We start from the raw sequence: 55601 nt of genomic DNA on the forward strand, positions 1-55601 counted from the left end.
GCTCGAAGTACGCGGCCAGCAATGCCGGCCTGCTCTACACGGCCAAGGGCACCGCGGCGTTCCTCGTGCCCATGGCGAGCCTGCTCTCGGCGGCCTATGGCTGGTCGGCGGTGTTCGCGCTGATCATCGCGCTCAACATCACGGCGGCCGCGCTCGCGGTGTTCGTCCTGAAGCCGCTGCGCCGCCGCTATCTCGCGGCCGAGGCCGAGACGGTGGAGGCCGCCGAGGCGACCGTGCGCCTCGCCTGACCCCCGCGACTCCGAGCGGGCCGTCTGAAATCTCCAGACTCCTGCGAACGCGCGGCCTCATCACCCGCGCGTTTCGTTTGACCGTCGAATTGGTATTTGGTATACCAGCTCCGTCGCGACAAGACTCGGAGCCGAAACGTACGGCTCGGCGCTTTCGGGTGCCGCAAATCCAGAGAACGCGGGGTGCCTCCCGGAGGGCCCGCAGGTCCCAAAAAAATCAGCGACGAAGAATTCAAGCCAAAGGGAGAACGCCGTATGACCGTCCAGGCCCAGAACATCGACGCGATCACCGCGGGCGCCGTGCCCCACGAGGAGCCGGCCCTCACCGACGGGTTCCACCTCGTCATCGACGCGCTCAAGCTCAACGGCATCGAGACGATCTACAACGTCCCCGGCATCCCGATCACCGATCTCGGCCGCCTCGCCCAGGCCGAGGGCCTGCGCGTCGTCTCCTTCCGCCACGAGCAGAACGCGGGCAACGCCGCGGCGATTGCCGGCTTCCTCACCAAGAAGCCGGGCATCTGCCTCACCGTCTCGGCCCCGGGCTTCCTCAACGGCCTGACCGCGCTGGCCAATGCCACCACCAACTGCTTCCCAATGATCCTGATCTCCGGCTCGTCCGAGCGCGAGATCGTCGATCTGCAGCAGGGCGACTACGAGGAGATGGACCAGCTCGCCATCGCCAAGCCCCTGTGCAAGGCCGCCTTCCGCGTGCTGCACGCCGAGGATATCGGGATCGGTGTCGCCCGCGCGATCCGCGCCGCGGTCTCCGGCCGTCCCGGCGGCGTCTATCTCGATCTGCCCGCCAAGCTGTTCTCGCAGGTGATCGACGGCGCGCTCGGCGCCCGTTCCCTCGTCAAGGTGATCGATGCGGCCCCGGCCCAGCTCCCGGCCCCCTCCGCGGTCGCCCGCGCCCTCGATCTGCTCAAGACCGCCGAGCGTCCGCTGATCGTTCTGGGCAAGGGCGCCGCCTACGCCCAGGCCGACGAGGCGGTCCGCGCGCTGGTGGAAGAGTCCGGCATTCCCTACGTGCCGATGAGCATGGCTAAGGGCCTCCTGCCCGACACCCACCCGCTTTCGGCCGGTGCCGCCCGCTCGACCGCGCTGAAGGATTCCGACGTCGTCGTGCTGGTGGGCGCGCGCCTCAACTGGCTGCTCTCGCACGGCAAGGGCAAGACCTGGGGTGAGCCCGGCTCCAAGCGCTTCATCCAGATCGACATCGAGCCGCGCGAGATGGACTCGAACGTCGAGATCGCCGCCCCGCTGGTGGGCGACATCGGCTCCTGCGTCGAGGCGCTGCTTGCCGGCATCCGCAAGGACTGGAAGGGCGCGCCGCAGGGCTGGCTCGAGACCATCCGCGGCAAGCGCGAGGCCAACATCGCCAAGATGGCCCCGAAGCTGATGAAGAACTCCTCGCCGATGTGCTTCCACTCGGCGCTGGGCGCGCTGCGCACCGTCATCAAGGAGCGGCCCGACGCGATCCTCGTCAACGAGGGCGCCAACACGCTGGATCTCGCTCGCGGCATCATCGACATGTACCAGCCGCGCAAGCGCCTGGACGTCGGCACCTGGGGCGTGATGGGCATCGGCATGGGCTTCGCCGTTGCCGCCGCCATCGAGACCGGCAAACCGGTGCTCGCCGTCGAGGGCGACTCGGCCTTCGGCTTCTCCGGCATGGAGGTGGAGACCATCTGCCGCTACGACCTGCCGGTCTGCATCGTCATCTTCAACAACAACGGCATCTACCGCGGCACCGACACCGATCCGACCGGCCGCGATCCGGGCACCACGGTGTTCGTGAAGGACTCGCGCTACGACAAGATGATGGAGGCCTTTGGAGGCGTCGGCGTCAACGTCACCACGCCGGACGAGCTGAAGCGGGCGGTCGACGCCGCGATGGATTCGGGCAAGCCGACGCTGATCAACGCGGTGATCGACCCGCAGGCGGGCAGCGAGAGCGGCAACATCGGCAGCCTCAACCCGCAGAGCACGCTGAAGAAGAAGACCGCCTGAGGTTTTTTGGCCTCCGCTCCTGAGTGAACCGGACCGCGGTGCCGCGAGGCGCCGCGGTCCTCTTCGTTTTACGGTCTTGTCCGCTTTCCGATCGCTCGCCTCGATCACAGGGGCGCTCTCCTCCCCCCCTGCGGGGCGGAGGTAGGAGGTGGGTGGCGGGCAGAAGGCACCGAAGCGGTTCCTCCTGAACCACCCCCACCCCTGGCCCCTCCCCGCAAGGGGGAGGAGAAAGCGCGGCCGGCCTCATCGCGAAAAGTAGCCATGTCCTCCGCGATCGATCCGACCCTTCCCCTCGACCCACGGCTCGCCGGGCGGCTGTCGTTCCTGCCGCGGTTGCCCTCGAAGCCGGCGCTGGGGCCGGGGCGGCACGCGCTCGGGCTGTTCGAGACCCGCGACGCGATCCTGTTCGTGCCCGAGCACGTCGATCCGCGCCTGCCGACCCCGCTGGTGGTGCTGTTCCATGGCGGCGGCGGGCACGCCGAAAAGATCCTGCCGATGCTGGAGGGGCATGCGCAGGCGCGCGGCTTCCTGCTGCTCGCGCCGCAATCGCTGCATCCGACCTGGGACCTCGTCATCGCGGGCAACGGCCCCGACCGCGAGCGGCTCGACCGGGCACTCGCCGAGGTCGCCGACCGCTTCCTGATCGATCCCGGCCATCTCGCCTTCGCCGGACATTCCGACGGGGGCAGCTATGCGCTCTCGCTCGGGCTCACCAACGGCGACCGGGTCAGCCACCTGATCGTCTCATCCGCCGGCTTCCTGTCGGTCCACGTGCAGGCCGGCGCGCCAAAAATCTTCCTGTCGCACGGTACCCGCGACGAGCAGATCGGGATCGACCGCAGCGCCCGCCGCCACGCCCAGCTCCTGCGCAGCGCCGGCTACGACCTCACCTACGTCGAGTACGACGGCCCGCACGCCTACGACCCGTCGGTGGTGGCGCAGGCGGTGGATTTCTTTCTGGGTGACTTCTTCGCCTGAGTTCAGGCCAGCCCGGCGGCGAGGTCCGACGAAACCTCGTCGCCGGCGCGGGCGCGTCCCGCGGCGTCTGTCCGCGACGAGTCCGTGGAGGCTCTGGTCGCGGCCTGCACCACCAGGGTCTCGATCAGGTCGGACTGGGCGACGACGCCGCACAGGCGGTCTTCCGGGCCGACCACCGGCAGGTGGTGGTGGCCGCCGCGGGCCATGCGCACCGCGACCTCGGCGAGCGTCATCTCCGGGCGCAGGCAGACCACGTCGGGCGTCATCACGTCGGCGGCGCAGCCATGCGGGGCGCGGCCGCGGCCGAGCGTGAGCTGCCAGCGCCGGGCCAGACCGAGGCGGGGTCCGCGGCGGTCCCACTCGGCCTTGTCCATCAGGTCGGTCTGCGTGAGCACGCCGAGCACGCGGGCGTTCTCGTCGGTGACGGGCAGCATCTTGATGTGGTGGCGCCGCAGCAGCGCCAAGGCCTCGCTCAGGGGCGCCTCGGGGGCGATGGCGACGACGTCGCGGGTCAGGATCGAGGCGCAGGTCTCGGGCCCCGAGCGGCGTACCAGGGCGCTGAGCTGGGCGCGCCGCAGCAGCGCCTCCAGGTCGCCGCGGCCGATATCGAGCACCTGATCGAAATCCTTGAGCGCCGCGTCGATGTCGCCCGAGGTCAGGCCCATGCCGGAGGAAGGCGCCGGCGCCGCGGGCGCGGCGGCCGGCGCGTGCGGGTAGGAGCGGCCGGTGAGGTTGTTGAAGGCCACCGCCACGCCGAGGATCAGCAGGGTGTTGGCGCCGACCGGCCACAGCACGAAGCCGTAGCCGAGATCGTGGATCGCCGGGCCGCCGAGGACGGCAGTGAGCGCCACCGCGCCGCTCGGCGGGTGCAGGCAGCGGAAGGCCATCATCAGGCCGATGGCGAGCCCGCCCGCGAGGCCGGCGGCCACCAGCGGATCGGGCACGAGGTGGCCGACGCTCACGCCGACGAGCGCCGCGATCAGGTTTCCCCCGACGATCGACCAGGGCTGCGCCAGCGGGCTCGAAGGCACGGCGAAGAGCAGCACCGCGGAGGCGCCCATCGGGGCGATCAGGGCCGGCAGAGCGGCGCCGTTGCCGAGGGCCGCGCGGGCGACGAGCCCGGTGGCGAGGAGCCCGAGGAGCGCCCCGCAGGCGGCACGCACGCGCTCGCGGACGCTGACGGGAGCCTGCTGCGGCAGGAGGCGGCGCAGCAGGGGACGGCTGAAGGATGCATTCACCGGCAGGCACCGTAATCAGGGGCGCGGACGGGCGAAGGGTGTCTCGCGAGCGTGTCGCGAAAAGGCGCCGGAAACAAGAAAGGCCGGGCCGTAGGGCGGCCCGGCCAAGTGACACGGAGGAGAAATACAACCCGGACTCGAACAGAGTCCGGTCAGGCACTCCCGGAGCGGCTCGCCCGACCCGGGAGGATTCTTGGAATGGGGGAACTCACCGATCGGCGACGCATGTCTCGTTGCCGATCAGCCCACGCGCAGAGAGACGGGGCCTGGTGGCGGCGGTCGTCCGCCGGACGCGCGGCACGGAACCTTCGGTCCCGTGCCGCGCAACTTGGCGTTAGACCGCGCGGGACTCGTGCATCGCGGCGATCTGCTCGGGCGAGTAGCCGAGGTCGGCCAGCACTTCGTCGGTGTGCTCGCCCAGCAGCGGCGAGGCCTTGATGTCGACCTTCAGGTCCGAGAACTTGATCGGCGAGCCGACGGTCAGGTACGAGCCGAGCTTCGGATGCGGGACCTCGACGATGGTGCCGCTGGCGCGCAGCGACGGATCGGCGGCGATCTCCTTCATCGACAGCACCGGCGAGCACGGGATGTCGAACTTGCGCAGGATGTCGACGGCCTCGAACTTGGTCTTGTCGGCCAGCCAATCCTCGATGAAGGCGAAGATCTCGAAGATCTTGTCCTGGCGGGCGCGGGCGGTGTTGTAGGCCGGATCGTCGATCCACTCGGGCTTGCCGAGCGCCTTGCAGATTGGGGCCCAGGCATGGCCCTGGATCGTGAAGTAGATGTAGGCGTTCGGGTCCGACTGCCAGCCCTTGCACTTCAGTACCCAGCCCGGCTGGCCGCCGCCGCCCGCGTTGCCGCCGCGCGGCACCACGTCGGTGAACTCGCCGTGCGGGTATTGCGGGTACTCCTCGAGATAGCCGATGGCGTCGAGGCGCTGCTGGTCGCGCAGCTTCACGCGGCAGAGGTTGATCACCGAATCCTGCATCGACACGGCGACCTTCTGGCCCTTGCCGGTCTTGGTCTTGGCGTGCAGCGCCGTGAGGATGCCGATGGCCAGATGCATGCCGGTGTTCGAGTCGCCGAGGGCTGCGGCCGACACGGTGGGGGGGCCGTCCCAGAAGCCGGTTGTCGAGGCGGCGCCGCCCGCGCACTGCGCGACATTCTCGTAGACCTTCAGGTCCTCGTAGTGGTGGCCGTCGGAGAAGCCCTTCACCGAGGCGAGGATCATGCCGGGGTTGAGCGACTGGATGTGGGCCCAGGTGAAGCCCATGCGGTCGAGCGCGCCGGGGCCGAAGTTCTCGACCATCACGTCGGACTCGCGGATCAGCTTCTCGAGCACTTCCTTGCCCTGGGGCGTCTTGGTGTCCAGCGTCAGCGAGCGCTTGTTGGAGTTCAGCATCGTGAAGTAGAGCGCGTCCGCGTCCTCGACGTGGCGCAGCTGGTTGCGGGTCACGTCGCCGGCGCCGGGGCGCTCGACCTTGATCACGTCCGCGCCGAACCACGCGAGCAACTGCGTGCAGGCGGGACCCGCCTGGACGTGGGTGAAATCGATGATCCGGATGCCCTCGAGCGGCTGGGACATGCTGGTGTTCTCCCTGTGACGACTTCGTTGAGTTTGAAGTGAAGTCTTGAAACGAAAGGTCGTGTTCTTGTTTTGACATCTGCTCGCCTGAAGATCAGGCGAGTACGAGGGTGCCGAGCGCTTCCTCCAGTTCCGCCATGCGGCGGCGCAGGCGACGCTCCTCCTCGAAGCGCTCGGTCTCGTCGCGGATGACCGCGACGATCCCGCTGACCTCCCCGTCGGCCCCGAACAGGAGCGAGACGGTGAAGGCGATGGACAGGGTGCGCCCGTCCTTGTGCAGGGCCGGAACCTTGAGCAGCTTGGTCCCGTAGCGGGTCTGCCCGGTCCGCATCGTCTTGGCGTAGCCGTCCCAGTGGCGCCGGCGATGGCGCTCCGGGGTGATGAGGTCCAGCGTCTCGCCCATCGCCTCGGCCTCGCCGAAGCCGAAGATGCGCTCGGCGGCCGGATTCCACGTGACGATCCGGCCGTCCGCGTCGGAGATAACCACCGCATCGCCCAGGGCCTCGACCAGCCCCGAGACGTCGATGGCCGGGGCGAGGGTCTGTGACTGGGATGTCGCCGGAGATGTCGCTGCGGCCATGGCCTCGCGCTCCTTCCCTTCTCCCTGGTCTGCCGGGAGGGCCAAGCCCTCCGTGGCGTCTCGTTGGCATCTGGTATACCAGATACGGAAAGCGGGTCAAGCGACGGGATGACCTGTTGCCCGGCAACAAGACGCGTTGCGGGCGGTTGAGACGAGCGGGGAGACAGGAGCGGCGATGTCGGACAGACCCAGCATCAGCATCCGACAGGTCGAGCGCTTCGCCTTCCGGGTCGAGTTCGGCCCCGCCTTCGAATCGCTGCTGACCGACGAGCCGGTTCCGATCGGCGACGGTGTCGGCCCCTCGCCCGAGCAGGTGCTGATCGCGGCGGTGAGCAACTGCCTGTGCGCGAGCTTCGTCTTCGCGCTCGGCAAATTCCATCAGGACGGCGGCGGCGTCAGCGCCCAGGCGAGCGGGCGGCTCGGCCGCAACGCGGAAGGGCGCCTGCGCCTGGAGGGGATCGACGTCGCCATCGCGCTCGGCGCCGAGGCAGCCTCGATGGACCGGATCGACCGGGTGCTGGAGCAGTTCGAGCGGTTCTGCACCGTCTCCGAGAGCGTCAAGGCCGGCATCCCGGTCTCGGTCTCGGTGCAGGACGGGGTGGGGACGCGTTTGAAATAGCCGCCGATTGAGCGGCGTGACAGGGAGGATTCTTGGGATGAGCGAGACGGCGAAAGAACCGGGCGATCTGGCGCGCCTGTTCCACGCGCGGGCCAATGCCGGCGACGTCGAGGGGCTGGTGGCGCTCTACGAGCCCGGCGCCGTGCTGGCGGCGGGCGAGGTGGTGGCAACGGGCCACGACGCGATCCGCCGCTTCTACACCGACCTTCTGGCCCGCAAGTCCGATTTCCCCGAGCCCGAGACGCTGCCGGCGCTGACGAACGGCGATCTCGGCCTCACCTTCGCCCGGTTGCCGAACGGCTCGTTCTCGGTCGAGGCGGCCCGCCGCCAGCCCGACGGGCGCTGGCTCTGGGCGATCGACCAGCTCAAGATCAAGCCGGCCAAGAAGGACTGAGCGCCTTTCGGGGAAGGACAACTCAAAATCGTGGGCTTGCCCTCGACGCCCGTTTGCCCACTCTGTCCCGGACCTCGCGGGATCGGGGAGGAGACGGCCGTTGCGGAGCGTGAGGGATGACGACCGGGCGATCGGGCAGCGCGTCAAGGCGGCCCGTCGGCGTCTGGGCCTGTCGCTCGCCGACCTCGCCGCGCTGGCCTCGGTGACGCCCGCGCAGATGGAGAAGTACGAGAGCGGGGCGAACCCGCTCTCCGCCGCCCGCCTCGCGACCCTCGCCGAGCATCTCGGGGCGAGCGCCGATGATCTGCTGGGCCTCGGGGCGGTCGAGGCGCCCGATTCCCGCGTCTCGGAGGAGGCACAGTCCCTGGCCGAGGCGTTCGACCGGCTGCCGCCGGGCCAGCTCAAGGACGGCGTCTACCGCCTCGTCCTGGCGGCGGCGGCCGAGAGCCTGCCGCCGCGCCGCGACCCGCATTGAAAGGGGCGGCGGGGTGCGGTCCGGCGGAAGTCGAGAGGCTTGGCGGAACAATGGTCGATTGGATTTTTGATTTTCCCCGCAGACGGGTTAAAAGGTCCGTGAATTGCTTGAATCGGGCGTGACTTCGGCACGCCGCCTCCTGATCCGGTCGAGACCGCGGAGGATCATGTTCTCGTCATGAAGCGCGACCTCAGCCTCACCGAGACTCTCGACGCCCTGGCGGCGGCCCCTCACCTCGACGCCCTCAATCCCATTCTGCTCGACCTGCGCGACGCCTACGGCCTCGCCAACGTGGTCTACCACGCGACCCACCTGCCGGCCTGCCTGCAGCCCAACCCGATCCTGATGCTGTCCTACGATCCGGGCTGGGTCAGCCGCTATGTCGGCGAGGATTACTTCGCCCTCGATCCGGTGGTGCAGGCGGGCCGCACCGGCTTCCTGCCGATCGACTGGGACGGCCTCGACCGCACCTCCGTCGGCGCGCGCCACGTCTTCAAGGAGGCCGACAGCTACGGCGTCGGGCGGCGCGGCATCACCATCCCGATCCGGGGTCCCAACGGCGAGCGGGCGATCTTCACGCTCACCTCGAACATCACCCTCGACGATTGGGTGCGCAACAAGCCGACCTACCTGCGCGAATACCATGCGGTCGCGCATTTCTTCCACGAGCGGGCGGTGCAGCTCAGCGGCCTGCGCGCGGCCCAGCCGCGGCGGCTGTCGCGGCGCGAGCAGCAATGCGTCCAATTCCTCGCGCTCGGGCGGCAGGCCAAGACCATCGCCTACCTGCTCGACATCTCCGAGCCCGCCGTGCGGCTCTATCTCAGGACCGCCCGGCACAAGCTCGGCTGCGCGACCATGACCCAGCTCGTCGCCCGCGCGATCGCCCTCGACCTGATCGACGCCTGATCCCGAACGGGTCGGCAAACGGGGCCTTCCGGCCCGTTTGCCATCGGCCGCTCGGGCCGTCGATCTCTCAATTTCGATAGATTGTCCGGTGCCGGACCTCCGGGAGATCTCCTGACCACAGGAGGTCTTCCCGATGATCAAAATCTTCTCCGGTGCCGACCGCGAGCGGTTCCCCCAAGATTTCGACCAGATGTTCCGTGCCCGCGCGGCGATCTTCAAGGATCGGCTCGGCTGGGAAGTCGATGTCGAGAACGGCCTCGAGATCGACCGCTACGACCGCTGCGACGACACGGTCTACCTCGTCTCGTCCGATGCGGACGGTCATCTCACCGGCTCGCTGCGGCTGCTGCCGACCACCGGCGACACGATGCTGCGTCACGAGTTCTCGGACTTCTTCGACGAGCCCGTCGATGTCGAGAGCCCGACGGCGTGGGAATGCACCCGCTTCTGCGTCCACCCGCCCCGCCATGGCGCGCGGGCGGAGGCGATGCGCACCGTCTCCTCGGACCTGCTGATCGGCCTGTGCGGGCTGTGCCTGGATTCGGGCATCGAGCACATCGTCGGCCTCTACGACGAGCGGATGACCCGCATCTACCAGCGCATCGGCTGGACGCCGGACCCGCTCGCCGAATCGCGCTCCCACCGCGGCCACCTCATCGTCGGCCTGTGGGAGGCCACGCCCCACGCCCTCGATCGCATGCAGTCGCTCTCGACGCGCAGCCGCGTCCTGCCCCTGCGCCAGGCCGCCTGATCCGGCTCCTTCGAGACCCGGGCCGCCCGCAGCCGCGGGCAGCCCTCCACAGCCATCGCCTTCACGGACGCGACGATGCACCCGAACACGATCGAACAGGCCAAACATTTCTTCCGGACCTACGCGGACACGGTCATGCCGCTGCACGAGGCGCTGGTGCGCGCCCTCTGCGACGAGGCCGAGGTGCCCGAGGATCTCGCCCTGATCCTGGAGGATATCGGGCACGATTACGTGGCGCTGTCGGGCCTCATCAACGCGGCGCTCGACGCCCGCCGCACGCCCGAGCCGGCCTGATCGGCGCTGGAGCCTCGGCCCGGTTGTGGTATGAGGGCGGGATGCGTGCCCACCGCCCCTTCTGGCGTGCGCTCGTCGCGATCCTGCAGGTCGCGGCCTTGCTCGCCCTGACGATCGCCGTCCCTGCGCATGCCCGCACGCATGCGCAGGGCGCCGTGGCGGGGCACGGCCACATGCATGTCGATGCGGATCATGCCGGGATCGACGGCCTTTCCGGGCACGCCTCCGAGACCGCCGCCGACGCTTCGGGACCGGCTGGTGACACCCATTCCGGCCAGTGCTGCGGGGTGCATTGCCCGTTCCACATCCCCTTCGTCGGCGGGGCCGATGTGACCGTGCCGCTCCGCTGGAACGCCGAGCCGGCCTTCCGCCGTCCGCGCGACGCGGCCTTCGTCAGCGTCGTCCCCGAAGCGCTCCCCGAACCGCCCCGATCCTTCGCCTGAGAACGGCGCGCCCCGCGCGCCTTCGCGTGGCCGCCCGACCGGGCCGCCGCGCGCGTTCCCGCCCGCGAAGGATCGATCCCCATGCCTGTCTCATTCGTCCCGGCCCTGCGCGCGGTCGCGCTGGCGCTCGGCCTCTGGGCCTCTCCCGCCGCCGCCCACGAGGGCCACGACCACGGTGCCGAGGCATCTGCCGCCCCCACCGCGAACGCCCCGCGGGGCGCATCGCGCAGCGAGGCCTTCGAACTCGTCGCCATCGCCCGCAACGGCCGGCTCAGCCTCTATCTCGACCGGGCCGGCACCAACGAGCCGGTGACCGATGCCACGGTCACCGCCGAGACCCCGGAAGGGCCTGCCGAGGCGACGCCGATGCCGGACGGCAGCTACGGCCTGCCCGCCCACTGGAGCACCCATGCCGGCGAGTACGAGGTGCTGTTCACGGTCACGGCTGGCGGCAAGAGCGACCTCTTCCCGATCTCCCTCACGGTCCCCGAGCCGCCCCCGCCGCCCGCTTCCGACGACGCCTGGGCCACGAGCCTCGCTGCCGCCCACGACTTCCGCCGCCACATCGAGGAGGCCGACCCGCTGCCCTTCGCGGTCGGCGGCGCGGGCTTTCTTCTCGGCGTCGTCGTCACCCTTCTGATGCGCGGGCGCCGCCGCGTCCCGGCCGCCGCCCTCGTGGTGCTGGCGCTCGCCCTGGCGCCCAAGGCCTTCGCGCACGAGGGTCACGAGGGCGGGACGCCGATGGCGGCCCCCGGCGGCCAGGACCTCGCCCGCCGCCTGCCCGACGGGGCGATCTTTGTCCCGAAGCCCACCCAGCGGGTGCTCGCCGTGCGGACCGTGGTGACGGCCTCCGACACCTTGAGCCGCACCGTCGAGCTGCCGGGGCGGATCATCCCCGATCCGAGCGCCAGCGGCGTCGTCCAGTCCTCCGTCGGCGGCCGGCTGGCGCCGCCGGAATCCGGCCGCTTCCCGCGGCTCGGCACGCGGGTCAAGAAGGGCGAAGTGCTGGCCACCGTCACGCCCCCGGTCCAGGCCGTCGACGTGTCCGACATGCGCCAGCGCCAGGGCGAACTGGATCAGCAGATCGCCATCATCGAGCGCCGGGTCGAGCGCTACCGCAAGCTCGCGCCGGGCGGCGCGGTCTCGCAGGTCCAGCTCGACGATGCGCTGGCCGAGCTGAAGGGGCTGGCCGACCGCCGCGCCGCCCTCGACGCCATCCGCCAGCACCCCGAGGCCCTGACCGCGCCGGTCGACGGCGTGATCGCCGAGGCGAGCGCGGTGGCGGGCCAGATGGCGAGCCCCGGCGTGCAGGTGTTCCAGATCGTCGAGCCGAGCCGGCTCTGGGTCGAGGCCCTGAGCTTCGACGCTCTGGCGACCGGTCAGGACGCCACCGCGCGGCTCGCCGACGGCCGGACCTTGCGCCTCACCTTCATGGGCGCGGGGCTCGCCGACCGCAGCCAGGCGGTGCCGATGCATTTCGCGGTTCAAGGCGCCCCGCCGGAACTGCGCACCGGCCAGTTCGTCACCGTTCTGGCGGCCCTCGACGCACAGCAGACCGGGCTGGCCTTGCCCCGCACCAGCGTGGTCCGCGGCGGCAACGGCCAAAGCCTCGTCTACGAGCACACCGCGCCGGAGCGCTTCGAGCCGCGCGAGGTGCGGGTCGAGCCGCTGGACGCCGGCCGGGTGCTGGTGGTCTCAGGGATCGCGCCGGGCAAGCGCATCGTCACGCAGGGTGCCGAACTCCTCAATCAGGTCCGCTGAGGAGGCCCGCCCATGTTCACCCACCTCGTCTCGCAGTCGCTCCGCAATCGCGTCCTCGTGCTCGCGCTCGCGGCCGTCCTCGTCGTCTACGGCGCCTTCACGGTGACCAAGCTCCCCGTCGATGTCTTCCCCGACCTCAACCGGCCGACCGTGACGATCATGACGGAAGCCGACGGCCTCGCGCCCCAGGAGGTCGAGCAGATCGTCACCTACCCCCTCGAGACGCAGATGAACGGCCTGCCCGGCGTGTCGCGGGTCCGCTCGGTCTCGGGCGTCGGGCTCTCGGTCGTCTATGTCGAGTTCGATTGGGGCACCGACATCTACCGCAACCGCCAGCAGGTCGCCGAGCGCCTCGCCCTGGTGCGCCCGCAACTGCCCCCCACCGTCACGCCGATGATGGGGCCGGTCTCCTCGATCATGGGGCAGATCGTGATGGCGGCTTTGAGCGGCGGCTCGGTCTCGCCGATGCAGCTGCGGGAACTCGCCGACTTCACCATCCGCCCGCGCCTGCTCTCGATCCCCGGCGTCGCCCAGGTGATCCCGATGGGCGGCGAGGTGCGCCAGTTCCGCGTCGCGCCCCAGCCGACGGCGCTCCGCGCGCTCGGCGTCACCTACGCTCAGTTGGAGGCGGCGCTGGCGCAGTTCGGCACCAACACCGGCGGCGGCTTCACCGACCAGTACGCCCGCGAATACCTGATCCGGAATCTCGGCCGGACCATGAACCTCGACGACCTGCGCAACATGGTGGTCGCGACCGTGGGAGGCCGGCCGATCTCCCTGCGGCAGGTTGCCGAGGTGTCGTTCGCCGCCAAAGTGAAGCGGGGCGATGCCGGCTACATGGGGGCGCCCGCGGTCGTCATCTCGGTTGAGAAGCAGCCCGGCGTCGATACCGTGCGGCTCACCCGCGAGGTCGAGGCGGCCTTGGCCGACATCACCGCGAGCCTCAACAACTGCGACGGCGGCAAAGCCTCGCCGGTCGCCACCGGGGCCGAGGCGGCGGGCGAATCCTGCGCCTTCAAGGGCGTGCGCGCCGACCGGCTGATCTTCCGGCAGGCCAACTTCATCGAGACCTCGATCGGCAACGTCGAGACGGTGCTGATGGAGGCGATCGTCGTCGTCGCCGTGGTGCTGTTCGCCTTCCTGCTCAACGTGCGCACCACCGCGATCTCGCTCGCGGCGATTCCGGTCTCGATCCTGGCCACCGCCATCGTGTTCCATCTCGCCGGGCTGTCGATCAACACGATGACGCTCGGCGGGCTGGCCATCGCCATCGGCGAACTCGTCGACGACGCGGTGGTGGACGTCGAGAACATCTATCGCCGGCTCGGCGAGAACCGGCGGGCGGGCTCTCCGAAAAGCGTCTTCGCCGTGGTGGTCGCGGCCTCCAACGAGGTGCGCTCCGGCATCGTCTACGCCACCATGGTGATCGTGCTGGTGTTCGTGCCGCTCTTCGCCCTGTCGGGCATCGAGGGGCGCCTGTTCGCGCCCTTGGGCCAAGCCTACATCGTCTCGATCCTGGCGAGCCTCGTCGTCTCGATCACTCTGACGCCGGTGCTGGCCTACTACCTCCTGCCCGGCCTCAAGCGGCTGGAGGAGCACGAGAGCGGCCTGATCCGCGTCCTCAAGCGCCTCAACGCCGCCGTGCTGCGGGTGCTCATCGGCCACGCCCGCCCGGTGATGCTTTTGGCCGCCCTCGCCGTGGCTCTGGCCGGAATCGCCGCGGCCTTCCTGCCGCGAGCGTTCCTGCCGCCGTTCAACGAGGGCTCGTTCACCGTCACCATGGCGTTCAACCCCGGCATCTCGCTCGCCGAGAGCGACCGGATCGGCGGCGTCGCCGAGCGCCTGCTCCTCGACATGGCGGACGTGAAGTCGATCGGCCGCCGCACCGGCCGGGCCGAACTCGACGAGCACGCGGAAGGGGTTCACTCCTCCGACCTCGAAATCGACCTGAAGCCGGGCGCGCGCCCGAAACCCGAATTGATTGCCGACATCCGCGACCGCCTCGCGGTGCTTCCGGTCTCCGTCAATGTCGGCCAGCCGATCTCGCACCGACTCGAACACATGTTGTCCGGCGTCCGCGCCGAGATCGCGCTCAAGATCTTCGGCGACGATCTCGACACCCTGCGCAGCCTCGCCGAGGATCTACGGCGGCGCCTCGCAACAATCCCCGGCCTCGCCGACCTTCAGGTCGAGAAGCAGGTGCTGATCCCGCAACTCGAAATCCGCGTGGACTATGCCCGCGCCGCCCTCTACGGCGTGCAGCCCGCCGCGCTGATTGAACAACTGAGCCGGCTCTCGAACGGACAGGTCGTCTCCCGCGTGGTCGATGGCACCCGCCGCTTCGACGTCGTGATGCGCTTGCCCGACACGATGCGGACCACGCAGCGCCTCGGCGACCTGCTGGTCGAGACCCCCTCCGGCTGGGTGCCGGCGCGCCAGATCGCCGACATCCGCGAGACCGATGGGCCGAACCAGATCCTTCGCGAAAATGCGCGGCGGCGCATCGTCGTCCAGGCCAACACCGTCGGCGGCGCCGACATGGGGGCGATCGTCGGCGCGATCCAAAAGGAGATCGCCGCGACCCCGCTCCCCAACGGCTACGGGACCCGCCTGGAGGGCGCGTTCCAGGCGCAAGAGGAGGCGAGCCGGACCATCGGCCTGCTCTCGCTCCTGTCGCTCGGCCTCGTCTTCGCCCTGCTCTACAGCCGTTACCGCTCGGTGACCTTCACGCTGATCATCCTCGGGAGCATCCCGCTGGCGCTGATCGGCTCGGTGGCCGCGCTCGGAATCGCCGGACAGCCGCTCTCGGTCGCCTCCATGATCGGCTTCATCACGCTCACCGGCATCGCGACGCGCAACGGCATCCTCAAGGTCAGCCACATCCTGAATCTCGCGATCCATGAGCGCCTGCCCTTCGGCCCCGACCTCGTCATCCGCGGCAGCCTGGAGCGGCTCGCCCCCGTGCTGATGACGGCTTTGGCCGCCGGCGTCGCCCTGGTGCCGCTGCTGATCGGCGCCGACGCGCCGGGCAAGGAGATTTTGCATCCCGTGGCGGTGACGATCTTCGGCGGCCTGATCAGCGCGACGCTGCTCGACACGGTGCTGACGCCGCTCCTGTTCCTCGCCTTCGGCCGCGCTCCGCTGGAGCGCCTGCGCGAACAGGCGCGGCACCCGGCCTCCGACCACTCCGAGGGCGCCCCCGCCGGGGCGTTCTGACACCCCTCAAGGGCTCAACAGAAAGGACTTCCCATGCGCTCGCTCGTCACCGCGCTCACCCTCGCTTTCGCCCTCTCGGCCCCCGCCATGGCCGCCGGTCCCAACGGCGGTCAGGTCGTCATGGCCGAGGACCATCCGGTCGAACTCGTCGTCACCGACACCGGACTGACCTTCTTCGTCAGCGAGGAGGCCGGCCAGCCGATCGCCACGACGGGCCTTTCGGGCAAGGCCTACATCCAGGTCGGGGCCAAGACCGAGACCGTGGCCCTGAAGGGCGCCGCCCCGAACCGGTTCGTCGGCGATCTCAAGGCGCCGCTGCCGCCGGGCGCCAAGATCGTGCTGTCGGCCAAAATCCACGGGCACGGACTTCAGGCGCGGTTCGAGAGGTAGAATTCTCAGGCCCGCTCCAGTCGGGCCATCAGCAGCCGCACCTTGAGGCGGGGGGCGAAGGGCAGTCCCGCCAGGAGCCGTTCGCGCCGCACCACGTCGCCGGCCCGCGGGCGGCTCGCCCCGACGACGCTCTCGCCGCGCGCCGCGAGGCGACCGGGCAGGCCGGCATGGGAGCGCCGCATCCGGCCGAGCGCCATGTCCGGCCGGGCGGTGCCGACGAAGCGGTCGAGGCTGCGGATCCAGCCCTCGGACGGGATGTCGCCCGGCTCCAGGCAGAGCAGCCATTCCCGCCGGGCGACCTTCGCGCCCGCGATCCACGGATTCGTGCCGGGCGGCCGCACGACGAGGGTCGCCCCGCTGCCCTCGGCGATGGTCTCCAAGGCCTCGCTCGCCGTCGCGGTCACGATCACGGCATCGCCCACGAGCCCCGCCGCCACGCCCGCGACGAGCGCGCTCAGCGTGTCGGCGAGGCCTTCGATTGCCGTGTCGGCGGGGCGTGCCACGTGGATCAGGCCGGAGATCATCGGCGGGCCGAAAAAACCTGTTTAGAGCGAACGAAGCTTTCGTGCCGTCTAGGCCATGCCGGTCCCAGAGGCGACAGGCGCGCATTTCTGCGGATGCACGAATCTTGTGCAGCCATCGCGATTTCGTTCATGATATGTTCCTTGGCCAAGGGCGAGGGATCCGGATCGATGGGGAGAGCGGTAGGCCGGCTCGCGGGCAACCGCGTGGCCGCGGAAGGCCGGCGCGGGCGCGGGGCGACGGCCAACCCGGACGGGCGCTTCGAGGCGACCCGGCGCGAGGTTTTGGACGACGGCTGGCATCCGGACGAGGTTGCGACCCGGCGCACCGAGGTGACGGTCGAGCGCGCCCGCACCATCATCACCCGCAACGACTCACCCGACATCTCGTTCGACCGCTCGATCAACCCCTATCGCGGCTGCGAGCACGGCTGCATCTACTGCTTCGCCCGGCCGAACCACGGCTATGCCGGGCTCTCGCCGGGGCTCGATTTCGAGACCAAGCTTTTTGCCAAACCCGACGCCGCCGCGCTGCTCGAACGTGAGCTGTCTGCACCGGGCTACTGGCCGCGGACCATCGCGCTCGGCACCGCCACCGATCCCTACCAGCCGATCGAGCGCGAGCACCGCCTCACCCGCGCCGTGCTGGAAGTGCTGGCCCGCTTCCGCCATCCGGTCGGGATCGTCACCAAGTCGAACCTGATCCTGCGCGACCGCGATCTCCTCGCGGAGATGGCGGCGCAGGGTCTCGTGAAGGTGGCGATCTCGGTCACCACCCTCGACCCGGAACTGGCGCGGCGGATGGAGCCGCGGGCGCCGCATCCGCGCAAGCGCCTGGAAGCGATCGAGGGGCTGGCCGCGATGGGCGTGCCGGTGATGGCGATCGTCGCGCCGATCATTCCGTCGCTCAACGACCACGAGATCGAGGCGATCCTGGAGCGCGTACGCGCGGCGGGCGCCCGCGAGGCGAACTACGTGCTGCTGCGCCTGCCGCACGAACTCGACGACCTCGTCGGCGACTGGCTCTCCGAGCATTACCCGGGCCGGCGCGCCCACATTTTTTCGTTGTTGAGCGGGGCACGCGGCGGCAAGGCCTACGACGCCGCCTTCGGCACCCGCATGATCGGCGAGGGCCCCTACGCCGACCTGATCCGCCGCCGCTTCGCCCTGTCCAAGCGCCGGCTGGGTTTTTCGGAGGAACCGCTACGGCAGACGACGGAGCTGTTCTGCCCGCCGCCGCGGGTGGGGGAGCAGTTGGCGTTGTTCTGAGCCGCCTTCAATCTCTCTGCCGGAGCCGTACCGGGCGTTCTCCTCCCCCTTGTGGGGAGGAGGTAGGAGGTGGGGGTGGTGCAGGAGGCACCGCTTCGTCTCACCTTGAACCACCCCCACCCCGAACCCCTCCCCACAAGGGGGAGGGGACCCGCGCTCTACCTGGCCGTGACTGCCCCGCCATCCCCGAACCGCCCCGTAAAGCTCACCCGATGGTGCGGGCTGCGTCCCGACGCCGACAGTCCGGCGAGATGCGCTGCGGTGCCGTAGCCGGCGTTGCACTCCCAGGCATAGGCGGGGTGGCGCAGGGCCAGCTTCCGCATCAACTCATCGCGAAAGGTCTTGGCGACGATGGAGGCGGCGGCGATCTGCGGCACGAGGCGGTCGCCGCCGACGACCGCGCCGCAGGGCTGGTCGAGGCCGGGGATCGGGTCGCGCCCATCCACCAGCACCGGACCGTCGAGTCCCAACCGCCGCACTGCCCGGCGCATGGCGTCGAGGGTCGCCGCGCGCACGTTGATCCGGTCGACCAGCGCCCGCGAGCCCCCGGCCAACGCCACGCGGGCCTGTGCCCGGATCAGCGGCGTCAGCGCCTCGCGGGCAGCGCGGTCGAGGCGCTTGCTGTCGTCGAGGCGGGCGAGGAGGTCGGGCGGGAACGCGAGCGGATCGAACCAGACGGCCGCCACCATCACCGGCCCGCACAGGGCGCCGCGCCCGACCTCGTCGCAGCCGATCACGGCCGGGTAGGTCGAAGCGAGCGCAGGATCGAAGGGACGCATGATCGGGGACGGGTCGGGGCAGGGAGGGCGGCGGTTGTCGCATTCCCGCCGGCTCCGGTCATCCCGCAGCGCTCGAAAAGCGCGTTCGTTCAGGCGAAGCGCTTCGCCTCGTCGCCCGAGGCCCCGGCTGCTTCCGGCGGAGCGGCCTCCGCGCCGGCCCGGAACCTTCGGCGCGGGATCGCGCGCATCGGGCCGAGCGCGTGGGCGAGCGCGATGTTCTCGTAGAACTGGCGCGCGCTCTCGGCCCAGGTGTAGCGCAGGGCCTCCTGGCGGCAGCGCGCTCGCGGCACGGCGAGCGCCGCGAGCGCCGCCGCGCGCAGGTCCGCGTCGAGGGCGCCCGCGCCGGTCTCGCCGATCACGTCGAGGGGCCCGGTGACCGGAAAAGCCGCCACCGGCACGCCGCAGGCCAAAGCCTCCAGCAGCACGATGCCGAAAGTGTCGGTGAGGCTCGGGAACACGAACGCGTCGGCCCCGGCATAGGCCCGTGCCAGCGCCTCGCCGGTCAGCGCCCCGAGGAAGTGCGCGTCCGGCGCCAGCGCCTGGAGGCGGGCCCGGTCCGGCCCGTCGCCGACGATCACCTTCGAGCCCGGCAGGTCGAGGGTGAGGAACGCCGCAAGGTTTTTTTCGACCGCGAGGCGCCCGACCGAGAGGAAGATCGGCCGCGGCAGCCCCGGAAAGGCGTCGCCGTCGCGGGGGCGGAAGAGATCGGTGTCGACGCCGCGGGTCCAGCGCATCAGCCCGGCAAAGCCCCGCGCGGAAAGTTCGCGTTCCAGCGAGGGCGTGCTCACCATGGTGCCGCTGCCGGCCGCGTGGAAGCGGCGCAGCCACGCGTAGCTCCAGGCCTCCGGCACGGGGGCGCGGGCCGCGAGATATTCGGGAAAGCGCGTGTGGTAGCTCGTGGTGAAGGGCTGTCCCCGCCGCAGGCAGGCACCGCGCACGGCGTGGCCGATCGGCCCTTCGGTCGCGATATGCACATGCGTCGGCGCGAGCCGCTCCCAGCGGGCGAGCACGCTGGCCCTCGTCACCAGCGAGAGCCGGATCTCGGAATAGCCCGGCATCGGCAGCGAGGCGAAGTCGGCGGGCGTCAGCAGCACCGTCTCGACCCCGAGCCCGGCCCCGGCTTCGGTCATGCGCTCGACCGAGCGCACCACGCCGTTGACCTGCGGATGCCACGCGTCCGTCGCGATGAGGAGGCGCATCGGGCGGGTCAGGCGACGGCGCGGCGGATGTCGGTGGGCTCGAACGCCTCCGCCGCACGGCGCTCGCGCAGCAGGGTGGGGTAGTGCAGCACCTCCATCCGGCCGTCGTAATGCTCGACGATGCCGGTGCAGGATTCCACCCAGTCGCCGGTGTTGAGGTAGGTCAGGCCGTCGATCTGGCGGTGGGCGGCGTGGTGGATGTGGCCGCAGATCACCCCGTCGGCGCCCTGGCGCTTGGCTTCCGCGGTCAGGAAGGTCTCGAACTGGCCGATGAAGTTGACCGCGTTCTTCACCTTCAGCTTGGCCCAGGCCGAGAGCGACCAGTACGGCATCCCGAGCCGGCGGCGCACGCGGTTGACCACGGTGTTGACGGTGAGCGCCGTGGTGTAGGCCCAGTCGCCCAGATGCGCGAGCCACTTGGAATGGCGCACCACCATGTCGAACTGGTCGCCGTGGATGACGAGGTAGCGCTTGCCGTCCGCCGCCTCGTGGATGCGGCTCTCGGCGATCTCCACGCCCCCGAAGGTCATGCCGATATAGTCGCGCAGGAACTCGTCGTGGTTGCCCGGCACGTAGACGACGTGGGCACCTTTGCGCACCTTGCGCAGCATCTTCTGCACGACGTCGTTGTGCCCTTGAGGCCAGTACCAGCCCGAGCGCAGCTGCCAGCCGTCGACGATGTCGCCGACGAGGTAGATCGTGTCGGCATCGACGTCGCGCAGGAAGTCGAGCAGCAGGGCCGCCTGGCAGCCCTTCGTGCCGAGATGCAGATCGGACAGGAACAGCGTCCGAACGCGGATGGTCGTCTCCGGATCCTGTGACACCAGCGCCTCCGGCCTCGCAATCGGCCCGAGCCAAAACCCAATCCGATCTCAGTTTGATGACGGCGGCGGGCATCGTCGTGCAGGATCGTGCCGCTTGCGGCGCGCGCCGGGGCGGCCATCACGGCGCCGCAGCAAGCCTGCCCAGTGGCCCGCGTGCAGTGCACCTGCTCGCCGTGCATACGAAAATCTTTTTGTTTTTCAGTTCAGTTTTTTCGGTTTTGCATCTCCGGCCGGGGAGCGCATAACGGCCGCCAAGGTCATCCGCCGCGCGCGGGCCGTCGAGGCTCGCGCGGGACGCGCCCGGTAGAGGCGCAGGAGCACCGCGACGGGATGGGGACGCCGACGACAATCAGCGGGAGCGCGCTTGAATGCGCCGCGAGGCTGACGCATCGAGGGCTCGGTTCTTAAGGAGGCGACCGGCGTGTCTGCACGCGCCGCGACGCGGGCGGGATCACAGCCGCTTCGCCGCTCCGGACCGGTCGACGATCCGACATCGCAGAGTGACGGTTGCTTGCGGCGGACGCTTCGTGCGCGCCGCGGGGCCGACGACGTTTCGCGGCGGGCTCTCGCCCGCCACATAGGATCAAGGCGGGCGCGCGGTCACGAGGCCGGCCCGCGGGTTTCAAGTGGAGGAGACATTCATGGCGGCAACGAGACGTCCGGGACGCAACCACCTGTTCGTTCCCGGCCCGACCAACATCCCGGACCGTGTCCAGCGCGCGATGATCGTGCCGTCCGAGGATCACCGTTCGGTCGATTTCCCGAACCTGACGAAGCCGCTGTTCCAAGATACCAAGAAGGTGTTCGGCTCGACCGACGGCACCATCATCCTGTTCCCGGCCTCCGGCACCGGCATCTGGGAATCGGCGCTGACCAACACGCTGGCGCGCACCAACAAGGTGCTGACCTCGCGCTTCGGCCAGTTCAGCCACCTGTGGATCGACATGGCCCAGCGCATCGGCCTGGACGTGATCGTCCAGGAGGAGGAGTGGGGCACCGGCGCCGATCCGGACAAGATCGAGCAGGCCCTGCGCGAGGACAAGAATCACGAGATCAAGGCCGTGATGGTGGTCCACAACGAGACCGCCACCGGCGTCACCTCGAACATCGGCGCCGTGCGCAAGGCGATCGACGCCGCCGGGCACCCGGCCCTGCTGTTCGTGGACGGCGTGTCCTCGATCGGCTCGCTGCCGTTCAAGGCCGACGAGTGGAAGGTCGATTGCGCCATCGCCGGCTCGCAGAAGGGCCTGATGCTACCCGCCGGTCTCGGCGTGATCTGCATCAGCCCGAAGGCCCTCAAGGCCTCCGAGGCCCTGCGCGGCAACAACGACCGTCTCGCCCACGTCTACTTCGACTGGCAGGACATGCTGAAGCAGAACCCGGCCGGCTACTTCCCCTACACGCCGTCGGTGCCGCTGCTCTACGGCCTGCGCGAGGCGCTGGCCTGCCTGTTCGAGGAAGGTCTGGAGAACGTCTACCACCGTCACGCCGTGCTCGGCGAGGCGACCCGCCAGGCGGTGGCGGCCTGGGGCCTCAAGACCTGCGCCAAGGAGCCGAAGTGGAACTCGGACACCGTCACCGCCATCCTGGTGCCGGAGGGCGTCGACGGTGCCAAGATCATCAAGCACGCCTTCGAGCGCTACAACCTCGCGCTCGGCGCCGGCCTCTCCCAGGTCGCCGGCAAGGTGTTCCGCATCGGCCATGTCGGTGACCTGAACGAGCTGTCGCTGCTCGGCGCCATCGCGGGCGCCGAGATGTCGCTCCTCGACAACGGCGTGAAGGTGACCCCCGGCTCGGGCGTCGCGGCGGCCTCCAGCTACCTGCGCGAGAACCCGCTCGCCAAGGCCTGATTTTCGGCCTGAAATGAAGAAGCGGCGCCGGTTCCAACGGCGCCGCTTCCGCTAGCTAACAACAGGTGAGGAAACAGCGGGCCGGCGGACGCCAGCGCCGGTCGGCCGGAAGGGGTCCAGAATGACGAAGAAAGTCGTGTTCCTTGACCGCGAGTCGCTCGATGCGACGGTTCGCGCGTTCAACTTCCCGCACGAGTACAAGGAATACGAGTCGACCTGGACGCCGGAGGAGATCGTCGAGCGCCTCCAGGGCGCCGAGATCGCCCTCATCAACAAGGTGCCGATGCGCGCCGACACGCTGAAACAGCTTCCCGACCTGAAGCTGATCGCGGTGGCCGCCACCGGCACGGACGTGGTCGACAAGGCGGCCGCCAAAGCCCAGGGCATCACCGTCGTCAACATCCGCAACTACGCCTTCAACACGGTCCCCGAGCACGTGGTCGGCCTGATGTTCGCGCTGCGCCGCGCCATCGTGCCCTACGCCAATTCCGTGCGCCGCGGCGACTGGAACAAGTCGAAGCAGTTCTGCTACTTCGATTACCCGATCTACGACATCGCCGGCTCGACGCTCGGCATCATCGGCTACGGCGCGCTCGGCAAGTCGATCGCTAAGCGCGCCGAGGCGCTCGGCATGAAGGTGCTGGCCTTCGACGTTTTTCCGCAGGACGGGCTCGTCGATCTCGAGACGATCCTGACCCAGTCGGACGTCATCACCCTGCACGTGCCGCTCACCCCCGACACCAAGAACATGATCGGGGCCGATGAGCTCAAGAAGATGAAGAGTTCGGCGATCCTCATCAACACCGCCCGCGGCGGGCTGGTGGATGAGGCCGCTCTGCTCCAGGCGCTCAAGGACGGCACCATCGGCGGCGCCGGCTTCGATGTGGTGGCCCAGGAGCCGCCCAAGGACGGCAACATCCTGTGCGAGGCCGACCTGCCGAACCTGATCGTCACCCCGCACGTGGCCTGGGCGAGCAAGGAGGCGATGCAGATCCTCGCCGACCAGCTCGTGGACAACGTCGAGGCCTTCGTCGCGGGCAAGCCGCAGAACGTCGTCGAGGCGTAACGCGCCCTGCTCTCCTCCCCCTTGCGGGGAGGAGTTGGAGGTGGGGGGTCGGGCAGAAGGCACCGCGGCGCCTCATCCTGAACCACCCCCACCCCCTACCCCCTCCCCGCAAGGGGGAGGGGAAGTCAGCGCGCATCTCCGGACGACCACGACACTTAAGCACCCGATCCGCCCCAAGCGGGCGCCAAGGATACAAAGAATGTCCAAGAAGCTGCTCTTCCAGTTCGACACCGATGCCACGCCGAGCGTGTTCGATGTCGTCGTCGGCTACGACGGCGGGGCCGACCACATCACCGGCTACGGCAACGTCACGCCCGAGAACGTCGGCGCCTATGTCGACGGCACGATCTACACCCGCGGCGGCAAGGAGAAGCAGTCGACGGCGATCTTCGTCGGCGGCGGCGACATGGCGGCGGGCGAGCGCGTGTTCCAGGCGGTGAAGAAGCGCTTCTTCGGCCCGTTCCGCGTCTCCTGCATGCTGGATTCGAACGGCTCCAACACCACCGCCGCGGCGGGCGTGGCGCTCGTCGTCAAGGCGGCGGGCGGCTCGGTCAAGGGCAAGAAGGCCGTGGTGCTCGCGGGCACCGGCCCGGTCGGCATGCGCTCCGCGGCTTTGCTCGCGGGTGAGGGCGCCGAGGTCGTGCTGTGCGGGCGCAAGCTCGACAAGGCGCAGGCCGCCGCCGACTCGGTCAACAAGCGCTTCAAGGTGAACGTCACGGCGGCCGAGACCGCGGACGACGCCTCGCGCGCCGAGGTGGTGAAGGGCGCCCATCTGGTCTTCGCCGCGGGCGCGATCGGCCTCGAACTGCTGCCGCAGGCGGCGTGGCAGAACGAGTCCTCGATCGAGATCGTGGCCGACTACAACGCCCAGCCGCCGCTCGGCATCGGCGGCATCGAGGCGACCGACAAGGGCAAGGAATACGGCGGCAAGCGCGCCTTCGGGGCGCTCGGCATCGGCGGCCTGAAGCTCAAGCTGCACCGCGCCTGCATCGCAAAACTGTTCGAGTCGAGCGAGGGCGTGTTCGACGCGGAAGAAATCTACAAGCTGGCGAAGGAGATGGCCTGAGCCATGGCTGCATCCGAGAGCATCGAAACATTCCTCGACGGGCTGGCGAGTTCGGCCCCGACCCCCGGCGGCGGCGGGGCCGCCGCCATCTCCGGCGCCATGGGCGCGGCGCTGGTGTCGATGGTGTGCAACCTCACCATCGGCAAGAAGAAGTACGTCGAGGTCGAGGCCGACCTGAAGGCGGTTCTGGAAAAGTCCGAGGCCCTGCGCAAGACGCTCACCGGCATGATCGCCGACGACGTCGAGGCCTTCGACGCGGTGATGGGGGCCTACGGGCTCCCGAAGAACACCGACGAGGAGAAGGCGGCGCGAGCTGCCAAGATCCAGGAGGCGTTGAAGACCGCGACCGACGTGCCGCTCGCCTGCTGCCGCGCCTGCCGCGAGGTCATCGACCTCGCCGAGATCACCGCCGACAAGGGCAACCTCAACGTCATCTCGGATGCGGGCGTCGCGGTTCTCTCCGCCTTTGCCGGCCTGCGCTCGGCGGCGCTCAACGTCTACGTCAACGCCAAGGGCCTGGACGACCGCGCCTTCGCCGAGGAGCGGCTCAAGGAACTGGAGACGATCCTGGGCGAGGCCGCCGCGCTCAACGAGCGGGTCTACGAGGTCGTCAAGGGCAAGGTGAACTGACGGGCCAGCTCTCCTCCCCCTTGCGGGGAGGAGTTGGAGGTGGGGGTGGTTCAGGATTGAGCGGGAGCGGTGCCTTTTGCCCGACCCCCACCCCTGACCCCTCCCCGCAAGGGGGAGGGGAACGCGCCTCACGATGTCGGCGCATGTGGAATGTGTGTCTCGACCGTCCGCGGGGACGCACCGCTATTTTAGAAGCCCGCTAAGTCTCTGACGGGCAAGCAAACTAAAGCACAACAAAAGAAAAAATTGAGAGCTGACCCGCTTCCCGAAAACTAATTTTTCCGCGAAGGTCGCTCCAACGAAACGCGAGGAAACGCGAAGGAGGTCTCGATGGACGTTCACGAGTACCAAGCAAAAGAGCTGCTCGCGAGCTTCGGGGTCGCCGTCCCGAAGGGCGCCGTCGCCTTCAGCCCCGATCAGGCGGTCTACGCCGCGACCGAGCTCGGCGGCTCGTTCTGGGCGGTCAAGGCCCAGATCCACGCAGGCGCCCGCGGCAAGGCCGGCGGGATCAAGCTCTGCCGCACCTACAACGAGGTGCGCGACGCCGCCCGCGACCTGCTGGGCAAGCGTCTCGTCACGCTGCAGACCGGCGCCGACGGCAAGCCGGTGCAGCGGGTCTACATCGAGACCGCCGACCCGTTCGAGCGCGAGCTGTATCTCGGCTACGTGCTGGACCGGAAGGCCGAGCGCGTGCGCGTCATCGCCTCCCAGCGCGGCGGCATGGACATCGAGGAGATCGCCGCCAAGGAGCCCGAGGCCCTGATCCAGGTGGTCGTCGAGCCGGCGGTCGGCCTGCAGCAGTTCCAGGCCCGCGAGATCGCGTTCCAGCTCGGCCTCAACATCAAGCAGGTCTCGGCCGCGGTGAAGACGATCATGAACGCCTACCGGGCGTTCCGTGATTGCGACGGCACCATGCTGGAGATCAACCCGCTCGTCGTCACCAAAGACGACCGCGTGCTGGCGCTCGACGCCAAGATGTCCTTCGACGACAACGCCCTGTTCCGCCGCCGCAACATCGCGGACATGCACGACCCGTCCCAGGGCGATCCGCGCGAGGCCCAGGCCGCCGAGCACAACCTCAGCTATATCGGCCTCGACGGCGAGATCGGCTGCATCGTCAACGGCGCAGGGCTCGCCATGGCCACCATGGACATGATCAAGCACGCGGGCGGTGAGCCGGCCAACTTCCTCGATGTCGGCGGCGGCGCTTCTCCTGAGCGCGTCGCGACGGCCTTCCGGCTGGTCCTGTCGGACCGCAACGTGAAGGCGATCCTCGTCAACATCTTCGCCGGCATCAACCGCTGCGACTGGGTCGCGGAGGGCGTGGTGAAGGCGGCCAAAGAGGTGAAGATCGACGTACCGTTGGTGGTGCGGCTGGCCGGCACCAACGTGGAAGCCGGCAAGAAGATCATCGCGGAGAGCGGGCTCGATCTCATCACCGCCGACACTCTGACGGACGCCGCCAAGAAGGCCGTCGAGGCCTGCAACGGCGCCAAGCGCTAAGGAACGGGGAGAATCACGCCATGAGCATTCTCATCGACGAGAAGACCCCGATCATCGTCCAGGGCATCACGGGCGACAAGGGCACCTTCCACGCCAAGGAGATGATCGCCTACGGCTCGAACGTCGTCGGCGGCGTCACCCCGGGCAAGGGCGGCAAGACCCATTGCGGCGTGCCGGTGTTCAACACCGTCAAGGACGCGGTGCGCGAGACCGGCGCCACCACCTCGATCACCTTCGTCGCCCCGCCGTTTGCCGCGGACGCGATCATGGAGGCGGCCGACGCCGGACTCGCCCTGGTCTGCTCGATCACGGACGGGATTCCCGCCCAGGACATGATGCGGGTGAAGCGCTACCTGCGCCGCTACCCGAAAGAGAAGCGCACCATGGTGGTGGGCCCGAACTGCGCCGGCATCATCTCGCCCGGCAAGTCGATGCTCGGCATCATGCCCGGCCACATCTACCTGCCGGGCAAGGTCGGCGTCATCTCGCGCTCCGGCACGCTGGGCTACGAGGCCGCCGCGCAGATGAAGGAACTCGGCATCGGCATCTCGACCTCGGTCGGCATCGGCGGCGACCCGATCAACGGCTCGTCCTTCCTCGACCACCTCGCCCTGTTCGAGCAGGACCCGGAGACCGAGGCCGTGCTGATGATCGGCGAGATCGGCGGCCCGCAGGAAGCCGAGGCCTCGGCCTGGATCAAGGAGAACTTTTCGAAGCCCGTCATCGGCTTCGTCGCGGGCCTCACCGCCCCGAAAGGCCGCCGCATGGGCCATGCGGGTGCCATCATCTCGGCGACCGGCGACAGCGCCGCCGAGAAGGCCGAGATCATGCGCTCCTACGGGCTGACCGTGGCGCCCGATCCGGGCTCCTTCGGCCAGACCGTCGCCGACGTCCTCGCCCGCGCGGCCTGACGCCGCCATTCCCCTCCCCCTTGCGGGGAGGGGGCAGGGGTGGGGGTCGCGCTGAAGGCACCGCTTCGCCTCGTCCGGCACCCCCCCACCTCCGACCTCCTCCCCGCAAGGGGGAGGAGAACGCCCCGTGGATGGAGGCGATCTGCCTTCCCGCAGGCTCAGGCCTGCTGAATCCAAAAAACCTCGCCAGGGGGGATTCCCATGACCAAGACGCTGCACGCCCGGCCGTCAGCCGCGACCGACACGACCTTCGCGCCGCCGGTCATCACCGGCACAGCCACCGAGGACGCCCTCGACATCTTGTTCCACGCCCTCCTCGACGTGGCCCGCCGCCACGATCCCGAGCTGGAGGACGTGCTGCACGGGCGCGCCGACATCTCGTCCTTCACGCCCGAGATGCTGGCCCGCGCGCTCCAGGTGCAGGGCATCTGGTTCCAGCTCGTCTCCATCGCCGAGCAGAACGCGGCCATGCGCCGCCGCCGCCATGTCGAGCGCGACCAGGGCCGCGAGGCCCTGAACGGCTCTTTTGCCAAGGTGCTGGCGGAGGCCTCCGCCAAGGGCATCGGCGCGCCACAGATCCATGCGCTGCTGAAGGATCTGCGCATCCGCCCGACCATCACGGCGCACCCCACCGAGGGCAAGCGCGTCACCGTGCTGGAGAAGCTGCGCCGCATCTACCTCGTCCTGCGCGAGCTGGAGCTGCCGCGCTGGACCGAGCGCGAGCGCAACGGCCTGATGAACGAGTTGCGCGACCAGATCGAGCTGATCTGGATGACGGGCGAGCTGCATCTGGAGAAGGCCACGGTCGAGCGCGAGGTCGCCTGGGGCCTGCACTTCTTCGACGAGTCGCTGTTCGAGATGCTGCCCGAGATGCTGCTCTCGCTCGAAGAGAGCCTCGCGCAGTACTATCCGGACGAGACCTTCGAGGTGCCGCCGTTCTTCCAGTTCGGCAGCTGGATCGGCGGTGATCGCGACGGCAACCCCTATGTCACCGCGAGCGTGACCCGCGAGACGCTCCAGCGCAACGCGCTGGCCTCCTTGCGGCGCTACCGCGACGGCATCACCCATCTCGGCCGCGTGCTGTCGATCACCGAGCGCTCGCTCCCCGTGCCGGAGACGTTCCGGGCGGAACTCGCGAGCCTGCTCGCCGAATCGGGCGACGCCCGCGCCATCGCCAACCGCAACCCCGGCGAGGCCTACCGCCAGTTCCTGTCCTGCGTGCTGCGCAAGCTCGAAGCCACGATCGCCCGCAACAAGGGCGCCCGCTCGGTCGGGCCCGATTATCCGAGCGCGGACGGGCTCATCAACGATCTGCGCACTCTGGAGAAGGGGCTCGCCGACGCCAAGTGCGGCTCGCTGGCTACCGACATCGTGCGCCCCGTGCGCCGCATGGTCGAGATTTTCCGGTTCTCGACCGTCCGCTTGGATTTGCGTGAAAACTCCACGCGCACGACCAAGACGCTGCATGCGCTGTGGAAGCTGCGCAACGGCGACCGCGAGCCGCCGGCCCTCGAAGCCCCGGCCTGGAAGGAGTGGCTGCTCACTGAACTCGCCCGGCCACGCACCCCGGAGACCTCGTTCGAGGACTACGCCGACCGGCTGCCCGACGATGCCCGCGAGACGCTGGCCACCTTCGCGCTCGTCGGCGAGATGCGCGAGCAGCTCGACCGCGAGGCCTTCGGCGCCTTCATCCTGTCGATGACGCGCTCCACCGTCGACGTGCTCGGCGCCTACCTGCTGGCCAAGGAAGCCGGCATCTTCCTCGACGCCGCCGGCACCGAGATCTGCCCGCTGCCGATCGTGCCGCTGTTCGAGACCATCGACGACCTGCGCGCCGCACCCGCAATCATGAAGGAGTTGCTCGGCATCCCCGTGGTGCGCCGCGCCACCCGCTGGCAGGGCGGGGTGCAGGAGGTGATGATCGGCTACTCCGATTCGAACAAGGACGGCGGTTTCGTCGCCTCGAACTGGGAGCTGTACAAGGCGCAGACCAAGCTGACCGATCTCGGCCGGCAGGCCGGCGTGCCGATCGCCTTCTTCCACGGACGCGGCGGCTCGGTCAGCCGCGGCGGCGTGCCGACCCATCGCGGCATCGCGGCCCAGCCGCCGGGCTCGATCAACGGGCGCTTCCGCATCACCGAGCAGGGCGAGGTTGTCTCGTTCAAGTATGCCAATCGCGGCACTGCCGCCTACCAGATGGAGCTGCTGGCGGCCTCGGTCTTCGAGCACGCGCTGCACTCGGAGAAGAACGGCCTCAACGGCTCGCGCTCCGAATCCGACGACGCGTTGGAGGCCCTCTCGGGCGCCTCGCGGGCGGCCTACGTCAACTTCATCCAGGCCGAGGGGCTGGTCGATTACTTCCAGGCGGCGAGCCCGCTCGACGAGATCTCGCTCCTCAACATCGGCTCGCGGCCCGCGCGCCGCTTCGGCGCCAAGTCGCTGTCGGATCTGCGTGCGATCCCGTGGGTGTTCGCGTGGTCGCAGAACCGCCACGTCATCACCGGCTGGTACGGCGTCGGCTCGGGGCTGAAAAGCTTCATCGACGTGCGCGGGGAGCCAGGCGAAGCCTTGTTGCGGCGCCTGTTCGAGCACTCGCGGCCCTTCCGCCTCGTCCTCGACGAGGTCGAGAAGACATTGCTGATGGTCGATCTGGAGATCGCCCGCGACTATGCCGGCCTCGTCGAGGACGAGGGCGTGCGGGCGCGCATCTTCGGCATGATCGAGCGCGAATACGCGCTGACCCGGGAGATGGTGCTGCGGATCAGCGGCGACGGCGAGTTGGCCCAGCGCTTCCCGCAATTCCGCGAGCGCCTGCACGGGCGCCTGCCGACCATCAATCAGGTCAGCCGCGAGCAGGTCGAGCTGCTGCGCCGCTACCGCAGCGAGACCGACGAGGACAAGCGCGAGGCGGTGAAGTCCGCCCTGCTCCTGTCGATCAACTGCATCGCGGTGGGCTTCGGCGCGACCGGCTAAGGCAGACAAGGTGGATCAAGCGTCGCCGAACCCGGCTGGACGGTCGGGCTCCGCGCGCGAGATAGACGGCGCGACGCGCAATTTGCGAGTGCCGAGGCAAGACGGTCTCAGAAACGGAGGAATCACGATGAGCTTCACCCTGATCCCGCAGGCGACCCCCCGCCTGCACCGCTCGGAACTCGCGGTTCCCGGCTCCAACCCGACCTTCATGGAAAAGTCGGCCACGTCCGCCGCCGACGTGATCTTCCTCGACCTCGAGGATGCGGTGGCTCCCGACGACAAGGAGCAGGCCCGCAAGAACATCATCCAGGCCCTGAACGACATCGATTGGGGCAACAAGACCATGATGATCCGCATCAACGGTCTCGATACCCACTACATGTACCGCGACGTGGTCGATATCGTAGAGGCCTGCCCGCGCCTCGACATGATCCTGATCCCCAAGGTCGGCGTGCCGCAGGACGTCTACGCCATCGACGTGCTGACGACCCAGATCGAGCAGGCCAAGAAGCGCGAGAAGAAGATCGGCTTCGAGGTTCTGATCGAGACCGCCCTCGGCATGGCCAACGTCGAGGCGATCGCCCAGTCCTCCAAGCGCCTTGAGGCGATGTCCTTCGGCGTGGCCGACTACGCCGCCTCCTGCCGCACCCGCTCGACCGTGATCGGCGGCGTCAACGAGGATTACTCGGTCCTCACCGACAAGGACGAGGCCGGCAATCGCCAGACCCACTGGCAGGACCCGTGGCTGTTCGCCCAGCAGCGCATGCTGGTGGCCTGCCGCGCCTACGGCCTGCGCCCGGTCGACGGCCCGTTCGGCGACTTCTCGGACAAGGACGGCTACCTCTCCGCCGCCCGCCGCTGCGCCGCCGCCGGCTACGAGGGCAAGTGGGCGATCCACCCCTCGCAGATCGAACTCGCCAACGAGGTGTTCACGCCCTCCGAGAAGGAGGTCGACAAGGCCCGCCGCATCCTCGTGGCCATGGAAGAGGCCGCCAAGGCCGGCCGCGGCGCCGTGGCCCTCGACGGCCGCCTCATCGACATCGCCTCGATCCGCATGGCCGAAGCGCTGATCCAAAAGGCCGACGCGATGAAGAAGTAATTTTTTGGGATGGCATCGCCCCGCAGGGGCGATGCCGGATCGATGACGGAGAAGGCCGGGCTTGCCCGGCCTTTTTTGTTGTCAGACCGGCGCTCCTTGCCGGACGTGGCGACGCCATTGGCGCGGCGTCAGGCCGGTCCATTCGAGGAAGGCGCGGCTGAAATGGGCCGCGTCCGCGTAGCCGAGTTCGATCCCGATGCGGCCGATGGGGAGGCTGTCGGCCCCGAGCAGAGTCTTGGCACGGCGGATCAGCACGTGGCGCTGAATCTCCGCATAGCCCGTTCCCTCGGCCTCCAGCCGGCGCTGAAGCGTGCGCCGCGATAGCCCGAGATGGCCGGCGATCCCGTCGATGGACGGGCGCGCCTCGTCCAGGCCGAGTTCGATCAGGTGCGCGACGCAAGTCCCGAGGTCGCTTCCGATCGGCGCGTCTACGACCCCGTCGCGGAAATCGACCCGGCTCGGGTTCGGAGCATCGAGATGGTAGGCGGGGAAGACGAGGCCGGCTCGCGGCCCGAGCGTGACGGTGCAGCCGAACAGCGCCTCGATCTCTGCGCGGGCGGCGAGGTGCGCGCCCGTCACCACGGCCCGCTCCGGCCGCCACCCGGCGCCGAGGAAGTGGCGGACCGTGCCTAGGAGATAGCCGAGCGCCAGCACCTCGTTCACCTGCCGCCCCGCTTCAATCCGCTCCGTGATCGCGTAGCCGTAGAAGGCCTCGGTGCCCCGTCGCCGCAGGCCCGTCCAGGTTGCCGTCTGGAGAAGCAGGGGCGTCACGACCTCGACCCGCTGCAACGCCGCGCCGAGACTGTCCGACAGCCGGACCTGTACGCCGATGGGCCCGAGGCCGGCGATGCCGGTGTCCGTCGAGAGCCGGGCCGGCAGGGAGGGATCGCCGATCTCGCGGATCGCGGCCTCGACCAGCGCGAGCTGGTCCCGCAGCAGGATCAGCCGGTCGGGCGTGTCGAGGAGTGTCAGCGGCATCCCGGCCCGGCCGAACACCCGCCCGAGCGAGCCGCCCGCCGCCTGCACGGCCTCGGCGATCGGCCCCATCGTCCGTGCCCGGGTCAGGCCGTGATCCGGCATGCGCGCCTCCCGCCGTCAGGGTCGGCGGGCTGGCACCGAATGGCAAGAGCGGAGCGCGGAACCGGTCTCCAATCCGGATCGGCCGAGGGAGCGCGGGCACCCTGCCCGCGCGCGGCCGTATCCGGAGGACGCCATGACGACGCTCCCCTTCGACGACCACGCCATCGCGTGGCAGACCATCGAGGGCTTCGACCACGCCGCCTACCACATCCTCAGCGTCGATGAGGACGCGCGGATCGTCGATCTGCTCTTCAAGTTCGCGGCCAACGAGCGGATCGCCCTGCACCGGCACGGGGCCGATTACCGGACGCTAGTTCTGCAAGGCGAATTGCGGATCTACCGGCCGGACGAGAGTCTGAAGGAAATCAGGCCCGTCGGTAGCTACGTGGCGGGCCGGGCCGGCGGCGAGCCTCACACGGAGGGCGGTGGCGATCAGGACGTGATCGTCTACTTCACGAACCGCGGCATCGACGGCCCGGTCTACGAAATCCTCGACGAGAGCCACGCCGTCGTCGCGACCTTCGGCATTCCGGAGTTCAAGGCGCTCCACGCGGCGCAGGCCGCGAGGTCGGCCTGATGTCCGCTTCCTCCGCCCGACAAACTTTCTGCGAACGATCGGTGGGATTGGCGAGGCGCAGGCGTCTCGCGCGGTTTCGGCTCGCCGCCCTCGTGCTGACCGCACTCGCCGCCACACACGCCGGAGCGGATGAGCCTCCGCCCTCGCTCGCGGTGCTGCCGATCAAGCTCCTCGATACGTCCGGCGAGCCGACCGATCAGGCTGCGCAGCATGCCGAGCGGCTGGCGCGCCTCGGCGGCAGCCTCGCCGCCGACCTGACGCGTCTTGGGCTCGCCCGTGCGACGCTCCTTCCGGCCGACGGCCCGCTGCGGGCCTGTTCCACCGGCGACGCTGCCTGCGTTCTGCGCGTCGCCCGCGAGGAGGGGGCCGAGTGGGTCTTCGTCGGCGTGGTCCACAAGAGCAGCACGCTGATCCTGCAACTTTGGGCGCGGCTGGTGGATGCGCGCACCGGCCGGGACATCCTCTCCCGCGACCTCAACTTCCGCGGCGATACCGACGAGGCGTGGAAGCGCGCCGAACGCTTCCTCGTCGAACAGGTCCGCGACGGGCTCAAGCGCGGCCGCTGATGGGCCTGGCCCGCACCTCGTCCCGGCTTCCGGGACGAGGTGCGCCGTCACGTCGATCCGCGGCGAGGCGGTCTCACTTTTCGTACTTGATATACGCGAACCGCGGGTCCGTTGGCGTGCCTTCCAGCCCGCCGCCCTCGGTGCCGGGCTGCCAGGCCACCACCTCCTCGATCTTACGCGCCAGCGCAAAATCCTTCTCGGTGATGCCCTTGGCGGCGTGGTTCATCAGCCGCACCTCGACCCAGGCATAGGACGCCGTGAGATCGGGATGGTGCCACGCGGCCTCCGCCAGATGGCCCACCGTGTTGATCACCATCAGCGTGCCCTTCCACGAGGCGGTCTTGTAGGTGCGGCGGATCCAGCCGTCCTCCAGCCGCCATTGCGGCAACTCCTCCTTGAGCCGCCGCTCGACCGTCGCCTCGTCGAACACCGCTTCGCGCGCCTGTGACATCGTTCGCCCTCCCGCTTTCGATCGGGAAAGGGTGCGACGGGCGGGCCGCCCGCGCAAGGCGGCGCAAGGAATCACGCCTGCGTGTCGCACGGGAAAGGCCGGGGGCGGCTGTGGACGCCGCCGGGGGCAGCCCTTATGAGATTCTTCAAGAGAATGGCGGATCCGCGGGGCCGCCGGAACAGCGGGAGGTGACGCCGATGCTGTCACGGCGCGGAATGCTCGCGGCCGGAGCGGCGGCGCTGGCCGGATTCGGCCGGTCGTTGGGGTCGGCGCGCGCGGCGACGGAGACGTTCCGGCTCGGCGTGCTGCCCTTCGGCACCGCCTCCTGGGAAGCCGCCGTGATCAAGGAGCGGGGCCTCGACGAGGCGAACGGCTTCACCCTGGAGACCGTCAAGCTCGCCGGCAACGACGCCGCCCGCATCGCCTTCCTCGGCGATCAGGTCGATGCCATCGTCGGCGACCTGATCTGGGCGGCCCGCCTCGGCAACGAGGGAAGGGGCGTGCGCTTCACCCCCTATTCCACCACCGAGGGCGCCCTGATGGTGCCCGCGAACAGCCCGATCACCGATCTCAAGAGCCTCGCGGGCAAGCGCCTCGGCGTCGCGGGCGGGGCGCTCGACAAGAACTGGATTCTCCTGAAAGCGCAGGCGCGCGAGGCGGCCGGGCTCGATCTCGATTCCGCGGCGCAACTCGCCTACGGCGCCCCCCCGCTGCTGGCGCAGAAGCTGGAGACCGGCGAGCTCGATGCCGCGCTCCTCTACTGGCAGTACTGCGCCCGCCTCGAGGCCAAGGGCTTCAAGCGCCTGATCTCCGCCGACGACGTGATGCGGGCCTTCGGCGCGCAGGGGCCGGTGGCGCTGATCGGCTACCTGTTCGAGGGCCGCACCGTCTCCGAGCGGGGGGAGGTGGTGAAGGGCTTCGCCCGCGCCTCGACCGCGGCCAAGCACGCGCTGGCGAACGACCCGGCCCTGTGGGCCACCGTGCGCCCGCTGATGGCAGCGGACGACGACGCCACCTTCGAGGCGTTGAAGCGCGAATTCCTCTCCGGCATCCCCCGACGCACGGTCGGGGCCGAGCGGGCGGACGGCGAGCGCATCTACGCGACGCTCGCGCGGCTCGCCGGCACGCAGCTCCTCGGCTCCGGCAAGACCCTGCCGCCGGACCTCTATCTCGACGCCTCGAAGGCGTGAGCCCGGCCCCCGCGATGCCCGCCTGACCGACCGCATGGCCCTCGTCGCGCGCCTCGCCTCGCTCGCCGTCCTGCTCGCCCTGTGGCAGGGCATCTCGGTCTATGCCGACGTCCGCACCCTGCCGGCGCCGAGCGCGGTGCTCGCCTTCGTCCTGCGCGAGGCCGAGAGCGGCGCCCTGCTCTTCAACGTCGCGGTGACGCTCGCCCGCGTCGCGGTCTCCTTCGTCATCGCCATGAGCCTCGGCGTGCTGCTCGGGATCGCGCTCGGGCGCTCGCGGCTCGCCGACCGGCTGCTCGACACGCCGCTCCTCGTGGTGCTGAACACCCCAGCCCTCGTCGTCACGGTGCTGGCCTATGTCTGGCTCGGCCTCACCGAGACCGCGGCGATCGTGGCGGTGGCGATCAACAAGCTGCCCAACATCGCCGTCATCATGCGCGAAGGCGCCCGCGGTCTCGATCCGGGCCTGGAGGAGATGGCGCGGACCTACCGGTTCGACCGCCGCACCTGGGTCGCCCACGTGCTGCTGCCGCAACTCCAGCCCTTCATGGTGGCCGCGGCCCGCTCCGGCATCTCGCTCGCCTGGAAGATCGTGCTCGTGGTCGAGCTGCTCGGGCGCCCGAACGGGGTGGGGTTTGCCATCAACTACTACTTCACCCTCTTCGACGTGACCGCCGTGATCGGCTACAGCCTCGTCTTCATGAGCGTGATGCTCGCCTTCGACGCCCTGATCCTCCAGCCCCTCGACGCCCATGTCCGCCGCTGGCGCTGAGTCGACGCTGCTCACGGTCCGGGTCGACCGCAAGGTCTATCGCCGCGCCCGCACCGAGCCGGTCGAAGCGGTGCGCGGCCTCGCCTTCTCGCTGCGACCGGCCGAGATCACCTGCCTGATCGGTCCTTCGGGGGCCGGCAAGACCACGACGCTCCGCATCCTGCTCGGGCTCGACCACGACTTCGAGGGCGCGGTGACGCCGGACCCGAACGCGGTCGGCATCGCCATGGTGTTCCAAGACCCGCGCCTGCTGCCGTGGCGGACCATCGAGCAGAACGTGCGCCTCGGTCTTCCGCGCGAGCGGCGCGGGCGCGATCTCGACGGGCTGTTCGAAGCCCTCGGGCTGGCGCCCTGGCGCGATCGCTTCCCCGGCGCCCTCTCGCTCGGCATGCAGCGCCGGGTGGCGCTCGCCCGCGCGCTGGCGCTGGAGCCGCGCATCCTCGTCCTCGACGAGCCGTTCGTCTCCCTCGACGACGCCGCCGCCGCCGGCCTGCGCGCCCTCGTGGTCGAGACCGTGGCCAGGATGGGCACGAGCATCCTCATGGTCACGCACAATGTCGGCGAAGCCCTGGAGATCGCCGACCGGCTGCTGCTGGTCTCGGCGAGGCCCGCGACCCTGCTGGCGACCGTGCCGCTCGACCGGCCGCGAGGGCAGCGCGACCGCGGCTTCCTCGAATCGACCCGCGCCGACCTCGCCGCCCGCTTCCCCGGCGTGATCGCGCAGTAGTTCTCGGATCAGCTTTCGGGCCGCCGATTCGCGGTCCGCGTGTCCCCGGCGCCGTCTGCGGCCGGGAGGATGCGGCAAGGCAACGCACGGGCTCGCGCCTGTCCACCGCCGCGTCGCAGGTCGTTCGGCCCAAGTCCGATCTTCGAGCGATCCGAGACGCTTGCGCTTTGCCGGCTGTCGTCGTCGCAGCGATGTGATCGATGTGGTCGAAGACGCTGCAATCGGTGCATGAGACGCGGCAGATTGCCGAATTTGCCCGGAGCCGCATTCCTGAAGCGCATGGTCAATGATGCGCTGCCGCGATTCTTTCCAAGTTAAGCCGCCGACTTTTGCGTCGCGTTCAATTTGTTGCAGTGCAAAATCAGCATCGCGACAAGCAAATTTATCCGCCTGTGCCTGACCTCCTGCGACATTCGACCAGAGAAAGCGTGTTGACGGCGCCCGAAATTTTCTTAGAGTTCGTTCAAGCTTCGGACTGAGGGAGCCGCTAGGGATGCGGCTCCAGCCGGGTAAGTCGCTGACGGATCGGGACAATCCCGTGCCGTCATCGCCCTTTCGCGAGCTGCCGAAGCTCAACTGATCCCTGTCGCAAACAACAGATCAATCTTCGGTGGCAGTACTTCGTGCTGCTTGCTGCGGACAATGATCTGTCGGAGGAATCCATGAGAGCGGTCCATCTTCTCGCACTCGGTGCGGGCATTGCTGCGGCGACCCCGGCGCTGGCCAACGACAGCGTGCTCAAGGGCATCGCCAACCCGGCGGAGCAGGTGCTCCAGACGGTCGACTACGCCAACACCCGCTATTCCAAGCTCGATCAGATCAACGCCGGCAACGTCAAGAACCTCCAGGTCGCCTGGACCTTCTCGACCGGCGTGCTGCGCGGCCACGAGGGCTCGCCGCTCGTCGTCGGCAACATCATGTACGTCCACACCCCGTTCCCGAACATCGTCTACGCCCTCGACCTCGACCAGGGCGCCAAGATCGTGTGGAAGTACGAGCCCAAGCAGGACCCGTCGGTCATCCCGGTGATGTGCTGCGACACCGTCAACCGCGGTCTGGCCTACGCCGACGGCGCCATCCTGCTGCACCAGGCCGACACCACGCTGGTCTCGCTCGACGCCAAGTCCGGCAAGGTGAACTGGTCGGTCAAGAACGGCGACCCGTCCAAGGGCGAGACCAACACCGCCACCGTGCTCCCGGTGAAGGACAAGGTCATCGTCGGCATCTCCGGCGGCGAGTTCGGCGTGAACTGCCACGTCACCGCCTACGACCTGAAGTCGGGCAAGAAGGTGTGGCGCGGCCACTCCCAGGGTCCCGACGCCGACATGATCATGGATCCCGAGAAGACCACGTCTCTCGGCAAGCCGGTCGGCAAGGACTCCTCGCTGAAGACCTGGGAAGGCGATCAGTGGAAGACCGGCGGCGGCTGCACCTGGGGCTGGTTCTCCTACGATCCCAAGCTCGACCTCTTCTACTACGGCTCGGGCAACCCCTCGACCTGGAACCCGAAGCAGCGTCCGGGCGACAACAAGTGGTCCATGACCGTATGGGCGCGTAACCCCGACACCGGCATGGCCAAGTGGGTCTACCAGATGACCCCCCACGACGAGTGGGACTATGACGGCATCAACGAGATGATCCTCACCGATCAGAAGATCGACGGCAAGGATCGCCCGCTGCTGACGCACTTCGACCGTAACGGCTTCGGCTACACCCTCGACCGCGCGACCGGCGAACTCCTCGTCGCCGAGAAGTACGATCCTGTGGTGAACTGGGCCACCAAGGTCGACATGGACAAGGGTTCGAAGACCTACGGCCGCCCGCTGGTCGTGTCGAAGTACTCGACCGAGCAGAACGGTGAGGACGTGAACTCCAAGGGCATCTGCCCGGCGGCTCTGGGCTCCAAGGACCAGCAGCCGGCGGCGTTCTCGCCCAAGACCAACCTGTTCTACGTGCCCACCAACCACGTCTGCATGGACTACGAGCCCTTCAAGGTGACCTACACCCCGGGCCAGCCCTATGTCGGCGCGACCCTGTCGATGTACCCGGCCCCCGGCTCGCACGGCGGCATGGGCAACTTCATCGCCTGGGACGGTGTGAAGGGTAAGATCGCCTGGTCGAACCCGGAGCAGTTCTCGGCTTGGGGCGGCGCGCTCGCCACCGCGGGTGACGTGGTGTTCTACGGCACGCTGGAAGGCTACCTGAAGGCGGTCGACTCGAAGACGGGCAAGGAACTGTACAAGTTCAAGACCCCGTCGGGCATCATCGGCAACGTGATGACCTACGAGCACAAGGGCAAGCAGTACGTGGGCGTCCTGTCGGGCGTCGGCGGCTGGGCGGGCATCGGCTTGGCGGCCGGCCTGACCGACCCGAATGCCGGCCTTGGTGCGGTGGGTGGCTACGCCGCTCTGTCGAGCTACACCAACCTCGGCGGCCAGCTCACCGTCTTCGCTCTGCCGAACAACTAAGTCTCTCGCACACCTCCCGCCGGCCGCGAGGCCGGTGGGAGGGCCCCGGTCCGACCGGGGGCGACGTGAGGGACGCTCGGTCGCATGGCTCAGCCATGCAAAGAGATGCCGGCGCGGTTTCCGCGCCGGCATCTTTATGATTTTATGATTAGGATGTAAGACACCGCGGTAACCGCACGCCTATGTTGCGGTGCAACATCACGGTCTCGGGAGAAACGTCTTTGTCCTCTATGAAAACTTTCGCTTTGCTTGGTCTCGTCGGCGCCGCCGTCATCGGCACGGTCCCCACGGCCACATTCGTATTCGCGCAGGACGCCAAGCCTGAGCTGGCCAACAAGCTCGATCCCAACGCCAAGGAGATCGACGAGCCGGTCCTGAAGGCCGCCACCGCGGTGAAGGACGAGGACGGCAAGTACACCGACAAGGACGGTCACCCGACCTTCCGCGTCTCCAACGACGGCAAGAAGGTCGATTGGTATACCTACGCGGGCTACCGCCGCTATCATGCCGAGTGCCACGTCTGCCACGGCCCGGACGGCATGGGCTCCACCTACGCGCCCGCCCTCAAGGACTCGCTGAAGCGCCTTTCCTACGAGGAGTTCTACGGCATCCTCGCCGGCGGCAAGCAGGAGGTGAACAACACCGCCAATCAGGTGATGCCCGCCTTCGGCGACAACAAGAACGTGATGTGCTACGCCAACGACCTCTACGTGTATCTCCGTGCCCGCGCCGCCGGCGCCTGGGGCCGCGCCCGTCCGAGCGAGAAGGAGGACAAGCCCGAGGCCTACAAGAAGGCGGAGACCGAGTGCCTGGGCGGCTGATGCCCCGGAGCTACTCGTTTATCGTCGTCGTCGCGCTCCTGCTGGTTGCAGCAGGGGCGCGCGACGCTCGGGCCCAGCACCTGCCCGACCTCGTCACGACCGATGTCCTGCGGGTCTGCTCGGATCCCGGCAACATGCCGTTCTCCCAGCGCAAGGGCGACGGCTTCGAGAACAGGATCGCGCAGATCGTCGCCGACGAGCTGAAGGTCAAGCTGCGCTACTACTGGCTGACCCAGGGGCCGGGCTTCGTCCGCAACACCCTCGGCACCGGGTTGTGCGACCTGATCATCGGCACCTCCGGCGGCGAGGTGGTGCAGGCGACCAACCCCTATTACCGCTCGGCCTATGCCGTGGTCACCCGCAAGGGCGAGATCGACGGCTTGAAGGGGCTCGACGATCCGCGGCTCAAGGACAAGAAGATCGGCAGCATCGCCGGCACGCCGCCCTTCGCCCGGCTGACCGAACTCGGTCTCGCGGGCGAGCGCCTGACGCCCTACCCGCCCTACCTCTTCGGCGAAGACCGCAAGCACCAGACGGTGGCGGCCTCCGTCATCGCCGACCTCGCCGAGAAGAAGATCGACGTGGCGGTGCTGTGGGGGCCCGCCGCCGGCTGGCTGGCCCGCCAGAGCGGCGTGCCGATGGAGGTCGTGCCGCTGCTCAACGAGCCGGGCCGTCCCGCGCTCACCTTCCGCGTCTCCATGGGCGTGCGCCACGGCGAGGACGACTGGAAGCGCAAGATCAACGCCGTGCAGCGCAAGCGCAAGGACGACATCGAGAAGGTGCTGCGGGAGTACGACGTGCCGCTGCTCGTCGAGGAGGAGAACAAGCTCCTCGAACCGAGCGCCGACGCGAAGACGCCCTGAACGCTTTCTCGGCTGCCGAAAAGAACAGGGCCCGGCTGCGCGACGCATCCGGGCCCTTTCTCATGTGTGCCGCTCGATTCCCCTGGCGTCGAGCTTGGCGAGCGCATCCCGCACGGTCTCTCCGCCGATGACGAGGTCGGGGGCGATCTCGTTGAGCGGCACCAGCACGAAGGCGCGCTCGCGGACGTAGCGGTGCGGCAGGACGAGGCGCTCGTCGGACACCTCGGCGCCCTCGTAGGACAGCACGTCGATGTCGATGACGCGTGGCCCCCAGCGGCGCTCGCGCACCCGGCCGAGCGCCGTCTCAATGGCGAGGCAAGCCTCCAACAACTCGTGCGGCGTCAGGTCGGTCTCGACCGCGACCGCCGCGTTGAGGAACCAGTCCTGATCGGTGTCGCCCCAGGGCGGAGTGCGGTAATCGGCCGAGCGGGCGGTCAGACGAATGCCGGGCCATGCGGCGAGCCGCGCGACGGCGGCGTCGAGCATCGCGGCCTTGTCGCCGATATTGCTGCCGAGGCCGAGGAAGGCGCGGGTCATGGCCGGCGCTCCCGCTCGATCTCGATGGCGGCGTAATCGAGCACCGCGGGGATCGGCGCGCTCGGCTTGTCGATCCGGACCCGAATGCACTCGATTCGCGGAAACCGAGAGAGGCATGTCTGGGCGATCGCCTCGGCCAGGGCTTCGATCAGGGCGAAGCGCCGCTCGGTGGCGGTCTCGACCGCGATCTGCGCGAGGTCGGCGTAGCTGACGGTCGTGGCCACGTCGTCGTTGCGCCCGGCCTCCGCGAGGTCGAGCCAGCAATCCAGCGAGATGTAGAAGCGCTGGCCGAGCCGCTCTTCTTCCGGCAGCACGCCGTGGCGGGCGAAGACCGCGATGCGGTGGACGAGGATGCGGTCAGCCACGTGCGGCGGTCCCAGAACGACTTTCGGGCCTCATCACCGCATCGAGCACCCGCAGGGCCTCAACATGCTGGGCGACGTCGTGGGCGCGGACGATGTCGGCCCCGAGCGTGCCGGCGAGCACGTGGGCCGCGATCGAGCCGACGAGGCGGTCGCGCGGCGCGGTTTCGCGGTCGTGCAACCGCCCGAGCAGGCTTTTGCGCGAGACGCCGACGAGGAGGGGGAAGCCCAGCGCCCGGATCTCCGGCAGGCGCCGGAGCGCTTCGAGATGCTGGTCCCAGCTCTTACCGAAGCCGATGCCGGGATCGAGCACGATGTCGGCGTCACTGATGCCGGCGCGCCGCGCGATGTCCAGCGAGCGCTCGAAGAACCGCTTCATGTCGGCGACGATGTCGAGGTCCGGGTCGATCGTCTCGCGGTTGTGCATGACGATGACCGGCGCGCCGTGGGCGGCGGCGACGCGGGCGATGTCGGGCTCGCGCTGCAGGCCCCAGACGTCGTTGACGATCGTGGCGCCGGCCTTCAGAGCCACCTCGGCGGTCGAAGCCTTGTAGGTATCGATGGAGATCGGGACGGACAGGCCGGGCTCAAGCGCGGCGATGACCGGCAGGACGCGGGCCTGCTCCTCCTCGGCCGGCACCGGCAGATGGCCCGGTCGAGTCGATTCGCCTCCGATGTCGAGGATATGCGCGCCTTCCGCGATGAGCGCGTCGGCCTGCACGCGGGCGGCGTCGACGCCCTCAAACCGGCCCCCGTCGGAGAACGAGTCCGGCGTGACGTTGAGGATGCCCATCACCAGGGTTCTTCGCCCGAGATCGGGCAGCAGCGCCTGGAGACGACTCGGGGGAGGGGAGACGGCCATCGGATCGCTTTTTTCGTGCGTGAAAAGCCGAATCCGCCTAGCCGCTCAGGCGCCGGGAGGCCAGCCCCCCGGCATCCGTCAAAGAGTCAGGTCGCGCCGCGGTAGCAGCGGATCTCCGCTTCGGCCTGGGCGCGGCGGAGGTCGGCGACGCGGTCGTCGAACATCTTGGTCGACTTGAACGCGGTGGTGCGCTGGCCGCCGACGCCCTGGCGCATCGACAGGATGGTCGAGGCCTGCACGTACTTGTCGTAGGGCAGGATCGCGGCCATGGCGTCGAGCGAGCAGGAGCACTTCTCCAGCGCCTCGCGGGTCTGCCCGTTGGCGGCCATGCAGCCGAACACGTAGTCGGCGCGGGCATCCGTGGGGTAGTCGTTCTCGTCGGCCTGGGCGGGGGCTGCCAGGAACGCGGCGACCGACGCCGCCGCGAGAACCTCAAGAGTCCTTTTGATCATAGTCCAGCCTCTCTTCGAGGAGTTCGCCGCCGTCCGGCTTGGTGGCACGGGCCTGGATCGAGACGATCTCGCCCGGCACCTCCGGCGAAGTGACGAAGGTGTAGGTCAGGTTGTCGAAGCCGCGCATGCGGTCGGTCAGCGGGTCGCCGACGAAGGGCTGCATTTCGATCTTCCAGCCCTCGACCTTGCGGCCCTTGAACTCGACCTCGGTCTTCGTAATCGTGGCCTTCTCGCGCATGCCCTTGCGGATCGCGTTCTTGAGGTAGCGCGGGTTGGCCTCCAGCAGGCCGGCCAGCCCCTTGAGGTGGTTCTCGAGGAACAGGCTGAGCACGGGATTACCCGGCATGTCGACGAACGGGCCCGCGGGCACGCGGTTGCCGCCGGAGAACATCTGCACCCGCACGTCGCGGCTCTCGGCGCTCTTGCCCGGCTCGATCGTGAACTTGATCGCGTCGCTGAGCGGCGGGCCGTAGGGGCCACGGACGATGCCGCTGCGGCGCAGGTAATCGTAGGTGATCGTGCTGCCCGGCGCGGTGTTCTTCATCTGCGGCCGCTCGAACAGCAGGTCGCCTGCGTCCTGCTTGGTCGCGTCGGTCGCCGCCGGCGTCGGAGCCGGGGTGTCGGGCGCTGCCTGCGCGGCGGTCGTGGTGAGGGAGGCCGCGGCGAGCGCGGCCAGCAGGAGGTTGCGGCTCAAAGGGGTGCCTTCTCGGTCAAAGGACTTTGCACATTCGTCCCGATGGAGCGGTATATATAGTCCGGCGGGTTCTCGGCAGCCTCCTCCGCGGCGAGATCGCGCATCTTCCCGTGCAGCGGGGAGAGCGAGCAGGCCGGATCGGTGTTGGCAGCGTCGCCCGTCAGCGCCAGCGCCTGGCAGCGGCAGCCGCCCCAATCCTTCTCCCGCCGGTCGCAGGAGCGGCACGGCTCCTTCATCCAGGACGTGCCGCGATAGGCCGCGAAGGCCGGGGACTTCGTCCAGATGTCGCCGAGCGAGTGGTCGTTCACGTACCAGAATTCGAGGCCGGGGATGGTCTCGGCGGCGTGGCAGGGCAGCACCTTGCCCTGCGGCGTCACGTTCATGAGTTTGCGGCCCCAGCCGCCCGCGCAGGCCTTCGGGTACTTGGCGTAGTAGTCCGGCACCACGAGGTCGATGACGAGCTGACCCTTGAGCCGCTCGCGCGCCGCCTCGACGATGCGGATCGACTCGTCGACCTGGCGTTTGTCCGGCATCAAGGAGGCGCGGTTGACGTAGGCCCAGCCGTAATACTGAGTGTGGGCCACCTCCAGCCGCTTGGCCCCGAGCTTGACCGCCAGATCGATGAAGCCCGGCACCTCGTGGATGTTCCCGCGGTGGATCACTGAGTTCAGGGTCAGCGGCAGGCCGAGTTCGGTGACGCGGGCCGCGAACTGCATCTTTTGCGGTTGGGCGTTCTTGAGGCCGCCGATCTTTTCGGCGTTGGCGGCATCGACCCCTTGTACGGACAATTGCACGTGGTCGAGGCCGGCGTCGTAGAGGGCGTCGAGCTTGGCCAGCGCGCCGCCGACGCCCGACGTGATCAGATTCGAGTAGAGGCCGAGTTCGGCGCATTTGGCCGTGATCTCGACGATGTCTTGCCGCGCCGTCGGCTCGCCGCCCGAGAGGTGCACGTGCAGCACGCCGAGCTTCGACGCTTCGCTCAGCACCCGCAGCCACGTCGCCGTGTCGAGCTCGGCCGAGCGTCGGTCGAGTTCGAGCGGGTTCGAGCAATAGGGGCAGCGCAGCGGGCAGCGGTGAGTCAGCTCGGCGAGCAGACCCACGGGTGCCGGGATGACCTCGGCGGGGGAGGGGGCGGGCGCGGGTGCGTTCATCGCTCCAAGACCCTTTTCTGCGCGAGGTCGGCCAGCATCACGACGATGTCGGCCTCGATGACGGCGGGGTCGGCGTCGTAGGTCTGCCCGAGGGTCCGGGCGATCTGCGACACGCTGCTGCTGCCGTCGACGAGCTTGAGGACCGCGACGGCGTTGTCGTCGAGGTCGAAGGTGCGCTCGGGGGCGAGCAGCACGTGCTTGTTGCGCACCTCATCGAAACGCAGGCGCACGCCGCGGGGCAGGCGCGGCACGTCGGATCCTGAGAAAGCGCCCGGCTTCACGGCCGGCGAACCCTCGGCGACGAGGCCCTCGCCCGGCTGCCACGCATCCGGCGGGATCATGCCCGGCGCGACGTACGAGAAGTACAGGGCGTCGAGCTGGGTCCAGAGCACGTTGCACTTGAAGGTGAGCGCGGCCATGGCGGCGCGCTGCTGCTCCGGCGTCCGGGCGTGCTGCTTCACGTAGTCGAGGGCGAAGTCGGCGTCGCGCGGGGCCTGGGTGAGGCGCTTGTCGAAATAGGCCAGCGTCTCCTTGGTGATGAAGTCGTAGTTCTTCAGCATCCCGGCGACGCGCTCGGAGATGATGGTCGGCGAGAACATCTCGGTGAGCGAGGAGGCGATGGCCTCCAACAGCGAGCGCTCGGAGACGAAATGCACGTAGGCATCGACCGAGAAGCGGGTGGCCGAGAGGATGCCCTTGGTCGAGAGCACGTAGTCCCGGGTGAAGCCGACGCCCTCGGCGAGCTTCAGCCAGCGCTCGATGCCGCCGTCGCCCTCATGGTCGCCGTCGTGGTCGACGATGCGCTGGCGCCAGATGCGGCGCAGCTGCGCGTCCGGCAGGCGGGCGAGCACGGCGGCGTCCTTCACCGGGATCATCGCCTGATAATAGTAGCGGTTGAGCGCCCAGGCCCGCACCTGATCCTTCGAGAGCTTGCCGTCGTGCAGCAGGCGGTGGAATGGGTGCAGGTTGTGGTAGCGGCGGGCGCCGATGTCGCGGAGCGCCGCCTCCAACTCATCGTGGCTCAGGAGCCGGTCGCCGGCGTCGGGGACAGGGGGCGGAAATTGGGCGGTCATGGCGTTGGGCTCTCCCCGTCTCGGCTCGCGTTTCCAGGATTTTTCTTAAGTTTCTCAAGGCGCCCAAGAGGGGCCCGAACGTCTTGAGACTCACTCTAAGATGGGCCGCGGCCCCCGTGAAGGACAGGGCGCCCATCGCACGATTGTATCGTGCAAAACATATTGGGTCGGGCCTCGGAATTCCAGGGCCGCATGTCACCAACCCGAGAGCCTAGAGGTCGAGCGTCAGCCCGTCATGGGCCACCGTCCAGCCCCGTGCCTCGACGCTCGCGCGCTCGGGCGAGTCCTCGACCAGCACCGGATTGGTGTTGTTGATGTGGACGAACACGCGCCGGCCGATCTCGACATCGGCGAAGGACGCGACCGAGCCGGTCTCGCCGTTCATCTGGATATGGCCCATACGCCAGCCGGTCTTGGTGCCGACGCCCGCGCGGATCATGTCGTCGTCCTCCAGCACCGTGCCGTCGAACAGCAGGGCATCGACGCCCGCGACGCGAGCCTTGAGGTCGTCGGTGACGCGGGCGCAGCCGGGGATGTAGGCGAGGCGCTTGCCCCCGGCCTCGATCATGGTGCCGACCGTGGTCTCGGTCTCGGCGCCGATCTGCATCGAGGCGTCCTCCAGCCAGAGCGGCACCTTGCCGGGCACGGAGAACAGGGTGACGGTGAGGCCGGGCACCGGCTCGAAGGTCTCGTTCAGCGCGATGGTCTGCCGCTTCACCACGTCGGCCGCCATCACGTCGAAGACGCGGTTGTCGTTGACCGAGCCGAGGATGCCGGGGGTGGCGTAGAGGGTGAAGGGCTGTCCCTCGCGCAAAGTCAGCAGGCCCGCGACGTGATCGACGTCGCCGTTGGTCAGCAGCACCGCGTGGATCGGCGAGTGGCGCAGGCCCTCCCGCGGATGCATCTGCGAATTCGCCTGGATCTGCTGGCGGATGTCGGGGGAGGCGTTCAGCAGGAGCCAGCGCTCTCCGTCGGGAGAGACCGCGATGCTCGACTGCGTGCGGGGTTTGACCCTGGGATCACCCGCCCAGGCCAGGGAGCAGATGGAGCAGCGGCAGTTCCACTGGGGAACGCCGCCGCCCGCCGCCGAACCCAGGATCACGACATGCATGGTGGCTACCCGCTCGTCCGCGATCCCGTCGGCCCGGCTCAAACCTTCTTAGTTGAAGGTATCGATCTCGGCCGACTCGTAGCTCGTGACTTCCATGCCGACGCAGATCTCGGAAACGATGGGGGCGGCCCACTTCATGGTGTTTCTCCTGCAACATTATCGGACGCCAGGATCTCTCGATCAACACTCTAAGAAGATCGTAAGATACTGACGGTGCACTGATTTTCAGCGCTGCAGGTGTATCGCCCAACCCGGCCCGGCCCGCAAGACCCAAATTGCCGCTTTTTCCCAGATCACCGTGAGCGATGTTGCCGAATCCCTACCGCGGAGAGTGCGGAGGGGGACCATGCCGGGTGCGGAGACGGCCGCAGGACGTTGCCCCGCATCACCTTTTCGGACGTGCCGCGGCCGCCCGCCGCAGGGCCTCTCTCATTCCCCTTGCGAGGAGGAGTTGGAGGTGGGGGTGGTTCAGGAGGAACCGTTATGCCTCATCCTGAGCGACCCCCACCCCTACACCTCCCCGCAAGGGGGAGGGGAACGACGCGGATCGCGCGGAAAAACCTATTCGGCGGCCCCCGCCGGCCGGCGGCGGCGCTCAGTAGCGACGAGGGCGAGGAAGCGCGGGATCGTGTGGACGTAGCGGCCGGTCAGCCGGCGCGGCTCGCGCAGCAGGCGGTAGGCCCATTCGAGGCCGGTGACCTGGAACGCCACGGGCGCGCGGGGCACGCGGCCGGTCAGAACGTCGAAGGCGGCGCCGACGCCCATCGCCACGGTGCCGGGCAGGTGCGGGGCGTGCTCGGCCATGAACAGCTCCTGCTTCGGGGTGCCCAGCCCGATCCAGAGGATCTGCGCGCCGGACTCCCGGATGCGCGCCCGCATGGCGGCGGTCTCGTCGGCGTCGAGCGGGCGGAACGGCGGGGTCTCGGTGCCGACGACCTTGAGACCGGGCAGGCGTGCCCGCATCGTCTCGGCGAGCGCGTCGGCCACGTCCTCGCCGCCGCCGAGGAAGTAGTGGCGCCAGCCGTGGAGGAGGCCGGCGCGGCAGACCGCCTCGACCGACTCGATGCCCGGCACCTGCCCGACGCCGCGGGCGCCGCGGAGCCGCCCGAGCCAGTAGAGCGGGCGCCCGTCGGGGCAGACCAGCATGGCGGCCTCGTGCGCGGCAAGCAGGCGCTCGTCCTCGGTGGCGCGGACGATGCCGTGGGCGTCGCGAAACACCACGAAGGTGCCGGGCCGGGTCCGGCCGGAATCGAGGCGGCGGCGGATCGCGCCGATCATGCCCTTCATGTCGATGGCGGAGATGCCGGTCCCGGCGAGGCGGAACCGGGCGACCGCGGGGTCGTGGCTCATCGGGCGATCTCCAGAACGGGGGTGGCAAGCGGAAGGGGGGTGGACGTTCGGGCGGCGCAGGCCCGGCGGTAGATCGAGAGGAGCGCCGCCGTGGTGGCCTCCTCGGTCCAGTCGCGGAGATACGCCGCGCGGGCGGCCTGCCCCATCCGCCGGGCGGCGGGCGGGTCGGCGAGGATGCGGGCCATGGCGCGGGCGAGGTCGGCCGGGTCGCCGGGGGTGACGAGAAGACCGGTCACGCCGTCCTCGACGAGGTCGGCGAGCGCGCCGATGCGCGAGGCGATGACCGGCGTGCCCGCGGCGTACGCCTCGGCCACCACCATCGGCAGGCCCTCGTACCAGAGCGAGGGCACGACGAGGGCAGCGGCGCGGGCCATCCGGGCCTGGACCTCGGCGCCCGGCAGCGTGCCGAGCAGGTCGAGGTTTTCGGCGCCCTCCAGGCTCTCGCGCAGCGGGCCTTCGCCCGCGACGTCGATGCTCCGGCCGAGCTGCGCGGCCGCCGCCTTCAGCGTCTCGACGCCCTTCTCGCGGCTGAGCCGCCCGGCGAACAGGATTCTTTCTCGCACGGCTTCGGAGGGCGGACCGGGATCGGGCAGGCCGTTCGGCTTCACCAGGATGCGCTCGGGCGGCAGGCCCGCCGCGACGAAGCGGCCGCGGGCGAAGGGGGTCAGCACCACGAAGGCATCGACGTCGCGGGTCCACGTGCCGATGCGGCGGTGGCGCTCGATCATCCGGGCGACGGCAAAACTGCCGACCGTCGAGCCGCGGTAGCAGCCGTGGCGCACGGCCGCGTAGGCCGAGCCGGTGACGCAGGTCTCGCACGGTTGGCCGTCGCGCATCAGCAGAGCGCCGGCGCAGGCGAGGCGGAAATTGTGCAGAGTTTGCACCGTGGCCGCGCCCTCCGCCCGCACCGCGGCGAAGACGCCGGGCGAGACCAGCGGGAAGGTGTTGTGGGCATGCACCACGTCCGGCCGGAACCGGCGCACGGCCTCGACCACCCGCGCGATGCCGCGCCTCGCATGCGGCGCCTCGATCGCCGCGCGCAGGCGATCGACCGGCCCCTTGATGTCGTCGTTGGAAAAGAACAGCGTCTCGACCGTGCAGCCGGCCCGCGTTAGAGCCGCCGCCTCGCGCTCCACGACGGCATCCTCGCCGCCGCGGATCTGGTAGCGGTTGTGGACGATGAGGACGCGCCGCGCACTCACCGGTTGCGGCCCCCGCCCCCGAGGAAGTCGGCATAGGCGCGGGTCAGCCCCACTTCGAGGCCGGTCGAAGCGCGCCATCCCAAGCCGGCCAGACGCGACACGTCGAGCAGTTTTCGGGGCGTGCCGTCGGGTTTTTCCGCGTCGAAGGCGAGTTCGCCGCGATAGCCGACGACCTTCGCGACCGTGCGGGCGAAATCCGCGATGGTCACGTCCTCGCCGGTGCCGACGTTGAGGATGTTCTCGTCCGACCAGTTCTTCATCGCGAAGACGTAGGCGTCGGCCAGATCGTCGACGTAGAGGAATTCGCGGCAGGGCGTGCCTGTGCCCCAGATCGTGACGCTGGGCGCTCCCGCCTCCCGCGCCTCGTGGAAGCGGCGGAGCAGGGCGGCGGCGACGTGCGCGTTCTCGGGGTGATAGTTGTCGCCCGGCCCGTAGAGGTTCGTCGGCATCAGGGCGACGAAGTCGCTGCCGTATTGCCGACGATAGGCCTGACACAGCTTGATCCCGGCGATCTTGGCAACCGCGTACCACTGGTTGGTCGGCTCCAGCGGGCCGGTCAGCAGCGCGTCCTCGGTCATCGGCTGGGCCGCGTGCTTCGGGTAGATGCACGAGGAGCCGAGATAGAGGAGCTTCTCCACGCCAAGGGTGTGCGCGGCGTGGATCACGTTCGCCGCCATGGCGAGGTTGTCGTAGAGGAAGGTCGCCGGATAGCGGTCGTTGGCCTGGATGCCGCCGACCGTGCCGGCGGCGTGGAACACCGCCTGCGGACGGACATCGGCGAAATAGGCCTCGACCGAGCCGAGATCGCGCAGGTCGACCCGCTCTCGGCCGTGATCGAGGATCTCGCAACCTTCCGCGGCGAGGCGGCGCACCAGCGCCGCCCCCGCCATGCCGCGGGCGCCCGCCACAAAAACCCGCTTGCCCGAGAGGTCGTAGCGCATCGGTCCGCTCACTCGGCGGCCAGACGCAGCGGCACGCCGTGGTGGCGCGGCGGCCGGCGCAAAGCCGTCTCGGCCTCGAAGCGGGCCTCTTCGAGATCGGCCTCGACCATCTCGCGCACCAGTTCCTCGAAGGTCGTGCGCGGGGTCCAGTTGAGGGCCTCGCGCGCCTTGGTGCCGTCGCCGACGAGGAGATCGACTTCCGTGGGGCGGAAGAAGCGCGGGTCGATGCGCACCAGCGCCGCGCCGGTGCGGGCGTCGCGCCCGACCTCGTCCACGCCCTTGCCGTCCCAGACGATGGTGCGGCCGACCTCGGCGAAGGCCGCCTCGATGAAGCTGCGCACGGTGCGGGTCTCGCCGGTGGCGATGACGTAGTCGTCGGGCTTGTCCTGCTGCATCATCAGCCACATCGCCTCGACGTAGTCGCGGGCGTGGCCCCAGTCGCGCTGGGCGTCGATGTTGCCGATCCAGAGGCAGTCCTGCGCTCCGGTCTCGATCCGGCCGACCGCGCGGGTGATCTTGCGGGTGACGAAGGTCTCGCCGCGGATCGGGCTCTCGTGGTTGAACAGGATGCCGTTGGAGGCGTGGATGCCGTAGGCCTCGCGGTAGTTCACCGTGATCCAGTAGGCGTAGAGCTTGGCCACGCCGTAGGGCGAGCGCGGGTAGAACGGCGTCGTCTCGCGCTGGGGCACCGCCTGGACGAGGCCGTACAGCTCCGAGGTGGAGGCCTGATAGAACCGCGTCGTCTCGGTGAGCCGGAGCTGGCGCAGGGCCTCGAGGATGCGCAGCGGGCCGACCGCGTCGGCGTTGGCGGTGTATTCCGGCGTCTCGAAGCTGACCGCGACGTGCGACTGGGCGGCGAGGTTGTAGATCTCGTCCGGCCGCACGTCGGCGACGATGCGGGTGAGCGCGGCCGAGTCGGTCATGTCGCCGTAATGCAGATGGAGGCGGACATCCTCCTCGTGCGGGTCCTGATACAGGTGATCGATGCGGCCGGTGTTGAAGCTCGACGAGCGCCGCTTGATGCCGTGGACCTGATAGCCGCGGGCGAGCAGCATCTCCGCCAGGTAGGCGCCGTCCTGACCCGTGATGCCGGTGATGAGAGCAGTCTTCATCGTGTCCCTCGGATACGCGACAATTGTCGTTCGGCCGCCCTCGTCCGCGCATGGTCCGCATGAGAGACGTGGGTGGCGATCTCGTTACGGAGGCAGCAAGCGGCATGCCCTGAGAAAGCGTGCCGAATTGGGAATGACGGGCCAGTCCGGGACATCCGGGTTTCTTGCCGACCGCCTTCCGCTCCATGGGTGAGACGCTACGCCATCGCCTCTTTCCGGCCGTCCAAGTGATGGTGTAGGACTTTCCCGAAAATGTTTACGGATCGGTAGGAAACCGATCGTGGGGCGAGGCTGCATGCATTCTGAAAATCCATCCGACGATTGGATGAATCCGGGGATCGTCGATCCGCCGACGGTCGATTCCGAGTGGTCTATGCTTCAGGAGCCGACGATCAACGGTGTCCGGGTCAAGGATATCCGTCCCGTGGTCACCGGCGACGGCTGCCTGACCGAGGTCTGGCGCAAGGACTGGGATTTCGACGGCCTGGAGATCGGGCAGGTGTTCCAGCGCCTTCTCGATCCCGGCGCCATCAACGGCTGGCACGCCCATATCGTGACGACGGATCGCCTGTTCTGCGCCCATGGCCGCGTCCGCGTCTCGCTCTACGACGGCCGGCGCTCCTCGCCGACGTTCGGGGCGGTCTGGCAGCGCATCATCGGCGCCGAGCGGCCGGCCCTGATCCTGGTTCCGCCGGGGGTCTGGCACGCGGTCACCGCGCTCGGACAGCGCCCGTCGCTGCTGCTCAACCTCGTCGATCAGGGCTACGACTACGCCGCCCCCGACCATCGCCGGCTGCCGCTCGACACGCCCCACATCCCGCTGCGGCTGCGCTGAGGGCCGATGCACCCGCGACCCCTTCGGGCCGGTACCCGGCCCGAACCCGGCGCGCCCGCGCCGACCGTCTCGGTCGTCATCGCCGCCTACAACCGCGCGCATCTCCTGCGCATCGCCGTGCGCAGCGTCCTGGCGCAGAGCTTCGAGGATTTCGAGGTTCTGGTGGTCGGCGACGCCTGCACCGACGACTCGGAGCAGGCGGTCACGGACCTCGGCGACGCCAGGGTTCGGTTCGTCAACCTCGCCATCAACATCGGCGACCAGTCGGGCCCGAACAATGTCGGGATCGCCCAGGCCCGCGGCCTCTACGTCGCCTTCCTGAATCAGGACGACCTCTGGCTGCCCGACCATCTCGAGGTCTGCCTCGCCTGGATCGAGGCGACCGGAGCGGATCTGGTCCACGCGCTCGCGGCCCGCATCTCGGTCGGCACGGCGACCGACGATCCGACCTCGTGGACCGCCGGCATGGCCCCCGGGCAGGCGCGGTTCGACCCGGCGCGGGACTTCGCCGCCTGCTCCACCTGGCTCGTGCGCGCCGCGGTGTTCGAGCGGATCGGTCCGTTCCGGACGGCGCTCGAATGCGTGATCGAGCCGACGCAGGATCTGCTGTTCCGCGCATGGCGCGCGGGCCTCGTGCATCGGCAGGTTCCGAACTTCTCGGTGGTCATTATCCCCTCGGGCGAGCGGGCCGGCTCCTACCTGAACCGCGACGCGTCGGAGCACGAGGCGGTGCTGGCCGTGCTGTCTCGCCCCGGCGGCCGGATGGAGGTGCTCTCGCGCATCCCGTCGCTGCCGACCACCCGGCCCCGGCGCCTCGCGGACGCGGCGGTCGCGGCCCTGCTGCGTCCCCTCGGGCTGCTCGGCATCCCGCCCCGCATGCTGCGCTTGGGTTTCGCCCGGCGCTTCCGCCGCGGGGCGATCGTCCAGGGCCTGCAAGCGATCCGGGGACTCGACCCGATCTGGCACGGCCGGGACGTCCTCACCGCCCTGAGGCTGCGCGAGGCCGCGCGGCTGCCGACCTATGCCCTGGGGACGACGGTGCGGTTCGGGATCGAGGGCGACGGCGGTCGCTACCGGGAGCGGGGCTGGTGCAGCCCCGAGTCCGGCGGCGTCTGGACCGGGGACGAGACCGCCGCCCTGCTGTTCGCCCTGCCGGAGGCGGCCGAACCGGGGGATCTGCGCCTCGACCTGCAGGTGGCGCCCTTTACGCCCCCCGGTCATGCCCGGCAGCGGCTTCGCCTCCTGATCGACGGCACGGTGGTGTTCGAGGGAAGCCTCGCCGGGGGCGAGACCCTGCCGCCGATCCCCGTGCCGGCGGCGGCGCGGCGCTCGGGGCGCCTGCTGCGCCTGACGCTCCACCTGCCCGACGCCCGCTCGCCGCGCAGCCTCGGCCTGTCCGACGACGTGCGCCGCCTCGGGCTCTACCTGATCGGTGCGACGCTATCCGTCGCCGACGGGGCGGAGCCGGCACCCGCCCCGATACCGGACTCAGCGCTGCGCCAGGAGCGCGGCGGCGGCTGAGCGGACGAGGCGATTGCGGCCGTGGAGCCAGAGCGGGGTGCTCTGGACGACGCGGCGGCTGACGCCGCGCTTGAAGTCGAACACGCCGCGATTGCCCGCCGGATCGATGCCGCCGAGGTCGTAGACCGGGCAGCCCTCGGCCTTGGCCTGCTCGATCAGGGTCCAGACCGAGAGCGCGGCGGCGTTGGTGGCCCGGCCGCGCTCGTTCGAGGCGGCGAAGAAGTCGGTCCAGCGCAGCTTCGCCCGGTGGGCGATCCGCACCATGATCGGCACGCCGTTCTCGCGCAGCTCCAGGATGACGAGGCGCGGGTCGGTGGCGGCGATGTCGCGAAACGCCTGCGGGTTGAGGGTGTTGGAGAACCCCTTGCGGGCCTGGAGCGCGGCGTACATCCCGGCGAAGGTGTCGAAGGCGGCAAGCCGCGCGTCCGGATCGGTCAGGATCGTGGTCTCGAGGTCGGGATTGCGCTTCGCCTTGGCGAGGTTGCGCCGCCACTTCGCGTCGAGCCCGGCCTCGATCGCCTCCGCGTCGCGGGTCAGGTCGAGTTCGAGGGTATGGTGGCGGGGCGAGACCACCGGAACGAAGCCGAGCGCCAGCAGCGCCGGCACCGCCTCGTTGTCCTGGAACTCGTGGAAGTTCACGCCGAGCAGATCGAACGGACCGAGCGCCAAGTGGTCGCGGAAGGCCGACAGAGTGGCCTCCGCCCGCGCCGCGCCGGCCTCGGTCAGCACAGGGCCGCCCTGGGCCAGGACGAAGCGGGCAAAGCCCACGCGCCGCACCTGATACTGGACGAAGGCGAGGTCGCGCCCCTGGCCGTCGCGCACCGCGACGCGGCGGACCGACCAGTTCAGGCGGCCCTTGTAGATGCCCCAGGGCCGGGCGGCGTAGAGGTTGGCGCCCGGCGCCTCATTGAGGCGGGCGTCCCAGTCCGGCGCGTCGGTGAGATCGACGACCGCGAGGCCGTCCGCGGCGGGGCGGCGCTCGATCGCGGCCGATGGCGTCCGATCGCGCCGCCGGGTGTCCGGGCGGGCGGCGAACCGCCGCATCTCCGGGGCCGCGGTCGCGATACGCGCAAGGGTCCGCGAATGGGTCATCGTCTACTCCGACGCTGCTGCGAGCCGGGAAACCGTCGGTTCCCCGGCCATCGATGGAAGCCCCCTGAATTGCCCCGGTTCGGGCAGGATCGTCGTGCGGCGGCAAAGCTTTGCGCCGCGGGTCGTCTCGACTTGCGCCCGATAGCGCCGAGTCGCGCTACGCCGTCCGGTCGTCGTATGGCCGGGCTCTGCTTGGCCGTTACGGCGAAGAGC

General features: G+C 69.4%; 55 protein-coding genes (1 of these 55 only partly in view). 32 read left to right on the plus strand and 23 right to left on the minus strand.

Features of this window, described 5'->3' with window-relative positions:
• The 3 genes from oxlT to HNR00_RS09380 all read left to right on the plus strand — a co-directional run.
• A protein-coding gene (gene oxlT / locus HNR00_RS09370; RefSeq protein WP_183568381.1) for an oxalate/formate MFS antiporter crosses the window boundary here: on the plus strand, window positions 1-248 show its 3' end. The gene continues 1060 nt to the left of window position 1, outside the view; the window shows 248 of its 1308 coding nt (coding positions 1061-1308); the start codon falls outside the window, past its left edge; it ends in the stop codon at window positions 246-248.
• 255 nt (window positions 249-503) lie between these two features.
• Complete coding sequence (oxc, locus tag HNR00_RS09375; RefSeq protein ID WP_183568384.1) at window positions 504-2261, plus strand: oxalyl-CoA decarboxylase; 1758 nt, start codon at window positions 504-506, stop codon at window positions 2259-2261.
• Window positions 2262-2522: 261 nt separating this feature from the next.
• Window positions 2523-3239, plus strand: a complete 717-nt coding sequence (locus tag HNR00_RS09380) for an alpha/beta hydrolase (protein ID WP_183568387.1) — start codon at window positions 2523-2525, stop codon at window positions 3237-3239.
• Between the two features lie 2 nt (window positions 3240-3241).
• On the opposite strand, the gene HNR00_RS09385 is transcribed toward HNR00_RS09380, so the two are convergent.
• From HNR00_RS09385 to HNR00_RS09395, 3 genes are all read right to left on the minus strand, one after another.
• Entirely contained in the window at window positions 3242-4477 is a 1236-nt protein-coding gene (locus tag HNR00_RS09385) for an HPP family protein (protein ID WP_312886026.1), read from the minus strand.
• Window positions 4478-4811: 334 nt separating this feature from the next.
• Window positions 4812-6062: a formyl-CoA transferase gene (gene frc, locus HNR00_RS09390; protein WP_183568390.1), complete on the minus strand. Its 1251-nt coding sequence runs from the start codon at window positions 6060-6062 to the stop codon at window positions 4812-4814.
• A 94-nt stretch (window positions 6063-6156) separates the two neighbouring features.
• Window positions 6157-6642 carry a PAS domain-containing protein gene (locus HNR00_RS09395; RefSeq protein WP_183568393.1) on the minus strand — a complete coding sequence of 162 codons (486 nt, stop codon included), beginning with the start codon at window positions 6640-6642 and terminating at the stop codon, window positions 6157-6159.
• A 175-nt stretch (window positions 6643-6817) separates the two neighbouring features.
• On the opposite strand from HNR00_RS09395, the gene HNR00_RS09400 reads away from it, so the two are divergent.
• The 10 genes from HNR00_RS09400 (at window position 6818) to HNR00_RS09445 (ending at window position 15891) form a co-directional block, all read left to right on the plus strand.
• Window positions 6818-7261, plus strand: coding sequence for an OsmC family protein (locus HNR00_RS09400; protein ID WP_183568396.1), 444 nt, complete (start codon window positions 6818-6820; stop codon window positions 7259-7261).
• A gap of 37 nt (window positions 7262-7298) precedes the next feature.
• Window positions 7299-7655 carry a YybH family protein gene (locus HNR00_RS09405; RefSeq protein ID WP_183568399.1) on the plus strand — a complete coding sequence of 119 codons (357 nt, stop codon included), beginning with the start codon at window positions 7299-7301 and terminating at the stop codon, window positions 7653-7655.
• 109 nt (window positions 7656-7764) lie between these two features.
• Complete coding sequence (locus tag HNR00_RS09410; protein WP_312886035.1) at window positions 7765-8130, plus strand: helix-turn-helix domain-containing protein; 366 nt, start codon at window positions 7765-7767, stop codon at window positions 8128-8130.
• A gap of 177 nt (window positions 8131-8307) precedes the next feature.
• Complete coding sequence (locus HNR00_RS09415) at window positions 8308-9036, plus strand: helix-turn-helix transcriptional regulator (RefSeq protein ID WP_183568405.1); 729 nt, start codon at window positions 8308-8310, stop codon at window positions 9034-9036.
• 133 nt (window positions 9037-9169) lie between these two features.
• A complete protein-coding gene (locus HNR00_RS09420; protein WP_183568408.1) occupies window positions 9170-9787 on the plus strand; it encodes an acyl-homoserine-lactone synthase in 618 nt (205 codons plus the stop codon).
• A 75-nt stretch (window positions 9788-9862) separates the two neighbouring features.
• The gene (locus HNR00_RS09425; protein ID WP_183568411.1) at window positions 9863-10081 is read left to right on the plus strand and encodes a hypothetical protein; all 219 of its coding nucleotides are present in this window, start codon (window positions 9863-9865) and stop codon (window positions 10079-10081) included.
• A 41-nt stretch (window positions 10082-10122) separates the two neighbouring features.
• The gene (locus HNR00_RS09430; RefSeq protein ID WP_183568414.1) at window positions 10123-10524 is read left to right on the plus strand and encodes a hypothetical protein; all 402 of its coding nucleotides are present in this window, start codon (window positions 10123-10125) and stop codon (window positions 10522-10524) included.
• Window positions 10525-10605: 81 nt separating this feature from the next.
• Window positions 10606-12285, plus strand: a complete 1680-nt coding sequence (locus HNR00_RS09435; RefSeq protein ID WP_183568417.1) for an efflux RND transporter periplasmic adaptor subunit — start codon at window positions 10606-10608, stop codon at window positions 12283-12285.
• Window positions 12286-12297: 12 nt separating this feature from the next.
• A complete protein-coding gene (locus HNR00_RS09440; protein WP_183568420.1) occupies window positions 12298-15501 on the plus strand; it encodes an efflux RND transporter permease subunit in 3204 nt (1067 codons plus the stop codon).
• 33 nt (window positions 15502-15534) lie between these two features.
• Entirely contained in the window at window positions 15535-15891 is a 357-nt protein-coding gene (locus HNR00_RS09445) for a hypothetical protein (RefSeq protein ID WP_183568423.1), read from the plus strand.
• A 5-nt stretch (window positions 15892-15896) separates the two neighbouring features.
• On the opposite strand, the gene HNR00_RS09450 is transcribed toward HNR00_RS09445, so the two are convergent.
• A complete protein-coding gene (locus HNR00_RS09450) occupies window positions 15897-16415 on the minus strand; it encodes a hypothetical protein (RefSeq protein WP_183568426.1) in 519 nt (172 codons plus the stop codon).
• A 168-nt stretch (window positions 16416-16583) separates the two neighbouring features.
• Between HNR00_RS09450 and HNR00_RS09455 the strand changes: the two genes are divergently transcribed.
• A complete protein-coding gene (locus HNR00_RS09455) occupies window positions 16584-17681 on the plus strand; it encodes a PA0069 family radical SAM protein (RefSeq protein WP_246390482.1) in 1098 nt (365 codons plus the stop codon).
• A 158-nt stretch (window positions 17682-17839) separates the two neighbouring features.
• Here HNR00_RS09455 and rnhB read toward each other — a convergent pair whose 3' ends face one another.
• The 3 genes from rnhB to HNR00_RS09470 form a co-directional block, all read right to left on the minus strand.
• On the minus strand, window positions 17840-18460 hold the full coding sequence (gene rnhB, locus HNR00_RS09460) for a ribonuclease HII (RefSeq protein ID WP_183568432.1): 621 nt from the start codon (window positions 18458-18460) through the stop codon (window positions 17840-17842).
• A gap of 89 nt (window positions 18461-18549) precedes the next feature.
• Window positions 18550-19659, minus strand: coding sequence for a glycosyltransferase family 4 protein (locus tag HNR00_RS09465; protein WP_183568435.1), 1110 nt, complete (start codon window positions 19657-19659; stop codon window positions 18550-18552).
• Between the two features lie 8 nt (window positions 19660-19667).
• Window positions 19668-20483, minus strand: a complete 816-nt coding sequence (locus HNR00_RS09470) for a UDP-2,3-diacylglucosamine diphosphatase (protein ID WP_183568438.1) — start codon at window positions 20481-20483, stop codon at window positions 19668-19670.
• Window positions 20484-21124: 641 nt separating this feature from the next.
• Here HNR00_RS09470 and HNR00_RS09475 point away from each other — a divergent pair.
• The 8 genes from HNR00_RS09475 to HNR00_RS09510 all read left to right on the plus strand — a co-directional run bounded on the left by HNR00_RS09475 (window position 21125) and on the right by HNR00_RS09510 (window position 31581).
• Entirely contained in the window at window positions 21125-22333 is a 1209-nt protein-coding gene (locus HNR00_RS09475) for an aminotransferase class V-fold PLP-dependent enzyme (protein ID WP_183568441.1), read from the plus strand.
• Between the two features lie 121 nt (window positions 22334-22454).
• The gene (locus tag HNR00_RS09480) at window positions 22455-23399 is read left to right on the plus strand and encodes a D-2-hydroxyacid dehydrogenase (protein WP_183568443.1); all 945 of its coding nucleotides are present in this window, start codon (window positions 22455-22457) and stop codon (window positions 23397-23399) included.
• A gap of 199 nt (window positions 23400-23598) precedes the next feature.
• Entirely contained in the window at window positions 23599-24465 is an 867-nt protein-coding gene (locus HNR00_RS09485; RefSeq protein WP_183568446.1) for an NADP-dependent methylenetetrahydromethanopterin/methylenetetrahydrofolate dehydrogenase, read from the plus strand.
• A 3-nt stretch (window positions 24466-24468) separates the two neighbouring features.
• Window positions 24469-25095, plus strand: coding sequence for a methenyltetrahydrofolate cyclohydrolase (gene fchA, locus HNR00_RS09490; RefSeq protein WP_183568449.1), 627 nt, complete (start codon window positions 24469-24471; stop codon window positions 25093-25095).
• A gap of 330 nt (window positions 25096-25425) precedes the next feature.
• The gene (locus HNR00_RS09495; RefSeq protein ID WP_183568452.1) at window positions 25426-26598 is read left to right on the plus strand and encodes a malate--CoA ligase subunit beta; all 1173 of its coding nucleotides are present in this window, start codon (window positions 25426-25428) and stop codon (window positions 26596-26598) included.
• Window positions 26599-26618: 20 nt separating this feature from the next.
• A complete protein-coding gene (gene sucD, locus HNR00_RS09500) occupies window positions 26619-27509 on the plus strand; it encodes a succinate--CoA ligase subunit alpha (RefSeq protein WP_183568455.1) in 891 nt (296 codons plus the stop codon).
• A 201-nt stretch (window positions 27510-27710) separates the two neighbouring features.
• Window positions 27711-30482 carry a phosphoenolpyruvate carboxylase gene (locus tag HNR00_RS09505; protein WP_183568458.1) on the plus strand — a complete coding sequence of 924 codons (2772 nt, stop codon included), beginning with the start codon at window positions 27711-27713 and terminating at the stop codon, window positions 30480-30482.
• 127 nt (window positions 30483-30609) lie between these two features.
• Window positions 30610-31581: an HpcH/HpaI aldolase/citrate lyase family protein gene (locus HNR00_RS09510; RefSeq protein ID WP_183568461.1), complete on the plus strand. Its 972-nt coding sequence runs from the start codon at window positions 30610-30612 to the stop codon at window positions 31579-31581.
• Window positions 31582-31662: 81 nt separating this feature from the next.
• Here the strand turns inward: HNR00_RS09510 and HNR00_RS09515 are convergent, their stop codons facing one another.
• Window positions 31663-32661: an AraC family transcriptional regulator gene (locus HNR00_RS09515; RefSeq protein WP_183568465.1), complete on the minus strand. Its 999-nt coding sequence runs from the start codon at window positions 32659-32661 to the stop codon at window positions 31663-31665.
• Between the two features lie 133 nt (window positions 32662-32794).
• On the opposite strand from HNR00_RS09515, the gene HNR00_RS09520 reads away from it, so the two are divergent.
• Together HNR00_RS09520 and HNR00_RS09525 are read left to right on the plus strand one after the other, a co-directional pair.
• On the plus strand, window positions 32795-33238 hold the full coding sequence (locus HNR00_RS09520) for a cupin domain-containing protein (protein WP_183568468.1): 444 nt from the start codon (window positions 32795-32797) through the stop codon (window positions 33236-33238).
• A gap of 41 nt (window positions 33239-33279) precedes the next feature.
• On the plus strand, window positions 33280-33804 hold the full coding sequence (locus HNR00_RS09525) for a DUF2380 domain-containing protein (RefSeq protein WP_376770366.1): 525 nt from the start codon (window positions 33280-33282) through the stop codon (window positions 33802-33804).
• Between the two features lie 73 nt (window positions 33805-33877).
• On the opposite strand, the gene HNR00_RS09530 is transcribed toward HNR00_RS09525, so the two are convergent.
• Window positions 33878-34255, minus strand: a complete 378-nt coding sequence (locus HNR00_RS09530) for a 4a-hydroxytetrahydrobiopterin dehydratase (protein WP_183568473.1) — start codon at window positions 34253-34255, stop codon at window positions 33878-33880.
• 197 nt (window positions 34256-34452) lie between these two features.
• On the opposite strand from HNR00_RS09530, the gene HNR00_RS09535 reads away from it, so the two are divergent.
• The 6 genes from HNR00_RS09535 to xoxJ all read left to right on the plus strand — a co-directional run bounded on the left by HNR00_RS09535 (window position 34453) and on the right by xoxJ (window position 41093).
• Window positions 34453-35445, plus strand: coding sequence for an ABC transporter substrate-binding protein (locus HNR00_RS09535; protein ID WP_183568476.1), 993 nt, complete (start codon window positions 34453-34455; stop codon window positions 35443-35445).
• Window positions 35446-35479: 34 nt separating this feature from the next.
• A complete protein-coding gene (locus tag HNR00_RS09540) occupies window positions 35480-36214 on the plus strand; it encodes an ABC transporter permease (protein ID WP_183568479.1) in 735 nt (244 codons plus the stop codon).
• Window positions 36195-36941 (plus strand): ABC transporter ATP-binding protein, encoded by a 747-nt coding sequence (locus tag HNR00_RS09545; RefSeq protein ID WP_183568482.1) that lies wholly within the window; start codon window positions 36195-36197, stop codon window positions 36939-36941. Before HNR00_RS09540 ends, HNR00_RS09545 begins: the two co-directional genes overlap by 20 nt.
• A gap of 662 nt (window positions 36942-37603) precedes the next feature.
• Window positions 37604-39409 carry a lanthanide-dependent methanol dehydrogenase XoxF1 gene (gene xoxF1 / locus HNR00_RS09550; RefSeq protein ID WP_183568485.1) on the plus strand — a complete coding sequence of 602 codons (1806 nt, stop codon included), beginning with the start codon at window positions 37604-37606 and terminating at the stop codon, window positions 39407-39409.
• A 230-nt stretch (window positions 39410-39639) separates the two neighbouring features.
• Window positions 39640-40230, plus strand: coding sequence for a methanol metabolism c-type cytochrome XoxG (gene xoxG, locus HNR00_RS09555; RefSeq protein ID WP_183568489.1), 591 nt, complete (start codon window positions 39640-39642; stop codon window positions 40228-40230).
• Window positions 40230-41093 carry a rare earth element methanol dehydrogenase accessory protein XoxJ gene (xoxJ, locus tag HNR00_RS09560; RefSeq protein WP_183568492.1) on the plus strand — a complete coding sequence of 288 codons (864 nt, stop codon included), beginning with the start codon at window positions 40230-40232 and terminating at the stop codon, window positions 41091-41093. The genes xoxG and xoxJ overlap by 1 nt, the downstream gene beginning before the upstream one ends.
• A gap of 60 nt (window positions 41094-41153) precedes the next feature.
• Here the strand turns inward: xoxJ and folK are convergent, their stop codons facing one another.
• From folK to gmd, 13 genes are all read right to left on the minus strand, one after another.
• Window positions 41154-41630: a 2-amino-4-hydroxy-6-hydroxymethyldihydropteridine diphosphokinase gene (gene folK / locus HNR00_RS09565; protein WP_183568495.1), complete on the minus strand. Its 477-nt coding sequence runs from the start codon at window positions 41628-41630 to the stop codon at window positions 41154-41156.
• Window positions 41627-41995 carry a dihydroneopterin aldolase gene (gene folB, locus HNR00_RS09570; RefSeq protein ID WP_183568498.1) on the minus strand — a complete coding sequence of 123 codons (369 nt, stop codon included), beginning with the start codon at window positions 41993-41995 and terminating at the stop codon, window positions 41627-41629. Before folB ends, folK begins: the two co-directional genes overlap by 4 nt.
• Window positions 41988-42854, minus strand: a complete 867-nt coding sequence (gene folP / locus HNR00_RS09575; RefSeq protein WP_183568501.1) for a dihydropteroate synthase — start codon at window positions 42852-42854, stop codon at window positions 41988-41990. Before folP ends, folB begins: the two co-directional genes overlap by 8 nt.
• Before the next feature lie 86 nt (window positions 42855-42940).
• The gene (locus HNR00_RS09580; RefSeq protein ID WP_183568504.1) at window positions 42941-43306 is read right to left on the minus strand and encodes a hypothetical protein; all 366 of its coding nucleotides are present in this window, start codon (window positions 43304-43306) and stop codon (window positions 42941-42943) included.
• Window positions 43287-44000, minus strand: a complete 714-nt coding sequence (locus HNR00_RS09585) for a hypothetical protein (protein WP_183568508.1) — start codon at window positions 43998-44000, stop codon at window positions 43287-43289. The genes HNR00_RS09580 and HNR00_RS09585 overlap by 20 nt, the downstream gene beginning before the upstream one ends.
• On the minus strand, window positions 43997-45151 hold the full coding sequence (gene pqqE, locus HNR00_RS09590) for a pyrroloquinoline quinone biosynthesis protein PqqE (protein WP_183568511.1): 1155 nt from the start codon (window positions 45149-45151) through the stop codon (window positions 43997-43999). The genes HNR00_RS09585 and pqqE overlap by 4 nt, the downstream gene beginning before the upstream one ends.
• Complete coding sequence (pqqC, locus tag HNR00_RS09595; RefSeq protein ID WP_183568514.1) at window positions 45148-46224, minus strand: pyrroloquinoline-quinone synthase PqqC; 1077 nt, start codon at window positions 46222-46224, stop codon at window positions 45148-45150. The genes pqqE and pqqC overlap by 4 nt, the downstream gene beginning before the upstream one ends.
• A 211-nt stretch (window positions 46225-46435) precedes the next feature.
• Window positions 46436-47335, minus strand: a complete 900-nt coding sequence (gene pqqB / locus HNR00_RS09600) for a pyrroloquinoline quinone biosynthesis protein PqqB (protein WP_183568517.1) — start codon at window positions 47333-47335, stop codon at window positions 46436-46438.
• A 48-nt stretch (window positions 47336-47383) separates the two neighbouring features.
• Entirely contained in the window at window positions 47384-47473 is a 90-nt protein-coding gene (pqqA, locus tag HNR00_RS09605; RefSeq protein WP_012317526.1) for a pyrroloquinoline quinone precursor peptide PqqA, read from the minus strand.
• 423 nt (window positions 47474-47896) lie between these two features.
• A complete protein-coding gene (locus HNR00_RS09610; RefSeq protein ID WP_183568520.1) occupies window positions 47897-48685 on the minus strand; it encodes a WecB/TagA/CpsF family glycosyltransferase in 789 nt (262 codons plus the stop codon).
• Window positions 48682-49887: a glycosyltransferase family 4 protein gene (locus HNR00_RS09615; RefSeq protein ID WP_312886027.1), complete on the minus strand. Its 1206-nt coding sequence runs from the start codon at window positions 49885-49887 to the stop codon at window positions 48682-48684. The genes HNR00_RS09610 and HNR00_RS09615 overlap by 4 nt, the downstream gene beginning before the upstream one ends.
• Window positions 49884-50828 carry a GDP-L-fucose synthase family protein gene (locus tag HNR00_RS09620; RefSeq protein WP_183568527.1) on the minus strand — a complete coding sequence of 315 codons (945 nt, stop codon included), beginning with the start codon at window positions 50826-50828 and terminating at the stop codon, window positions 49884-49886. The genes HNR00_RS09615 and HNR00_RS09620 overlap by 4 nt, the downstream gene beginning before the upstream one ends.
• Window positions 50829-50836: 8 nt before the next feature.
• On the minus strand, window positions 50837-51940 hold the full coding sequence (gene gmd / locus HNR00_RS09625) for a GDP-mannose 4,6-dehydratase (protein ID WP_183568530.1): 1104 nt from the start codon (window positions 51938-51940) through the stop codon (window positions 50837-50839).
• A gap of 325 nt (window positions 51941-52265) precedes the next feature.
• Here gmd and HNR00_RS09630 point away from each other — a divergent pair, with 325 nt between their 5' ends.
• Complete coding sequence (locus tag HNR00_RS09630) at window positions 52266-52775, plus strand: dTDP-4-dehydrorhamnose 3,5-epimerase family protein (protein WP_183568533.1); 510 nt, start codon at window positions 52266-52268, stop codon at window positions 52773-52775.
• 6 nt (window positions 52776-52781) lie between these two features.
• The gene (locus HNR00_RS09635) at window positions 52782-54296 is read left to right on the plus strand and encodes a glycosyltransferase family 2 protein (RefSeq protein ID WP_183568536.1); all 1515 of its coding nucleotides are present in this window, start codon (window positions 52782-52784) and stop codon (window positions 54294-54296) included.
• On the opposite strand, the gene HNR00_RS09640 is transcribed toward HNR00_RS09635, so the two are convergent.
• A complete protein-coding gene (locus tag HNR00_RS09640; protein WP_246390486.1) occupies window positions 54264-55388 on the minus strand; it encodes a lipid II:glycine glycyltransferase FemX in 1125 nt (374 codons plus the stop codon). The two genes, HNR00_RS09635 and HNR00_RS09640, sit on opposite strands and share 33 nt — an antisense overlap.
• Window positions 55389-55601: the final 213 nt, after the last annotated feature.

It is taken from the genome of Methylorubrum rhodinum, assembly GCF_014199935.1.
Classification (GTDB): domain Bacteria; phylum Pseudomonadota; class Alphaproteobacteria; order Rhizobiales; family Beijerinckiaceae; genus Methylobacterium; species Methylobacterium rhodinum.

Coding starts and splice junctions, on each gene's coding strand:
- HNR00_RS09495 (WP_183568452.1), top strand. CDS start 25,426: ATGGACGTTCACGAGTACCAAGCAAAAGAGCTGCTCGCGAGCTTCGGG.
- HNR00_RS09485 (WP_183568446.1), top strand. CDS start 23,599: ATGTCCAAGAAGCTGCTCTTCCAGTTCGACACCGATGCCACGCCGAGC.
- HNR00_RS09515 (WP_183568465.1), bottom strand. CDS start 32,661: ATGCCGGATCACGGCCTGACCCGGGCACGGACGATGGGGCCGATCGCC.
- HNR00_RS09545 (WP_183568482.1), top strand. CDS start 36,195: ATGTCCGCCGCTGGCGCTGAGTCGACGCTGCTCACGGTCCGGGTCGAC.
- HNR00_RS09530 (WP_183568473.1), bottom strand. CDS start 34,255: ATGTCACAGGCGCGCGAAGCGGTGTTCGACGAGGCGACGGTCGAGCGG.
- HNR00_RS09420 (WP_183568408.1), top strand. CDS start 9,170: ATGATCAAAATCTTCTCCGGTGCCGACCGCGAGCGGTTCCCCCAAGAT.
- HNR00_RS09540 (WP_183568479.1), top strand. CDS start 35,480: ATGGCCCTCGTCGCGCGCCTCGCCTCGCTCGCCGTCCTGCTCGCCCTG.
- HNR00_RS09480 (WP_183568443.1), top strand. CDS start 22,455: ATGACGAAGAAAGTCGTGTTCCTTGACCGCGAGTCGCTCGATGCGACG.
- HNR00_RS09435 (WP_183568417.1), top strand. CDS start 10,606: ATGCCTGTCTCATTCGTCCCGGCCCTGCGCGCGGTCGCGCTGGCGCTC.
- HNR00_RS09505 (WP_183568458.1), top strand. CDS start 27,711: ATGACCAAGACGCTGCACGCCCGGCCGTCAGCCGCGACCGACACGACC.
- fchA (WP_183568449.1), top strand. CDS start 24,469: ATGGCTGCATCCGAGAGCATCGAAACATTCCTCGACGGGCTGGCGAGT.
- HNR00_RS09455 (WP_246390482.1), top strand. CDS start 16,584: ATGGGGAGAGCGGTAGGCCGGCTCGCGGGCAACCGCGTGGCCGCGGAA.
- HNR00_RS09415 (WP_183568405.1), top strand. CDS start 8,308: ATGAAGCGCGACCTCAGCCTCACCGAGACTCTCGACGCCCTGGCGGCG.
- HNR00_RS09610 (WP_183568520.1), bottom strand. CDS start 48,685: ATGAGCCACGACCCCGCGGTCGCCCGGTTCCGCCTCGCCGGGACCGGC.
- sucD (WP_183568455.1), top strand. CDS start 26,619: ATGAGCATTCTCATCGACGAGAAGACCCCGATCATCGTCCAGGGCATC.
- gmd (WP_183568530.1), bottom strand. CDS start 51,940: ATGAAGACTGCTCTCATCACCGGCATCACGGGTCAGGACGGCGCCTAC.
- folP (WP_183568501.1), bottom strand. CDS start 42,854: ATGGCCGTCTCCCCTCCCCCGAGTCGTCTCCAGGCGCTGCTGCCCGAT.
- HNR00_RS09425 (WP_183568411.1), top strand. CDS start 9,863: ATGCACCCGAACACGATCGAACAGGCCAAACATTTCTTCCGGACCTAC.
- rnhB (WP_183568432.1), bottom strand. CDS start 18,460: ATGCGTCCCTTCGATCCTGCGCTCGCTTCGACCTACCCGGCCGTGATC.
- HNR00_RS09400 (WP_183568396.1), top strand. CDS start 6,818: ATGTCGGACAGACCCAGCATCAGCATCCGACAGGTCGAGCGCTTCGCC.
- pqqC (WP_183568514.1), bottom strand. CDS start 46,224: ATGACCGCCCAATTTCCGCCCCCTGTCCCCGACGCCGGCGACCGGCTC.
- HNR00_RS09620 (WP_183568527.1), bottom strand. CDS start 50,828: ATGCGCTACGACCTCTCGGGCAAGCGGGTTTTTGTGGCGGGCGCCCGC.
- HNR00_RS09440 (WP_183568420.1), top strand. CDS start 12,298: ATGTTCACCCACCTCGTCTCGCAGTCGCTCCGCAATCGCGTCCTCGTG.
- xoxJ (WP_183568492.1), top strand. CDS start 40,230: ATGCCCCGGAGCTACTCGTTTATCGTCGTCGTCGCGCTCCTGCTGGTT.
- folK (WP_183568495.1), bottom strand. CDS start 41,630: ATGACCCGCGCCTTCCTCGGCCTCGGCAGCAATATCGGCGACAAGGCC.
- HNR00_RS09630 (WP_183568533.1), top strand. CDS start 52,266: ATGAATCCGGGGATCGTCGATCCGCCGACGGTCGATTCCGAGTGGTCT.
- HNR00_RS09640 (WP_246390486.1), bottom strand. CDS start 55,388: ATGACCCATTCGCGGACCCTTGCGCGTATCGCGACCGCGGCCCCGGAG.
- xoxG (WP_183568489.1), top strand. CDS start 39,640: ATGAAAACTTTCGCTTTGCTTGGTCTCGTCGGCGCCGCCGTCATCGGC.
- HNR00_RS09445 (WP_183568423.1), top strand. CDS start 15,535: ATGCGCTCGCTCGTCACCGCGCTCACCCTCGCTTTCGCCCTCTCGGCC.
- HNR00_RS09520 (WP_183568468.1), top strand. CDS start 32,795: ATGACGACGCTCCCCTTCGACGACCACGCCATCGCGTGGCAGACCATC.
- HNR00_RS09580 (WP_183568504.1), bottom strand. CDS start 43,306: ATGATCAAAAGGACTCTTGAGGTTCTCGCGGCGGCGTCGGTCGCCGCG.
- xoxF1 (WP_183568485.1), top strand. CDS start 37,604: ATGAGAGCGGTCCATCTTCTCGCACTCGGTGCGGGCATTGCTGCGGCG.
- pqqB (WP_183568517.1), bottom strand. CDS start 47,335: ATGCATGTCGTGATCCTGGGTTCGGCGGCGGGCGGCGGCGTTCCCCAG.
- oxc (WP_183568384.1), top strand. CDS start 504: ATGACCGTCCAGGCCCAGAACATCGACGCGATCACCGCGGGCGCCGTG.
- HNR00_RS09465 (WP_183568435.1), bottom strand. CDS start 19,659: ATGCGCCTCCTCATCGCGACGGACGCGTGGCATCCGCAGGTCAACGGC.
- HNR00_RS09635 (WP_183568536.1), top strand. CDS start 52,782: ATGCACCCGCGACCCCTTCGGGCCGGTACCCGGCCCGAACCCGGCGCG.
- HNR00_RS09405 (WP_183568399.1), top strand. CDS start 7,299: ATGAGCGAGACGGCGAAAGAACCGGGCGATCTGGCGCGCCTGTTCCAC.
- frc (WP_183568390.1), bottom strand. CDS start 6,062: ATGTCCCAGCCGCTCGAGGGCATCCGGATCATCGATTTCACCCACGTC.
- pqqA (WP_012317526.1), bottom strand. CDS start 47,473: ATGAAGTGGGCCGCCCCCATCGTTTCCGAGATCTGCGTCGGCATGGAA.
- HNR00_RS09380 (WP_183568387.1), top strand. CDS start 2,523: ATGTCCTCCGCGATCGATCCGACCCTTCCCCTCGACCCACGGCTCGCC.
- HNR00_RS09395 (WP_183568393.1), bottom strand. CDS start 6,642: ATGGCCGCAGCGACATCTCCGGCGACATCCCAGTCACAGACCCTCGCC.
- HNR00_RS09450 (WP_183568426.1), bottom strand. CDS start 16,415: ATGATCTCCGGCCTGATCCACGTGGCACGCCCCGCCGACACGGCAATC.
- HNR00_RS09475 (WP_183568441.1), top strand. CDS start 21,125: ATGGCGGCAACGAGACGTCCGGGACGCAACCACCTGTTCGTTCCCGGC.
- HNR00_RS09510 (WP_183568461.1), top strand. CDS start 30,610: ATGAGCTTCACCCTGATCCCGCAGGCGACCCCCCGCCTGCACCGCTCG.
- HNR00_RS09430 (WP_183568414.1), top strand. CDS start 10,123: ATGCGTGCCCACCGCCCCTTCTGGCGTGCGCTCGTCGCGATCCTGCAG.
- HNR00_RS09535 (WP_183568476.1), top strand. CDS start 34,453: ATGCTGTCACGGCGCGGAATGCTCGCGGCCGGAGCGGCGGCGCTGGCC.
- pqqE (WP_183568511.1), bottom strand. CDS start 45,151: ATGAACGCACCCGCGCCCGCCCCCTCCCCCGCCGAGGTCATCCCGGCA.